At 27.5% G+C, this 57,671-nt stretch carries 57 protein-coding genes, 1 pseudogene and 1 riboswitch; of the genes and pseudogenes, 9 read left to right on the top strand and 49 right to left on the bottom strand.

Annotation, left to right across the window (positions count from 1 at the left end):
- Nucleotides 1-150 precede the first annotated feature (150 nt).
- On the bottom strand, nucleotides 151-1,203 hold the full coding sequence (locus tag I2E83_RS07025; protein WP_195429253.1) for a spermidine/putrescine ABC transporter substrate-binding protein: 1,053 nt from the start codon (nucleotides 1,201-1,203) through the stop codon (nucleotides 151-153).
- 201 nt (nucleotides 1,204-1,404) lie between these two features.
- Nucleotides 1,405-1,653 carry a hypothetical protein gene (locus I2E83_RS07020; RefSeq protein WP_195265388.1) on the bottom strand — a complete coding sequence of 83 codons (249 nt, stop codon included), beginning with the start codon at nucleotides 1,651-1,653 and terminating at the stop codon, nucleotides 1,405-1,407.
- A gap of 149 nt (nucleotides 1,654-1,802) precedes the next feature.
- Here I2E83_RS07020 and I2E83_RS07015 point away from each other — a divergent pair, with 149 nt between their 5' ends.
- Both I2E83_RS07015 and I2E83_RS07010 read left to right on the top strand, forming a co-directional pair.
- On the top strand, nucleotides 1,803-3,152 hold the full coding sequence (locus tag I2E83_RS07015; RefSeq protein ID WP_195429251.1) for a putative DNA modification/repair radical SAM protein: 1,350 nt from the start codon (nucleotides 1,803-1,805) through the stop codon (nucleotides 3,150-3,152).
- A gap of 14 nt (nucleotides 3,153-3,166) precedes the next feature.
- Entirely contained in the window at nucleotides 3,167-3,904 is a 738-nt protein-coding gene (locus I2E83_RS07010; RefSeq protein WP_195429249.1) for a TIGR03915 family putative DNA repair protein, read from the top strand.
- Nucleotides 3,905-4,278: 374 nt separating this feature from the next.
- Here the strand turns inward: I2E83_RS07010 and I2E83_RS07005 are convergent, their stop codons facing one another.
- The gene (locus I2E83_RS07005) at nucleotides 4,279-4,656 is read right to left on the bottom strand and encodes a RidA family protein (protein ID WP_195265385.1); all 378 of its coding nucleotides are present in this window, start codon (nucleotides 4,654-4,656) and stop codon (nucleotides 4,279-4,281) included.
- 270 nt (nucleotides 4,657-4,926) lie between these two features.
- Between I2E83_RS07005 and I2E83_RS07000 the strand changes: the two genes are divergently transcribed.
- Nucleotides 4,927-5,949: a branched-chain amino acid aminotransferase gene (locus tag I2E83_RS07000; RefSeq protein ID WP_195429248.1), complete on the top strand. Its 1,023-nt coding sequence runs from the start codon at nucleotides 4,927-4,929 to the stop codon at nucleotides 5,947-5,949.
- 59 nt (nucleotides 5,950-6,008) lie between these two features.
- Here I2E83_RS07000 and I2E83_RS06995 read toward each other — a convergent pair whose 3' ends face one another.
- The 20 genes from I2E83_RS06995 to metA all read right to left on the bottom strand — a co-directional run bounded on the left by I2E83_RS06995 (nucleotide 6,009) and on the right by metA (nucleotide 26,006).
- Nucleotides 6,009-7,439, bottom strand: a complete 1,431-nt coding sequence (locus I2E83_RS06995) for a HAMP domain-containing sensor histidine kinase (protein ID WP_195265383.1) — start codon at nucleotides 7,437-7,439, stop codon at nucleotides 6,009-6,011.
- The gene (locus I2E83_RS06990; RefSeq protein WP_195429245.1) at nucleotides 7,430-8,515 is read right to left on the bottom strand and encodes a sensor histidine kinase; all 1,086 of its coding nucleotides are present in this window, start codon (nucleotides 8,513-8,515) and stop codon (nucleotides 7,430-7,432) included. Before I2E83_RS06990 ends, I2E83_RS06995 begins: the two co-directional genes overlap by 10 nt.
- Nucleotides 8,505-9,200, bottom strand: a complete 696-nt coding sequence (locus I2E83_RS06985; protein WP_195429243.1) for a response regulator transcription factor — start codon at nucleotides 9,198-9,200, stop codon at nucleotides 8,505-8,507. The genes I2E83_RS06990 and I2E83_RS06985 overlap by 11 nt, the downstream gene beginning before the upstream one ends.
- A 1,170-nt stretch (nucleotides 9,201-10,370) precedes the next feature.
- Entirely contained in the window at nucleotides 10,371-10,526 is a 156-nt protein-coding gene (locus I2E83_RS18005; RefSeq protein WP_243242175.1) for a helix-turn-helix transcriptional regulator, read from the bottom strand.
- 482 nt (nucleotides 10,527-11,008) lie between these two features.
- Complete coding sequence (locus tag I2E83_RS06975; RefSeq protein WP_195265379.1) at nucleotides 11,009-11,794, bottom strand: formate/nitrite transporter family protein; 786 nt, start codon at nucleotides 11,792-11,794, stop codon at nucleotides 11,009-11,011.
- 134 nt (nucleotides 11,795-11,928) lie between these two features.
- Complete coding sequence (locus tag I2E83_RS06970) at nucleotides 11,929-12,708, bottom strand: sirohydrochlorin cobaltochelatase (protein WP_195265377.1); 780 nt, start codon at nucleotides 12,706-12,708, stop codon at nucleotides 11,929-11,931.
- A 10-nt stretch (nucleotides 12,709-12,718) separates the two neighbouring features.
- Nucleotides 12,719-13,999, bottom strand: coding sequence for a glutamate-1-semialdehyde 2,1-aminomutase (gene hemL / locus I2E83_RS06965; protein WP_195429240.1), 1,281 nt, complete (start codon nucleotides 13,997-13,999; stop codon nucleotides 12,719-12,721).
- A 4-nt stretch (nucleotides 14,000-14,003) separates the two neighbouring features.
- Entirely contained in the window at nucleotides 14,004-14,972 is a 969-nt protein-coding gene (hemB, locus tag I2E83_RS06960; RefSeq protein ID WP_195429239.1) for a porphobilinogen synthase, read from the bottom strand.
- A 1-nt stretch (nucleotide 14,973) separates the two neighbouring features.
- Nucleotides 14,974-16,461: a uroporphyrinogen-III C-methyltransferase gene (gene cobA, locus I2E83_RS06955; protein WP_195429237.1), complete on the bottom strand. Its 1,488-nt coding sequence runs from the start codon at nucleotides 16,459-16,461 to the stop codon at nucleotides 14,974-14,976.
- Between the two features lie 5 nt (nucleotides 16,462-16,466).
- Nucleotides 16,467-17,339: a hydroxymethylbilane synthase gene (hemC, locus tag I2E83_RS06950; RefSeq protein WP_195265369.1), complete on the bottom strand. Its 873-nt coding sequence runs from the start codon at nucleotides 17,337-17,339 to the stop codon at nucleotides 16,467-16,469.
- Nucleotides 17,340-17,349: 10 nt separating this feature from the next.
- Nucleotides 17,350-18,018 carry an NAD(P)-dependent oxidoreductase gene (locus I2E83_RS06945; RefSeq protein WP_195429235.1) on the bottom strand — a complete coding sequence of 223 codons (669 nt, stop codon included), beginning with the start codon at nucleotides 18,016-18,018 and terminating at the stop codon, nucleotides 17,350-17,352.
- A complete protein-coding gene (gene hemA / locus I2E83_RS06940; RefSeq protein WP_195265365.1) occupies nucleotides 17,976-19,181 on the bottom strand; it encodes a glutamyl-tRNA reductase in 1,206 nt (401 codons plus the stop codon). The genes I2E83_RS06945 and hemA overlap by 43 nt, the downstream gene beginning before the upstream one ends.
- A 225-nt stretch (nucleotides 19,182-19,406) precedes the next feature.
- On the bottom strand, nucleotides 19,407-20,369 hold the full coding sequence (gene asrC, locus I2E83_RS06935; protein ID WP_195429233.1) for a sulfite reductase subunit C: 963 nt from the start codon (nucleotides 20,367-20,369) through the stop codon (nucleotides 19,407-19,409).
- 11 nt (nucleotides 20,370-20,380) lie between these two features.
- A complete protein-coding gene (gene asrB / locus I2E83_RS06930; protein ID WP_195265362.1) occupies nucleotides 20,381-21,175 on the bottom strand; it encodes an anaerobic sulfite reductase subunit AsrB in 795 nt (264 codons plus the stop codon).
- A 1-nt stretch (nucleotide 21,176) separates the two neighbouring features.
- Nucleotides 21,177-22,184, bottom strand: a complete 1,008-nt coding sequence (gene asrA / locus I2E83_RS06925) for an anaerobic sulfite reductase subunit AsrA (RefSeq protein ID WP_195265361.1) — start codon at nucleotides 22,182-22,184, stop codon at nucleotides 21,177-21,179.
- A 12-nt stretch (nucleotides 22,185-22,196) separates the two neighbouring features.
- Nucleotides 22,197-22,973: a formate/nitrite transporter family protein gene (locus tag I2E83_RS06920; RefSeq protein WP_195265420.1), complete on the bottom strand. Its 777-nt coding sequence runs from the start codon at nucleotides 22,971-22,973 to the stop codon at nucleotides 22,197-22,199.
- 109 nt (nucleotides 22,974-23,082) lie between these two features.
- Nucleotides 23,083-23,772 carry a Crp/Fnr family transcriptional regulator gene (locus I2E83_RS06915; protein ID WP_195265360.1) on the bottom strand — a complete coding sequence of 230 codons (690 nt, stop codon included), beginning with the start codon at nucleotides 23,770-23,772 and terminating at the stop codon, nucleotides 23,083-23,085.
- A gap of 133 nt (nucleotides 23,773-23,905) precedes the next feature.
- Entirely contained in the window at nucleotides 23,906-24,304 is a 399-nt protein-coding gene (locus I2E83_RS06910; RefSeq protein ID WP_195265359.1) for a DUF2871 domain-containing protein, read from the bottom strand.
- Nucleotides 24,305-24,445: 141 nt separating this feature from the next.
- Entirely contained in the window at nucleotides 24,446-24,967 is a 522-nt protein-coding gene (locus I2E83_RS06905) for an NAD-dependent dehydratase (protein ID WP_195265358.1), read from the bottom strand.
- A gap of 121 nt (nucleotides 24,968-25,088) precedes the next feature.
- Nucleotides 25,089-26,006: a homoserine O-succinyltransferase gene (gene metA, locus I2E83_RS06900; protein ID WP_195265357.1), complete on the bottom strand. Its 918-nt coding sequence runs from the start codon at nucleotides 26,004-26,006 to the stop codon at nucleotides 25,089-25,091.
- A gap of 131 nt (nucleotides 26,007-26,137) precedes the next feature.
- Nucleotides 26,138-26,239, top strand: a riboswitch (purine riboswitch).
- Between the two features lie 42 nt (nucleotides 26,240-26,281).
- Here metA and ade point away from each other — a divergent pair.
- The gene (gene ade, locus I2E83_RS06895) at nucleotides 26,282-28,018 is read left to right on the top strand and encodes an adenine deaminase (protein ID WP_195429232.1); all 1,737 of its coding nucleotides are present in this window, start codon (nucleotides 26,282-26,284) and stop codon (nucleotides 28,016-28,018) included.
- A gap of 80 nt (nucleotides 28,019-28,098) precedes the next feature.
- Here ade and I2E83_RS06890 read toward each other — a convergent pair whose 3' ends face one another.
- Together I2E83_RS06890 and I2E83_RS06885 are read right to left on the bottom strand one after the other, a co-directional pair.
- Entirely contained in the window at nucleotides 28,099-28,443 is a 345-nt protein-coding gene (locus tag I2E83_RS06890; protein ID WP_195429230.1) for a DUF4362 domain-containing protein, read from the bottom strand.
- 92 nt (nucleotides 28,444-28,535) lie between these two features.
- Complete coding sequence (locus I2E83_RS06885) at nucleotides 28,536-29,411, bottom strand: LysR family transcriptional regulator (RefSeq protein WP_195265351.1); 876 nt, start codon at nucleotides 29,409-29,411, stop codon at nucleotides 28,536-28,538.
- A 119-nt stretch (nucleotides 29,412-29,530) separates the two neighbouring features.
- On the opposite strand from I2E83_RS06885, the gene I2E83_RS06880 reads away from it, so the two are divergent.
- Entirely contained in the window at nucleotides 29,531-30,112 is a 582-nt protein-coding gene (locus I2E83_RS06880) for a chromate transporter (RefSeq protein WP_195265349.1), read from the top strand.
- Nucleotides 30,105-30,668 (top strand): chromate transporter, encoded by a 564-nt coding sequence (locus tag I2E83_RS06875; RefSeq protein ID WP_195429228.1) that lies wholly within the window; start codon nucleotides 30,105-30,107, stop codon nucleotides 30,666-30,668. The genes I2E83_RS06880 and I2E83_RS06875 overlap by 8 nt, the downstream gene beginning before the upstream one ends.
- A 115-nt stretch (nucleotides 30,669-30,783) precedes the next feature.
- Here I2E83_RS06875 and I2E83_RS06870 read toward each other — a convergent pair whose 3' ends face one another.
- From I2E83_RS06870 to I2E83_RS06825, 10 genes are all read right to left on the bottom strand, one after another.
- On the bottom strand, nucleotides 30,784-31,692 hold the full coding sequence (locus I2E83_RS06870) for a helix-turn-helix domain-containing protein (RefSeq protein ID WP_195265346.1): 909 nt from the start codon (nucleotides 31,690-31,692) through the stop codon (nucleotides 30,784-30,786).
- A gap of 234 nt (nucleotides 31,693-31,926) precedes the next feature.
- Nucleotides 31,927-33,162 (bottom strand): NAD(P)-dependent oxidoreductase, encoded by a 1,236-nt coding sequence (locus I2E83_RS06865; RefSeq protein ID WP_195429224.1) that lies wholly within the window; start codon nucleotides 33,160-33,162, stop codon nucleotides 31,927-31,929.
- A 38-nt stretch (nucleotides 33,163-33,200) separates the two neighbouring features.
- Nucleotides 33,201-34,409: a [FeFe] hydrogenase H-cluster maturation GTPase HydF gene (gene hydF, locus I2E83_RS06860; RefSeq protein WP_195429221.1), complete on the bottom strand. Its 1,209-nt coding sequence runs from the start codon at nucleotides 34,407-34,409 to the stop codon at nucleotides 33,201-33,203.
- 12 nt (nucleotides 34,410-34,421) lie between these two features.
- Nucleotides 34,422-35,798 (bottom strand): [FeFe] hydrogenase H-cluster radical SAM maturase HydG, encoded by a 1,377-nt coding sequence (hydG, locus tag I2E83_RS06855; RefSeq protein WP_195429220.1) that lies wholly within the window; start codon nucleotides 35,796-35,798, stop codon nucleotides 34,422-34,424.
- A 25-nt stretch (nucleotides 35,799-35,823) separates the two neighbouring features.
- Entirely contained in the window at nucleotides 35,824-36,951 is a 1,128-nt protein-coding gene (gene hydE, locus I2E83_RS06850) for a [FeFe] hydrogenase H-cluster radical SAM maturase HydE (RefSeq protein ID WP_195265338.1), read from the bottom strand.
- Between the two features lie 80 nt (nucleotides 36,952-37,031).
- Nucleotides 37,032-37,277 carry a TM1266 family iron-only hydrogenase system putative regulator gene (locus I2E83_RS06845; RefSeq protein WP_195265336.1) on the bottom strand — a complete coding sequence of 82 codons (246 nt, stop codon included), beginning with the start codon at nucleotides 37,275-37,277 and terminating at the stop codon, nucleotides 37,032-37,034.
- A gap of 561 nt (nucleotides 37,278-37,838) precedes the next feature.
- Nucleotides 37,839-38,222: an NUDIX domain-containing protein gene (locus I2E83_RS06840; protein WP_195265334.1), complete on the bottom strand. Its 384-nt coding sequence runs from the start codon at nucleotides 38,220-38,222 to the stop codon at nucleotides 37,839-37,841.
- A gap of 147 nt (nucleotides 38,223-38,369) precedes the next feature.
- On the bottom strand, nucleotides 38,370-38,996 hold the full coding sequence (locus tag I2E83_RS06835) for a YdcF family protein (RefSeq protein ID WP_243249593.1): 627 nt from the start codon (nucleotides 38,994-38,996) through the stop codon (nucleotides 38,370-38,372).
- A 429-nt stretch (nucleotides 38,997-39,425) separates the two neighbouring features.
- On the bottom strand, nucleotides 39,426-39,563 hold the full coding sequence (locus I2E83_RS06830; RefSeq protein WP_195265330.1) for a clostri-philic family protein: 138 nt from the start codon (nucleotides 39,561-39,563) through the stop codon (nucleotides 39,426-39,428).
- A gap of 73 nt (nucleotides 39,564-39,636) precedes the next feature.
- Complete coding sequence (locus tag I2E83_RS06825) at nucleotides 39,637-40,053, bottom strand: DUF3785 family protein (RefSeq protein WP_195265328.1); 417 nt, start codon at nucleotides 40,051-40,053, stop codon at nucleotides 39,637-39,639.
- Between the two features lie 163 nt (nucleotides 40,054-40,216).
- Between I2E83_RS06825 and I2E83_RS06820 the strand changes: the two genes are divergently transcribed.
- Nucleotides 40,217-41,533 (top strand): MATE family efflux transporter, encoded by a 1,317-nt coding sequence (locus tag I2E83_RS06820; protein WP_195429218.1) that lies wholly within the window; start codon nucleotides 40,217-40,219, stop codon nucleotides 41,531-41,533.
- A gap of 54 nt (nucleotides 41,534-41,587) precedes the next feature.
- On the opposite strand, the gene I2E83_RS06815 is transcribed toward I2E83_RS06820, so the two are convergent.
- Nucleotides 41,588-43,345, bottom strand: a complete 1,758-nt coding sequence (locus I2E83_RS06815; RefSeq protein WP_195429216.1) for a DEAD/DEAH box helicase — start codon at nucleotides 43,343-43,345, stop codon at nucleotides 41,588-41,590.
- Nucleotides 43,346-43,690: 345 nt separating this feature from the next.
- Between I2E83_RS06815 and I2E83_RS06810 the strand changes: the two genes are divergently transcribed.
- A complete protein-coding gene (locus I2E83_RS06810) occupies nucleotides 43,691-44,245 on the top strand; it encodes a hypothetical protein (protein ID WP_195265322.1) in 555 nt (184 codons plus the stop codon).
- Nucleotides 44,246-44,279: 34 nt separating this feature from the next.
- Here the strand turns inward: I2E83_RS06810 and I2E83_RS06805 are convergent, their stop codons facing one another.
- From I2E83_RS06805 to I2E83_RS06775, 7 genes are all read right to left on the bottom strand, one after another.
- A complete protein-coding gene (locus I2E83_RS06805) occupies nucleotides 44,280-45,206 on the bottom strand; it encodes a patatin-like phospholipase family protein (protein WP_195429214.1) in 927 nt (308 codons plus the stop codon).
- 220 nt (nucleotides 45,207-45,426) lie between these two features.
- Nucleotides 45,427-45,783, bottom strand: a complete 357-nt coding sequence (gene rplT / locus I2E83_RS06800) for a 50S ribosomal protein L20 (RefSeq protein ID WP_195265319.1) — start codon at nucleotides 45,781-45,783, stop codon at nucleotides 45,427-45,429.
- A gap of 26 nt (nucleotides 45,784-45,809) precedes the next feature.
- Complete coding sequence (rpmI, locus tag I2E83_RS06795) at nucleotides 45,810-46,007, bottom strand: 50S ribosomal protein L35 (protein WP_195265317.1); 198 nt, start codon at nucleotides 46,005-46,007, stop codon at nucleotides 45,810-45,812.
- Nucleotides 46,008-46,027: 20 nt separating this feature from the next.
- Nucleotides 46,028-46,540: a translation initiation factor IF-3 gene (infC, locus tag I2E83_RS06790; RefSeq protein WP_195265418.1), complete on the bottom strand. Its 513-nt coding sequence runs from the start codon at nucleotides 46,538-46,540 to the stop codon at nucleotides 46,028-46,030.
- Nucleotides 46,541-46,904: 364 nt separating this feature from the next.
- Nucleotides 46,905-47,219, bottom strand: a complete 315-nt coding sequence (locus I2E83_RS06785; protein WP_195429212.1) for a rhodanese-like domain-containing protein — start codon at nucleotides 47,217-47,219, stop codon at nucleotides 46,905-46,907.
- Between the two features lie 204 nt (nucleotides 47,220-47,423).
- Nucleotides 47,424-48,725: a homoserine dehydrogenase gene (locus I2E83_RS06780; protein WP_195265313.1), complete on the bottom strand. Its 1,302-nt coding sequence runs from the start codon at nucleotides 48,723-48,725 to the stop codon at nucleotides 47,424-47,426.
- A gap of 146 nt (nucleotides 48,726-48,871) precedes the next feature.
- Entirely contained in the window at nucleotides 48,872-50,233 is a 1,362-nt protein-coding gene (locus tag I2E83_RS06775; protein ID WP_195429210.1) for a PTS transporter subunit EIIC, read from the bottom strand.
- A gap of 337 nt (nucleotides 50,234-50,570) precedes the next feature.
- Here I2E83_RS06775 and I2E83_RS06770 point away from each other — a divergent pair, with 337 nt between their 5' ends.
- A complete protein-coding gene (locus tag I2E83_RS06770; protein WP_195265308.1) occupies nucleotides 50,571-51,257 on the top strand; it encodes a GntR family transcriptional regulator in 687 nt (228 codons plus the stop codon).
- A gap of 84 nt (nucleotides 51,258-51,341) precedes the next feature.
- Here the strand turns inward: I2E83_RS06770 and uxaC are convergent, their stop codons facing one another.
- From uxaC to I2E83_RS18000, 6 genes and pseudogenes are all read right to left on the bottom strand, one after another.
- On the bottom strand, nucleotides 51,342-52,757 hold the full coding sequence (gene uxaC, locus I2E83_RS06765; protein WP_195429208.1) for a glucuronate isomerase: 1,416 nt from the start codon (nucleotides 52,755-52,757) through the stop codon (nucleotides 51,342-51,344).
- Nucleotides 52,758-52,853: 96 nt separating this feature from the next.
- On the bottom strand, nucleotides 52,854-54,467 hold the full coding sequence (locus I2E83_RS06760; protein WP_195429206.1) for a mannitol dehydrogenase family protein: 1,614 nt from the start codon (nucleotides 54,465-54,467) through the stop codon (nucleotides 52,854-52,856).
- Nucleotides 54,468-54,578: 111 nt separating this feature from the next.
- Nucleotides 54,579-55,229 carry a bifunctional 4-hydroxy-2-oxoglutarate aldolase/2-dehydro-3-deoxy-phosphogluconate aldolase gene (gene eda / locus I2E83_RS06755; RefSeq protein WP_195265302.1) on the bottom strand — a complete coding sequence of 217 codons (651 nt, stop codon included), beginning with the start codon at nucleotides 55,227-55,229 and terminating at the stop codon, nucleotides 54,579-54,581.
- Nucleotides 55,230-55,259: 30 nt separating this feature from the next.
- Nucleotides 55,260-56,336 (bottom strand): sugar kinase, encoded by a 1,077-nt coding sequence (locus I2E83_RS06750; RefSeq protein ID WP_207738487.1) that lies wholly within the window; start codon nucleotides 56,334-56,336, stop codon nucleotides 55,260-55,262.
- Nucleotides 56,279-57,355, bottom strand: coding sequence for a mannonate dehydratase (gene uxuA, locus I2E83_RS06745; protein WP_195429204.1), 1,077 nt, complete (start codon nucleotides 57,353-57,355; stop codon nucleotides 56,279-56,281). The genes I2E83_RS06750 and uxuA overlap by 58 nt, the downstream gene beginning before the upstream one ends.
- A 202-nt stretch (nucleotides 57,356-57,557) precedes the next feature.
- Nucleotides 57,558-57,671, bottom strand: a pseudogene (locus tag I2E83_RS18000) (ABC transporter permease); the annotation flags it as partial.

Raw genomic sequence — 57,671 nt, 5'->3', positions numbered from 1 at the left:
ACTTTAATAGATGTTACTAATATTATACTATTACTATAAACTTTATTCTATTGACTTAATACAATATTAATATTTTTTTAAGAACACTTTTTTAACATTACATTTCTATTGCTTTAATTAAATTTGATTTATTAAATCCGTAAAATCTACTTACTTTGCAGCTTTAACTGCATTCCAAACATCTTCATATAGTCTTAACTTTTCTTGTGGTAAATATTTATAAACTTCGCATCTTTCCATAACTTCTTTAGTCATATATGCACCTTCATTGTTTTTAACTTCTTCTGGTTGCTCTTCCATAGCTAATTTATTTGGAGTAGTGTATCCTATTTCTTCTGCTATTTTATATGCATTCTCCTTGCCACTTACAAAGTTTATGAATTCTTCTGCAGTTTCCTTATCATTTGCATTTGCTGGAATTGCCCATGAATCCAACCAGTAATTTGCTCCTTCCTTAGGTATTACATATTCTAAGTTCTCATTTTCATCAGCTAAAGTTAATCCTTCCCCTGACCATATCATCGCAATTGAAGCTTCTCCTGAAGTCATTAAATCTTTAACTTCATCAGCGCCATATTTTAACACTAATGGCTTTTGTTCTATTAATAAATTCTTAGCTTCTTCAAGTTCTTTTTCATTTGTTGTATTTAATGAATAACCAAGCTTTTTAAGAGCCATTCCTATAGCATCTCTTTGAGCATCTAAAACAAATATTTGCTTTTTATATTTTTCATTCCACATTATATCCCAGCTATCAACTGTTTCATTAACTAAATCTTTGTTATATATTATTCCAATTGTTCCATTCATATAAGGCACTGTATAATCATTATTAGGATCATAAGGCTGTCCCATATCACTTTCATTCATTTCTTTTAAATTTGGAATCTTATCTTTATCAATTTTTTGAAGTAATCCTTCTTGTATCATTCTATCTGCCATATAATCTGCTACTAAAACAGCATCCCACTTTGTTTTTCCTGAAGATACTTCTATATACATAGTTTCCATGTCATCAAAAGTCTTGTAATTAACTTTTACATTATACTTTTCTTCAAATTCTTCTATTATTCCTTCCGCTATATTTTCACCATAATTTAATACGTTTATAGTCTTTTTATCACTTTTTTTACATCCAGTAAATAAAGCAAAAATAAAAATCATACTGCATATTAATGCAGAAATTTTTATAGATTTTTTCATTTAATTTCATCCTTCCATTATGTAATAGTTATTATTTTGCAATAATAATTATAAAGGTAATTTTATTAATTGCAAGTTAAAAATATCCAAGTATTGTTTATATTATTATAATATTAGTATTGATACAATAATAATACTTTTATTTCAATATTTAAGCAAAAAAGTATTAACTACTTATAAGTAGCTAATACTTTAGCAGAATTATATTTCAATTAATTTTGCTGTTACACCCTGTATTCCATTTAATTCTTCTTTTAAATTATTTATTTCTTCTTTTTCATCATGAATTAAATTTAAAATTACAAGTCCTGAATTTGCGCAAGAAGTTTTACTTGCTTCATGTAAACCTAATCTAGTTTGGATAATACATCCATATTTTGTTAACACTTCTTGAACTGTTGGTGCAATAGATACCCTAGGTTCTATTTTTATTGCCATAATAGTAAACATATTTATCCCTCCGTTGAATTCATCATTTTCTATATTATCCCACTTTAGCTTTGCTTATTCATAATAAATGAAATTTTTATTATATATTGAAATAAGAACATTTGTTCGATATAATTATTAAAAATACTTTTTTAAGAAGGGTGATATTTATGAATATAGATGAAAAACTTAATATTCTTTCAGCAGCTGCAAAATATGACGTATCTTGTTCTTCTTCTGGTTCAAAAAGAAAAAACTTAAATAATGGGATAGGAAATGCTGAAAGTAGTGGGATTTGTCATAGCTTTGCTCCTGATGGCAGATGTATTTCTCTTTTAAAAATACTTTTAACAAATTACTGTATATATAATTGCAAGTATTGTGTAAATGCATCTACAAAGGATGTTCCTAGAGCTATGTTTACTCCTGATGAAGTTGTATCCCTTACAATTAACTTTTATAAAAGAAATTATATTGAAGGATTATTCTTAAGCTCAGCAATTTTTAAAACACCAAATTACACAATGGAATTATTATTAAGTGTTGTAAAGAAATTAAGAGTTGAAGAAAAGTTTAATGGCTATATTCATTTAAAAGCTATTCCTGGTGCTGATGAAGCCTTAATAAAAGAAGCTGGAAAATATGTGGATAGAATGAGTGTTAATATAGAACTTCCTTCGGCATCTAGTTTAAAACTACTTGCTCCACAAAAAAGCAAAGAAAATATATTATCTCCTATGACTACTATAAAAAATTCTATTTTAGAAAATAAAGATTTAACTAAAAATATAAAATCAACACCACTTTTTGTTCCAGGTGGTCAAAGCACTCAACTTATAGTTGGAGCAACCCCTGAAAGTGATTATAAGATATTAAACTTATCTGAGAATTTGTATAATCGTTTTAACTTAAAAAGAGTTTATTATTCTGCTTATGTTCCAGTAATAAAAAATGATAAATTACTTCCTGATATTATCCATCCCCCATTAGTTAGAGAACATAGATTATATCAAGCAGATTGGCTATTAAGATTTTATGGTTTTAAAGCTAAAGAACTTTTAAAAGATGAAAATGATAACTTTGACTTAAATTTTGATCCTAAAACTTCTTGGGCATTATCTAATATAGATAATTTTCCTGTAGAAATAAATAAAGCTTCCTATGACACCCTTCTTAGAATACCAGGAATAGGAGTTCGTTCTGCAAGAAGGATATTAATTACAAGAAAAGTTCATTCCTTAACATTCGAGGATTTAAAAAAGCTTGGAATAGTTCTAAAAAGAGCAAAGTATTTTATTACTTGCAAAGGTAAGTACTATGGAGATGTTTCTTTTGATGAAGAAAAAATAAGAACTAGGTTGCTTTATATGGATAAACCTAAATTAGAAAATGAAAATGCAGAACAACTTAATTTCTTTGATAATATTTATCCTAAAAGTTCAAGTGGAATTTTATTGCCTGAACCAAAGAAAATAATTATACCTACAGATAAAGTAACTTCTATAACTGGAGAATTTTAAGGGTGGTGGTTTTTTTGTTGAAAATAGTATATGAAGATTCTTTTGAAGGATTTTTAACTGCAATTTATGATAGCTTTTATTGTAAAACTCAAATAGCATCAATTTGTACAAAATATGAAATAGAAATAGATCTCCTTTCAGAAGTTAAATACATAAATACAAACTTAAATAAATATTCTAAAGTAAAAAATGCTATTGTATCAAAGATTGATCATTTGGCATTAAATAAAATTTATAAATTATATTTATCTAATTATAAAAACAAAGGACTTTTATGTTTTAAATATTTGAAAATTGCATTTAAAATTGGAAGTGATATTCATAAGTACTTACATTTTGATGAAGTAAGAGAACTAGATTTAATTGATAGACGAGTCACTTTAGAAGGTCATAGATTTACTGGATTTGTACGCTTTATTTCTGTAAAAAATAAATTTTTATATTCTTCAATTGAACCTGATAGCAACATTTTAGAAATTATTTCTCCACACTTTCAAGAACGATTTAGTAATGAATATTGGATAATACACGACATAAAAAGAAATATTGCTTCAGTTTATGATAAAACTTCCTGGGAAATAAAAGAAATGGATATAGAAATTTATAATAATCTTAAAAACTATAATGATAATTTTCAAGATCTTTGGAAAAGCTACTTTAAATCCACTACAATAAATGAACGAATCAATCCAAAATTACAAAAAAGAATGATGCCAAAACGCTATTGGAACAATCTCACTGAAATAGAGTGAAGAGTTAATAGTTAAAAATTAAAGATGTTTTGCTCTGCAAAACTAAATTTAAATTAGTTCAAAGCACCTTATATTCAAAATACCTAAAAGATTTTTGCCTCAAATCTTTTACTTTTTCCCTTTTACCATTATTATAAATGATAAATATAAGTTGGCGAAGATAAATAGAATATGTGGAATAAGCATATAGCGAGCAATTAGAAGTACTTGGCGTGGGAAGAACTACTAGGCCTTAGTGTTGTTGGTTTGTTTGAGCGTAGCGAGTTTAACCCAAACTCTTGGTCTAGTAGTTCTTACAAGCCTAGTACTTCTTTGCTAAGCTATTTAGCTTATGGAACATATCTAGTTATCGCAGCCTTTATGTTTACAATTTATTATACAGTTGCTACTGCTTCTATTTCTATTACACAATCTTTTGGTAATCTTGCTACTTCAACACAACTTCTAGCAGGAGGATTCTCTTTAAAATACTCTGCATAAACTTCATTTACTTGTCCAAAGTCATTCATATCTTTTATGAAAACTACAACCTTAACTACTTTTTCTAAGCTACTTCCAGCTTCCTCTAAAACTGCCTTTACATTTTCTAAAGATTGTTTAGTTGCAGCTTTTATTTCCGTTACAACTTCACCTGTTACTGGATTAACTGGAATTTGTCCTGATGTAAATACCATCTCCCCTATTTTAATACCTTGTGAGTAAGGTCCAATAGCTGAAGGTGCCTTACTAGTTGAAATAATTTCTTTTTGCATTTTACTACACGTCCTTTCTTACTATTTTGTATATAATTTTTTTAAAAACTAATAATAAATATGAGCTTATCAAATTTACATAGGATATCTAAAACAAATTTCAGCATCTCCATAAAGTTTTAGATATCCTACAATCTAAATATACCTTTTTTTTCCTACAATTTCAATATGTAATCCTTTTAATATATTTTATAATTAATAGACATTTATTAATTTCTTAAGTAATGGTACAATTAGAATAATATAGAAACCATGAGGGAGGTAATAGATATGAGTAAAGATGTTAATATCGATTGGAGCAATCTTGGCTTTAACTATATTAAAACTGATTATAGATATGTATCAGTTTGGAAAGATGGAAAATGGGACGAAGGTAAATTAACAGAAGATAATATGTTAAACATAAGTGAGGCATCTACAGCTCTTCATTATGGGCAACAGTGCTTCGAAGGCCTAAAAGCTTACAGAAGAAAAGATGGTAAAATTCAATTATTTAGAGTCGATAGAAATGCATATAGAATGAATGAAAGTACTTCTAAATTACTTATGCCTGAAATACCAGTTGAAAAGTTCATAGATGCTTGTAAGCAAGTAGTTAAAGCTAATGAGCATTATGTTCCACCATATGGTACTGGCGCTACATTATATTTAAGACCATTTATGATAGGCATTGGAGATAATATAGGGGTTAAGCCTGCTCCTGAATATATTTTCTGCGTATTTGCAGTACCTGTAGGTCCTTACTTTAAGGAAGGCTTAACACCATGTAACTTTATGATAGCAGATTACGATAGAGCTGCTCCTTATGGAACTGGCGGACAAAAAGTTGGTGGAAACTATGCTGCTTCATTACATCCTCATAAAATAGCTGCTGATAGAGGCTTTGCAGATTGTATTTATTTAGACCCTGCAACTCACACAAAAATTGAAGAAGTTGGTGCTGCTAATTTCTTTGGAATAACAAAAAACAATGAATTTATTACTCCAAAATCACCATCAATCCTTCCAAGCATAACTAAATATTCCCTTATGGATATAGCTAGAGAGTATTTAAAAATGCCTGTATTTGAAAGAGATGTTTATATCGATAATATTGATGAATTTAAAGAAGCTGGTGCTTGTGGTACCGCTGCTGTTATAACTCCAATAGGTGGAATAGAATACAAAGATAAACTTCATGTATTCCATAGTGAAACTGATGTTGGGCCTATTACAAAAGAGCTTTATAGAATTCTTTGTGGAATTCAATTTGGAGATATTGAAGGACCTGAAGGATGGGTATTTGAAGTTTAATTTATAAAAAATAGCTAAGTTTCTTTGCTTAGCTATTTTTCAGTTTTATGAAAAACTCTCTATATCGATACATTTACAATAAATTTATTATCTCTTATCTCTATTTTAAACTTTCCATTTTGAGCTTCTGTTAAGCTTCTAGCTATATCTAACCCCAGCCCTGACCCCTCCGTACTTCTAGAAGCATCTCCCCTTTTAAATCTTTGAATAAGCTCCTTTTCATTAAGTTCTATTTTCTCAACATACTCATTAATAAATATTGTATTATTAATCTTATCAATTTTGTTATCATGATATTCAAATACTATAAATACTTCAGACTCTTTTGCTGAATATTTAATTATATTTGATATAACATTTTGATATATTCTAAGAGTCTTATCATAATCTGCATAAACAATAATTTTTATATATTTATTTTCCTCTACTTCTTTATCATTTAAAAATATCTTTATATTAAATTTAAGCTTAGCTTCTTTTATCTTATCTTCTAATTCAAATAGTGCATGATTTAAAACTTCTCTAAGATCAATTTCTCTAATATCTAAAACAATATTATTAGAATTAGCAATTACAGACTCTTTAAGATCATTAATTAAAATTTTGATCCTTTTAGCCTTTCTTTCTAATATGTCTATATACTCCTTCTTATCATCCTCAGTTAACTTTCTCTTACTTAAAAAATCAACATAATTTATTATAGAAGTTAATGGTGTTCTCAAATCATGAGACACATTAGTTATTAATTCAACTTTTTCAATATTTGATACTGCCTTATTATTTTCAACATATTTTGAAATAGTAACAAGCTCATCTATAGCCCTATTCATTATATTAAATTCTATACTATTAAGTAACCCATAATTGTCTTGATTTACTTTAAAGGAATGATATACCTTATCAAAGTTTCCATTTTCTAAACTTTTAATTACTTCATCTAAAGTTAAATTCAGATTTTCTACTATTAAGTAATTTTTTAATATACTTATTCCAAAATAAAATAATACTAGAATATTTAATACTATTATCCACCATAGTATTGTTGACTTTATATCTACTTCTTTCATAGTTAGCTGAAATATTATCTGATATAGAGTTATATAAAATATTATTGATATTGTTAGTTTTATAAATTTATCAAAAAGCTTTCCTCTATAAAAACTTCTTTCATAACCTTCAATGTCTTGATTTTTATATATTTTACTTTTCAATATTATTTGCAGCAATGATATTGCAACTATTACAGAAAAAACTATCCATGTTAATAAAACAATATATTTTGGTCCTTCTGTATTATAATTAGGTAAAAATTCTTCACCTGTAGTATTAACTAACTTTCTTACAACAAAATAATTTATAATAACTAATATCTTGCCAATAAAGGTTTCTATAAATACCTTCTCAGTTATCTCTTTTAATTTTATTATTTCCTCGTCCTTAATCCATCTAATTTTATAGTCCTTACTCCATAAAACTTTCTCTAACAACATTGAGTCACTCTCTTTTCTAAAGGTGCTTCCTGAATAGAATTAATACAAAAAGCTATTTCTACTTTAAACAAATCACCATCTATACTAATATTAAAATCACCCTTTTGTAATAAGATTAAGTTTTTAGCAATTTCTATACCTAACCCAGATACATCCTCTTCATTATTACTATTTATTATATATATTAAATCTTTTGGTTCTATATTTAGCTCTTTTTTTGAAGTATTTTTTATACATATATAGACCTTATCATTTTTACAATTTACATCTATATATACTCTACTATTTTCTAGAGAATGTTTTATAGCATTTTCAAGTAATATATCAAAAACTCTCCATAACTTTTCGCTACTACAAGAAATATATATAGTTTCACTTGGAAAGTTCTTTCTAAATATTAATGTGCTATTATGTATTTTATCCTCAAATTCAATTATAGCTTGTTTTAGAAATTCAATTATTTCTATTTCATTAACTTCTAAAAGCATATCTCCCGTTGCTGCTTTTGATGCTTCGAATAATTCTTCAATTAACTTATTTAGATTACTTGACTTATTCTTTAATAAGTCTACTATCTCCTTATTGTTCAAATCAATTTTTAACTTATTAATATTATCTAATATATCTTCTAATGGCTTGTTTAATTTGTTTGCTAAGTTATTTACAAGGTCTATGTTTACCATTTCATTCTTTTTAATATTATTTACTGATTTTTTCAAAGCTCTAGCTATTTCATTTATCTTCATTGTTAAATCAAAATACCTATTGTTTAAAAAATCTCCTAAGTTTTTTATATCAAAGACTTCTTTATTATTAATATCACTAGATATATTCCCTTTATCAAATTCATTTAGCCAATCTTCTATTCTTCTCCAAATCATGGCTATCCTTAGATTATTATTTATTAATTTACCAAGCATTAATGCATTTAATAATAATAATATTAAAATTATTGATATTATTATTTTATTATTAGGAACTCTATAAACAATAAAAAAGATAAACAAACTTATTAATAAAATAACTAAATACTTAAAATTTCTTTTATTTTTTAATGTAAATTCTCTACTTCTCAAACTTATATCCAACTCCCCATATTACCTTTAAATATCTTGGTTTTTTAGGATCTATTTCTATTTTTTCTCTTATTCTTCTGATATGTACCATTACTGTATCCGTGCTAAAACATGGCTCTTCCCAAACTCTCTCATATATTTCTGCCGAAGAAAAAACTCTTCCTGGATTACTTAGAAGAAGGTCTAATATTTTATACTCAGTTTTAGTTATCTTTATTTCTTTTCCATCTACTTCAATAGATTTTCTATTCTTATCTAACTTTATAATGCCATAAGTTAATATATCGCTATTTCTTTCTTTTACATAGTTACCCAAATCAACATACCTTCTAAGTTGAGATTTTACTCTTGCAATAAGCTCTAATGGATTAAATGGCTTTGTTATATAATCATCTGCTCCAATATTTAATCCTAATATTTTATCAGTATCTTGTGATTTCGCCGATAAAATTATTATCGGTATATTTTTATCCTCTCTTATATTCATAGTTGCTCTCATTCCATCCATTTTAGGCATCATTAAATCCATAATTACAAGATGAATCTCTTTATTGTTAATTATATTGAGTGCGTCTAAGCCATCATAAGCTTTAATAACATTTATATCTTTATTTTTTAAATATATTTCTATTGCATCAGTTATTTCTTTTTCATCATCTACAACTAAAACATTATATTTTCCCATAAAGTTTTTCCTTTCTTATATAAAGTACTATCTTATATTATTAATGTTAAATTTACACAAAAAAAGTTTATTAATTTTTATTCATAGGTAAATTATAACATTTATTGCTACTTTTTATAATAATAGATAAATATAAAATTATCCTATCTTATTTCTAAAAAATTTCTAACAATTTGAATATAAAGATTAGGACTATCTATATATCCAATAATTAAATAATTTTGCCTCTCTAGATTTTACTTCTAACAGCCATTTTTTGTTCATTGCTTACGATCATTTAAGTGTTTATATTTGCACATAGCTCTAATGGCCTTTTAGAGCTATGTTGCTGCCTATGCTTGTCACACAAAAAGAAAAGCGTAACTAATAATAACTAGTACGCTTTTTACTTAATTTAATTCTTATATTTTTTTAACTTCCTATATAATTTAAAAACATATTCTTAATTCAAAATTAAATACTAGATTAATCCAAAAATCTTTCTACAAAACAAGCTTAATAAGCTCTAAAGAAGATTCATGATATGAATATATCACATAGAACCATTGCTAATTAAATTACTTACTATACTTATCTATAATCTCCAAAAATTCCTTATTACCTTTTAAAAATTCCAGTTCATTATCCTTATCATTTTTAAGAGCATTTAAAAATATTGAAAGAAAAACCTCATTACTTTCACTTTTAGATTCTTTAGGTTTAATATGCTTATATAATCTAGATTTTGATATATCCCAAGGCTTTTTCAGTTCAGGTATCATTTTCTTTAAAGTAGAGATTAAGTTAGCTTCATCTTTTTGAACTGAATATAACTGAAAATATGCAGAATAAGAATTATAATCCCAAAAATCGTATAAACTTGTTGTCTTTTCTATAATCTCAGCAAAATATTTAGCATCCTCATTATTATTTTCCTTTAAGGCAATCTCTATCATATATGTTAGTGTCTTAAAGATATCAGTTGTCTTAGAAATTAATTTTTGTTCAAAAAGTTCAGATGCTTTTTCATACTCTCCTGATTTTATATAAAGATTACCTTGAAGCTGATTTTTATCATAAGTAATATTAGGAAGCTTATCAATACAATATTGAGCCTTATCATACTCTTCTCTTACTAAGTATTTGTTAATTAACCTAGAAGTTGCTTGATTAGCTATCTCTATATCATTACTATTTGAAATTTTTACATATAGTAATATCAGGATAGCTAATCCCCTTCTCCCACTTATTAACTGCAGGTGTTGATACCCCAAGAACTTCAGCAACTTGCTCCTGAGTTAATCCTTGACCTATTCTTCTTTCTTTTATAATTTCATTTATCTTCATATTAGCATATGCTCCTTTATAAATAGTAAATCAAAAGCTTTTGTTACTATTATTTTATCAAGTAAGACATATTACCACAATTGAGTTGTTGTTAATTTACTTACTAAGTAAATTAACTAACAGTTAATTTGATTGTGATATTTTTTAATTATAAAAAATAATTTATATTATATAAAGCATCATTATGAGTAAGCTGTAGGCTTATTTATCTTTAATACTATTCTTGTCATTTTTATTTTCATTAGCTAAGTCAAGTAAATTCCTCCGATTGTAAATTCCTAATATCATCACTAAGCTTTTCGTTAATATTTTCCGTCAAGTTGTTACTTATTCTTGACACAATTAAAATAAGGGTGAATGTTCATCCACCCCTTACTTCTCATTATTAAATCCATTAATATTAAATATTTATAAGTAATTCTGATTTCTTTTACAATAATATTAAACTGAAAAAATTAGTTTATAAAATCTAGTTTAAAATATTATTTTTCTTCTTTATTTCCACTAGTAATATAATAGTATGGCAATGCTAAAAATAACACCCCACCTATAAAGTTTCCTAGTGATACTAAAATTATGTTATATGAATATCCCGCTAAAGTTATTGTAGCTGGATCAATTAAATATCCCATAGCTAAAAATCCCATGTTAGCTACACTATGTTCAAATCCAGCTGTTATAAAGGTAAATAAGCACCAGAATATCATTAATATTTTAGCTGTTTCTTCTTTTAACTTATAACACATCCAAACTGCTAAGCAAACTAATATGTTACATAAAATACCTTTTAATATAAGCTGTCCTGCTGGCGCATTTATTTTAGTATAAGCATTATTTACAATAAACTCTCCTATGTATTCGCTTTTTCCATTTGTTAAACCAGCCTGTACAAATAATATTGCACCAAGCACCCCACCTAAAATATTTCCAATCCAACTTGCAAACCATACTTTTATGGCATCAACCCAAGTTACTGTTTTTTCTAAGGCACCCATAGTCATTATCATAGCATTACTTGTAAATAAATCTCCACCTGCCATTAATACTAAACTAAGTGCTACACCAAAAGATGCTCCCATTAATATTTTATATGTTTCTATACCATTATGATGCATAATACCGCCAATAGTATAAATAAGCATAATTCCTAAGCTTACAAATAAGCTTCCAAGCATTGCACTAACTAAGTATCTCCCCTTACTTCTTCTTAGTAATGCACTTTTAACCTCTGCTGAATGGGCTAAATTATGAATTTCTTTACTGTACATGATACACCCCACAATATTGTTATTTTTTTAACAAGTATTAACACAATACAATACATTTTTTACTAAGATATTTTACAACGAAAAACAAAGTTTTGCAACGAAAACTTTGTTTTTCTATTACTATATTGAAGCTTTTATTTAATTTCTTTTTTAATTTTATTTATGTAATATTCTCTTATTTCTTCATACTCTAATAACGCTTTCTTACTACTGGTAACATTTATATTGTTTTCTTTTATTGAAGCTTTCCACGAGTTAATTTCTCCGAAAATGTCCTTTTTTATATGATTACCAGGTAACATAAGTATTGGAGCTAATATTACATTTTTTGTATTATCATTTAATAATTTTTTGATAACATCTTCTTTTTTTATTTCACCTTCTAATGTACCTATATATACATTTTTATATCCATTCTCTATAAAAACATCTTTCAAAGTATTATATGCATTTGTATTTATAGTTTTAGAACCATGTCCTACTAGCACTATATTATCTGTCTTTAATAAATTCTCCTCTATTGCATTAACTATTAAATTGCATGATTCTTTTAACTGCTCATCTTTGTTACTCATAAGAACATTTCCTAAAGTAATTTTAGAAAAAGAATAATGATATTCTTTAATTATTTTTTCTATATTAGAATACTCACTACCTTCAATAACATGTAACGGCTGAATATATACTTCTTTATATCTATCATTGCTTAAGTTAAATAATACTTCTTCTAGTCTTGGAACTACCTTCCCATATTTATTAAATAATATATTTGATAACACACTTGAAGTAAAAGCCTTGCAAACATGGTATTTTCCATTTACACTTTCTTTTATTTCTGCTTCAAATTCTTCTAACTCTTGCAATCCTTCTAAGTTAGCTGTTCCAAAAGAAACAATAATAATTGCTTTTGACATATGCACCTCTCTATTCTATATTAAACTCTCTAAAAACACTTAAAAATTTATTTATATGCTCTTCTGTGTGAGCAACACTTAAAAATAAAGCTTCATATTGTGATGGTGGTATATTAATTCCATTTGATATCATATGGTTAAAATACTTTTTAAACATATTTTCATTGCATTTTTTTACGTCATCATATTTTTTAACTTCTTTTAAATCTGTAAAAAATATAGTAAACATTCCGCCCTGTCTGTTAATTGTCATTGGAATACGTTTTTCTTTAGCAATTTCTAATAAACCTTTTTCTAGCATTGATCCTAGATGATTTATTTTTTCATAATACTCTTCTTTATGTTTTTTTAATTTCTTTAAAGTTGCAATTCCTGCTGCCATTACAATAGGATTTCCAGACATAGTTCCAGCTTGATATACTTCACCTATTGGAGATAAACATTCCATTATTTCCTTTTTACCTCCATATGCTCCACAAGGAAGTCCCCCTCCCATTATTTTTGCATATGTTACTAAATCAGGTTTTGCTTTAAATAATTTTTGAGCTCCTTCAAAAGATACTCTAAATCCACTCATAACTTCATCAAATATTAATAGTGCTTTATATTTATCACAAAGTTCTCTTAAAAGATTCATAAAATCTTCTTCTGCTTTTATTACTCCCATATTTCCTGCTACTGGTTCTATAATTACCCCTGCAATATCATCTCCATATTTATCGAATAGAGATTTAATGCTTTCTTTATCATTATATACTGCTATAAGGGTATTTTTTATACTATCAGTAGGTACTCCTAGTGATCCTGGTATTCCATTTGTTAATACTCCTGATCCCGCCTCAACTAAAAATCCATCAAAATGTCCATGATAGCATCCAGCAAATTTTATTATCTTATTCTTTTTAGTATATCCTCTTGCTAATTTTATTGCACTCATAGTAGCTTCAGTACCTGAATTAACCATTCTTATCATATCTATGTTTTCTAAATTTTTGCATAAGAATTTAGACATTATTAGTTCTAATTCAGTTGGAGCTCCAAATGCAATTGCACTTTCTGAAGTTTCTTTTATAGCATTTACAACATCTTTATCAGAATGTCCTAATATCATAGGTCCCCATGCAAGAACAAAATCTATATATTCCTTACCTTCTTCATCTATTATTATTGCCCCTTTTCCACCTTTTATAATTGGAGGCTCCATTCCAGTATTTCTATATGATCTAACTGGAGAATTAACTCCACCTGGCATATACTTTTTTGATTCATGAAAAATAACTTGATTTCTCATAAAATTAATCCTCCTTTAACCATTTTGCTACTTCTAATGCATAATAAGTTATTATCATATCTGAACCTGCTCTTTTCATTGAAAGAAGCATTTCTAAAACTACTCCTTTTTCATTAATAAGTCCTGCTTCAGCTGCAGATTTTACCATCGCAAATTCTCCACTAACATTATAAGCACAAATTGGTACATTTATTTTATCCTTTGCTCTTCTTATTATATCTAAGTATGACATTGCTGGTTTGACAATGACTATATCTGCACCTTCGTTTATGTCCCACTCTATTTCCCTTATTGCTTCATCTGAATTTGCAGGGTCCATTTGATACGTTTTTCTATCTCCAAACTGCGGTGCAGAATGAGCAGCTTCTCTAAATGGTCCATAGAAAAATGATGAATATTTAGCAGCATAACTCATTATAGCTACATTTTCATATCCATTTTCATCTAATACTTTTCTTATATGCGCAATTCTTCCATCCATCATATCTGATGGTGCAACCATGTGAGCTCCAGCCTTTGCATGGGATAAAGCTATTTTACCTAGTACTTCTAATGTTTTATCATTATCTACTTCACTTCCATTTAATATTCCACAATGTCCATGACTTGTATATTGACACATACAAACATCTGTAATTACATATAAGTTTTTTGAAAGTTCTCTTACTTTTCTTACAGCTTGTTGTACTATTCCATTGTCATTAAAGCTCTCTGATCCACATTCATCTTTTTCATTTGGTAATCCAAATATAATTACACCTTTTATGTTAAGGCTTTCTACTTCATCTATTACTTCATGTAATCTATCTATTGACCAATGATAGTTACCTTTCATTGACGAAATTTCTTCTTTTTTATTTTCTCCTTCAACAACAAAAATAGGGAGAATTAAATCATTCGTACTTAATGTATTTTCTCTTACTAAATCTCTTATTGCTGTATTTGCTCTTAATCTTCTTCCCCTGTTTATCATTTTATTCACCTTTACTTTCTCTATATTTACTATATATTTCTACTATTTCATCTATAAATCCATCTTCAGAATGCTTTTTACACATATGTCCTTCTATAGAATTTGATTTTAAAGTCTTATATGTTTGAGGCCCTATAGCTATATTAAACTTACATTTAATTTCTTCTATACTAAACATATTTATCATATTATTTACAGTACTAGGACTAGTGTATAATATAAAATCTACTTCTTCAAATGCTCTTTTATTTCTTACGTCACCACAAACTGTGTCATATGTATGTACCCTATCGACATATAAACCTAACTTTTCAATTTCTTCTTTTAAATATTCTCTACTACTAGAGGAACAAGGGATTAATACCTTTTCTCCTTTAATTAAATGTGGCTCTAAAGCCTTAAATAAACCTTCACCAACAAATTCTCTTCCCATTATAAAGGCTTGAACTCCTCTTGCTTCCAAAGCTTTTCTCGTTGCTTTGCCGACTACTGAAAATTTTGCTTTAATATTTCTTATATCTACTTTCTTTTCTATAATATAATCAAAAAGCATATTAACACCATTTACTGAAGTTAAGATTATATGATCATAATTGCTCAATTTATCTTTAACTAAATCTAAATTATCTTTAGTTTCTTGTATTTTTATAGAGTTTATTTCTGTTATCTCTGCACCTAAATTTCTAAGCTTCTTCTTCAAGTTAGATGATTGCTCTCTTGATCTCGTTACACATATATTAAGACCAAAAAGAGGTTTCTTCTCATACCAATTTAGCTTATCATTAAGTTCAACAACATCCCCCATAACAATTATACAAGGTGATTTTAATTTAGCTTCTATTACTTTTTTCTCAATATCTTCTAGTGTTCCAACTACCTTCTTTTGCTTTGAAGAAGTTCCTCTCATTACTACAGCTACTTTAGTATTTACATCTTTACCATTATTTATTAATCTTTCAATGATATCCCTTAAATTATTTAGCCCCATCATGAAGACTAAAGTACCTTTTTCTTTAGCTATCGCTTCCCAATTTATATTTAATGTTCCTGCAGTCATACCTGTAACTATATGAAAGCTTTGTGCCATTTCCCTTTGTGTTATAGGAATACCTGCATAATTTAATACTGATATTGGTGAAGTCACTCCTGGAACTACTTCAAACTCTATATCCTCTTCAATTAAAGAAAGTACTTCTTCTCCACCTCTTCCAAAAACATAAGGGTCTCCCCCTTTTATTCTTCCTACAATATGCCCCTCTTTAGCAAGTTTTACTAATGTTTCATTTATTTCTTCTTGTGTTTTATAATGACATCCTGGTTCTTTACCACAATAATATATTTCACAATCTTCTTTTAAATAGTTAAGTATATTATTTGAAACTAATCTATCATATAAAACGGCAGTACAATCTTTTAAAACTTCTACTGCCTTTAATGTTAATAATTCTTCATCTCCTGGTCCAGTACCAATTATATAAACTTTGCTCATTTTAATTATCCTTTCAAAATCTTTTCTGCTAATTTAAATCCTAGTTCTATATTTTCACTTTTATTACCTAAGATATCTTTTTTAACAATTTTTCCTCCTACATCAAAGGTACCTATCATATATAAATCATTATTTTTTATTTCTGAGTAGACACCAATTACGCTATGGCACCCTCCATTTAGTTTTTTCATAAAGCTTCTTTCTGCTTCTACTGAAACTCTAACTTCTTTATTATCTAATCTTCTTAAATAATTGTTGAATTCACCATTTTTTAATGCTTCTATTCCTAAAGCACCTTGGCCTATTGCTGGTAAAAATTGTTTAGGATCAAAATAATCTGTTATTATATCTTCTAAACCTAATCGCTTTACTCCTGCTGCTGCTAAAATTATTCCATCCATATTTTCGTTTTTCATCTTTTCTAATCTTGTTTGGACATTTCCTCTTATTGGAACAATATTTAAATCACTTCTTAACTCTTTTAGCATTGAAGCTCTTCTTATACTACTTGTTCCAATAACAGCACCAGCTTTTAAATCCTTAAAATGAATACCATTGCTTGATACAAATATATCTCTAATATCATCTCTTTCAGGAATAGCTACTAGCTCAAAACCTTCTGGTAATTCAAAAGGCACATCTTTCATACTATGCACGGCTGCATGTGCTTTTCTATTTAAAAGTGAATATTCTATTTCTTTAACAAAAAGACCTTTTCCGCCTATTTTATCTAATGTTACATCAAGTCTTCTATCACCTTCTGTAACTACCAATAATTTTTTAGCACTTATATTATTTTTTTCTTTAATAAGTTCAATTACTTTATCTGCTTGAACTTGTGCTAATTTACTTTTTCTAGTTGCAATAATTAGTTCCATAAAATATCTCCTATAAATTTTTATATATTTTATTAGATACTTCTTTTCCAAAAAACATATCTATTACTATTTTGTCTTTTCCTTTTTCATATATGTATTTGAAATCTTCACTACATATAAATTTAATTATATCATTTTTGTTTTCTCTTAAAGATTTTGCTTGTTCCCTAATAAGAGATGAGTAACCAATAAAGTCATCATAATTCTTTAGTAAATCCAATATTTTTTCTGCTATCATTAATGAACCCTTTGGATTTCCATTCTTGGTATTTACTGAAAAGCTTATATTTTTCAACTCTCTTTGAACTGGTGCTACTGCCATTCCATTTGAATATTCAGAAGCAAATATGTATATTTTATACTCATCATCACAATCTTTTTTTATTTCTAAATTCTTATTGTAATCATCTGTTGCTATTATTATTAAATGCTTATCTCTAATAAAGTCCTTATTATATTCTCCTTTAATTAAATTAATATCTTTTAAATTTGAAAATTTATCAATAAAATTTAAAGATAAAACATCAACAATGCAGCCCTTATGTAAAAAGTTTTTTCCTTTTATATAGCCAACATTTCCTCCACCAACTATACCAACTCTTAATTTCTTAGACATTATAGAAAGATAAGTATAATTTAAAGATTCTTTAGGAATATCTTTTCTAGTATCTTTATACATTCTTCTCCTTGCCCCTTTAATTGTTCTTCTTTTAATACTTCTATTGCCCTATTAACATAGTAATCTGACGTACTCTTTATAAGTTTTTCTGCAATTTCTATATCTTTTTTATCATTACATTTATTCTTTAATGTAGTTTGCCTTTCTTTTATAACTCTAGAACTATTTTTTTTCATATCTTTGATAACATACGCTACATCTCTTATGTTCTTCCAATTAAAATAGCCTTCTATATATTCATTTATAATATTTTTAAACTGTAGCATTCTTTCTTTTCTAAGTTTTTTATTTTCATCATCCATTGAACTTATATCATCAATATCATAAAGATCTATCCTTGTATATTCTTTAACTTTTTCATCAACATCTCTTGGCAAAGCTAAATCAAATATTATTAGCTTATTTCCACTCTCTTTTATATGTTTTTTCTCTATAATTAAGTGTGGAGCAGAAGTGCAAGAAACCACACATTCCATATCATTTATTATATTTCTTCCATCTTCATAAGTCATTATGTTAACTCTTTTATCATCAATATCATTAACACTTTCAACTCTTCTAACTACAATATTCAATTCTTCTATATCATTAGAAAGAGCATATTTAACTACTAGTTTTCCTACTTCTCCATATCCTATAACCATAATTTTCTTTGCATTATTTTTTATTGCTTCATTAATAGCTATTGATGCAGAAGAAACTGGAATTTCATATAATTTCCCTTCAGTTCTAAATTTTTTGCCGCAAGTTATTGCTTCTTGAAATAATCTTTGCAAATCATGTTTAACTGATTTTAGTTCATCTGCCAAATGATATGCATCTTTTATTTGTCCAAGTATTTGATCTTCTCCTAATATCTTTGAGTGGAATCCACAAACCACTTCCATCAAATGTTTTACTGTTTCCTTTTCATCTAAGTAGAAACAATAATCTCTTAAATTAATATTCCAATTTAGCACTTCAAAAATCTTTTTTAATCCTTCTTCTCCATTTAAAGAACCATTAAAATAAATTTCTGTTCTATTACAAGTGCTCAGAATAACAACCTCATCGAAATATTGAAGTAGCTCTTTTGTATATCCTTCTCTCTTTTTTTGAGACAAAGCTAACTTTTCTCTTATTTCTACTCCTGTATTCTTTTTAATCCCTAAAAGCTGAATCATAATTTTACTCCTAAATTATCTTTATTACTTCGTTTATTTTTATAATAACCCTATTATACTCTTATTACAAATTTTTTTGCACATTTCATATGTATTTTACTTAAATTAAAGTTTAAGACCGCTAAAAATAGCGGTCTTAGAAGTTTTACCATATTAATTTTACATATTTAACTAGTATTTTGTCTAATACTTTATACTAATTTTATTTATAAGTATTTACCTATATTAGTATCTTATTCCACTCCAATAGATATTATCTTTTAGAATAGCTTTATCTGAAAGTTCTACTCCTTCAAGAGCCCACTTTTTAAATTCCATAAATCCTGTTCTATCTACAATATATCCAATATGCTCTTTTCCACCTGGAGCATCTTTAGCAATATATTGTTCAACATACTTATAAGTATTTAATATTATTTTTATTATGCTTTCTTCATCTACCCATACAATAAAGTCTTCAGCTAATCTTGGATTTTTCTTTCCTGTTCTACCCATTATAGCTAATCTATAATATTTTTCTTTACTTCTTGTCCATGCTCCTGTTGGACAGTTTATAACACATTCTCCACAACCTATACATTTACTATGATCTCTTACTGGTCTATAGTTTTCTGGATGTAATGCTCCTGTTGATTTTTTCTTACAGGCTCTAACACATGCACCACATGATATACACTTATCTCTATCAAATTGTGGCTCTGTCATTCCTATTATTCCAAAGTCGTGCATTCTAGCTTTGATACAGTCATTCGGACATCCTGTTAATGCTATTTTAAAATGTAAATCATTAGGGAATATAGCTTTTTCTATCTTCTTAGCAAAATTAGTAGTATTATAATTTGCGTATGGACAGACTTTATTACCTATACATGCTGATACGTTTCTTGTTCCAGCTGCTGTATATCCCTTTCCTGGGATTTCTTGATTTATTTCTAATCCTTCTATTATAGGTTGAAGGAGAATGTTAACCTCATCTATGTCGTTCATATCTATGCCTGGGATTTCAAATCCTTGTCTTGTTGTTAAATGAACTGTTCCATCACCATATTTATCCGCAATTTCTTGAATTAATCCTAAGTATTCAGCCTTTAAGAATCCACCTGGAACTCTTATTCTTGAAGCTGTTATTCCTCTTCTTTTTGTAACTCTAAAGGCATTTTTTTTCAGCTTTTTAGTATTGATATCCATAGTGTCTCCTCCTAATCTATTAACTCTTTTCCTTTTGAATAATTAAATACAGGTCCATCTAAACAAATATATGTATCGTCTATTCTACAGTGTCCACATTTTCCTATTCCACAACACATTTTTCTTTCTTGAGAAATCCATATGTTTTCTTCCTTAATGCCAAGTTTTAAGAACTCTAATACAGTAAATTTCATCATCATAGGTGGTCCAACAACAACTACTTGTACATTTTCTTTATCTTTTATATCAAGCTCTGGAACATATTTTGTTACAAGTCCAACTTTTCCTTCGTAACCTTCTTTTGCTCCATCTACTGTTATTATAAGATTCATATTCTTTTCCCAAGCCTTTATATCTTCTTTGAAAAGAATATCTTCTGGAGATTTAAATCCCGAAATAAGTGTGAATCCTTTTGAGTCATCTTTATTTTCTGAGAAGTAATCTACAATTCCCTTAACTGGTGATAATCCTGTTCCTCCAGCAACAACAACTACTTCTTTACCTTTATAGTTGTTAATATCAAATCCATTTCCGTATGGACCTCTTAAGAATAGCTTATCTCCAACATAATTATTGAATATTTCATCTGTTACTTTACCTACTCTTCTTATAGTTAAATCAACATAATTTTCACCTATTCCACTTACTGATATAGGAGCTTCCCCATACTTTGGAAGTGATACTTCAAAGAATTGTCCTGGTTTTACATCTCCCTTAAAAGCCATTCTAAAAGTATATTCTATTTCTGTATGCTTAATAACTTCTAATATTTCTGATATAAATGGTATATACTCGTTTGTATTCATATTACTTCACCTCTTCCATAGCCTTTTCTAATTTATTAACACAACTTGAGAATGATATATATTCTGGACATGCATCGTCACATCTTCCGCAACCTACACACATATGATATCCCCATCTCTTTTTGTAATCATAAACCTTATGAAGAACTTTAAATCTCATTCTTTGTCCTTTTTCTTTTCTAAAGCTATGTCCTCCAGCCATATCTGTATATCCATCTACTTGGCATGAAGCCCAAACTCTTCTTCTTTCCCCTGCTTTTCCATTATCTTTGTAGAATATATCTTGCATTGTAAAACATGTACAAGTCGGACAGACGAAATTACATCTACCACAAGCTATACATCTTTCTGAATATTCATCCCATACCTTTGAATTCATAACTTTTAATTCTAAATTATTTGGTATATTAACTTTAACATCATTACTTTCAACAAAATCTGGACTTACATCTATTGATTCATTATTTAATTTAGTGAATATACCTTCTAATTCTTCATCTTTTATATCTAAAAATACTTCTTCACCAGATTGTTTAACATATGCATTATATTCATTAGTTTTATTTGTTTCCATACTTACACAGAAGCAGTTTTCAAAGCTTTTTTCGCAGCCCATTAAAACAAACTTAGCTTTTTCTCTTAGTTTCTTATAATATGGATCTTCAAATTTATTTCTTAAATAAATATCATCAATTCTTTTTAATGAATGCATATCACAACTTCTTAGGAATATTAGTATTGACTTTTCATCAACGTTTGGTTCTTTTATTTCATCTTCTGTAAAGAAAAATACTGTTTGTGTTATTGGTAGTAAAACTTCTTTATATGAAAACTGTGATTTTTTATCGAATTCTATTTCCTCAATTTTTGATATTTCACCATATCTAACTATATCAGTATCCGAAAAAGTTCCCTTTCCTTCGAAAACTTTTGGTGCATATATCTTATATTTTTTTGATAGCTCTTTTAATCCATTATTAAATTCTTCTACTTTAAGCTTATATCCCATCTTAAACACCTCTTAGTTTACTTTTTTCTTTCTAGATATTATGTAATAAGGTATTGCCATAAATACAATTCCTCCAACCATATTACCTAATGTTACCATTATAATGTTATAGGCATATCCCCCTATACTTACAGCAGCTCCAGCTGGTGATAGCAATCCTATAGTTAATAGAGTCATATTTGCAACGCTATGTTCAAAACCTGCTGTTATAAAAACAAATAAACACCAGAATATCATTATTAGCTTGGATACTTCTTCTTTGCATTTAAAGCTACACCATACAGCTAAACAAACTAACATATTACATAATATTCCTCTAAAAAATAAATCACTTGCTGGCAAAGACATTTTAGTAGCACTAGTTTTTGCTATAAATTCCCCAACTGGTCCATTTGCTAAACCAGCCATAAAAAACAATGATCCTGCAAGTATTGAACCTGTTAAGTTTCCAATAAAACTTACTATCCAAACCTTAATGGTATCTAGCCAAGAAACAGTCTTATTTAATGATCCAACTGCCATTATGAAATTATTTCCTGTAAATAATTCAGAGCCTGCAAATATCACTAGACTTAAGGCAACCCCAAATGATAATCCCATAACAATTTTTGTTACAGGCGAATTTGCCGAACTAAGCAACCCTCCAATTGTGAAAATTAACATAATACCTAATCCAACATAGATACCTGCTAACATTGAGCTAATAAAATATCCAAGTTTATTATTTTTTAAAAGTTCAACCTTAGATTTAGCAGCAGACGCAACCTTATTAAATTCTTCATTAAACATCATTTTTCTCCCCTTATGATTGTTATTATTATCACAATCTCTATGCTTAAATTATAAATGCTAATAAAAATAAAAACCGTGACTTTCATCACAGTTTTTATTTTTATTATCATATTCCTTTAAAAAATTTAGATAATTTATCTTTATCTTTTACTTTTATCTTTTTCTTTTCATATATTATTAAATCATTTTCTTGAAGTATTTTTAAAGCTCTAGAAATTGTTTCTCGTGGTGCTCCAAACATATCTGCTAAATAAGTTACACTTATATTTAAGTCTATAATAGTTCCATCTTGAACTTCTATTCCATAATCCTTAGATAACTTCCATAGCTTTGCCGCAACTCTTTTTTCAACCTTTATAGGAGTAGAATTTTTTAGCTGTCTATATAACCTTCTTACTTTTATACTTAAGGATGATATTACTATCTTTGTTAGTTCAAAGTCGCTCATCATAATTTCTTGGAACCTCATTCTATCAAATGATAAAACCTCAGCTTTTTCAAATACTTCACAGTTTATAGAAGCTGGTAAATCATCTAAAACTACTGCATTTAGTATAGACTCCTTACCTAATATAAATATTATCTTTTTTTGGGCTGACTCGTTTAATTTATAAAGAGCAACTTTTCCACTATATACTATATAAACTTTATTAATTTCATCTTTATCTCTAAATATATGACTGCCTTTTAAATAGCACTTACTTTCTCCTAATTCAGATAATGCATTTATTGTAGCCTTATCTAATTTATTGAATATCTCCATTTTGCCTAATTGATATTTTATTAACTCTTTCATATGTACGCACCATTCCTATAATTAAAATAATTATATTTAAACTATATATCAAATTTTATAAAAGTGCAAAAAATAAAGGAGTAATTATTCCCCCTTTATTTTTATCAAGTTTTATTATATTTATTATAAAATATTATTCTTTTATTGATTTATTAACTGTAACTACGAACCAGATCATTGCAATCCCAATCATAGCATGTCCAAGACCAGCTATATGGCTTAATCCAGCAAAATCAGTTCCTAATACTTGCATTATTCCTCTAGCTGTGAAAGTTCCTAAAACATATATTAATGATACATTATAAAATATCATCCATTTACTAAAATGTTTTATCTTTGATAATCCAAAATTTTTTTCTAAAAGTAACACTAAAATAAAGAAAATAAATCCTAATACTATTGCATGAGTATGTACAACTGATAATACAGTTCTTCCTTCAAATCCATTAAGCTTTGTAAACTCCCTGTAGAATACTCCCATGGCTAACCCCAAGACTAAATAAAAGATTGCAAAATTAAAATACTTTTTCATATTACACCTCCACATAACAATATAAATTATTAATTAATATTAATTATATAATATATTCTATCATTAATAATTTCAACCATAATTAAATTAATAAAAATGATAAAGCTAATAATACTTTTAAGCATTATTAGCTTTATCATTTTAAAAACTATATAATTTCTCTAAATCTAATTTTACATCTCCAGTTTTATATACTATGGAAGTATTTATATTATATATATTTTTATAATAAAGAATAATACTTTCTAAAGATTTCTGAACTGCTGAATATAAATTTAGTGGATTTCCTTCTTCATTAACCTTACTTTTACTTACTAAATTAATAAGCTTTGTATCTGTTGACGTTGTAAGTGCTTCTAAAATTAGAATAATATTTAAGTAATTACTACTTATAATATCTTTTATTTCATATTTATCTTCTAAGCTTAGATCATATAAATTATATATTACCTTAGGTTCTATAGATTTTAAAAGTAATTTTAAATGCTCTATGTTTCCATCAAATCTTATTATCGTAACTTCCTTTTCTATATCTTTTATTATATCTATTTCTTCATTCTTCATAAGTACTAGGTAAGTTTCAATATTCTTTAAAATAACATATTTAATAAAGTATATTAGAAAGTTATCTGAAGATCCAAATATAATTGCCCTATCTTTCATAAAATCCTCCATACATGCCTTTCTAATTTATTATATTACTATATATAACAAAAAGTGCCCTTATGAATTAATAGAAATTTAAATCATAAAGGCAAAGTAATTTTATATTTTGTATAAATAATCACTTTATATTTTCAAGTTTAAATGGAGTGTTTTGATATATGCAATAGTTTAACCAATTAGCAAAAACTATATTAGCACTTCCTCTCCATCTTACTATAGGAGTTTCTTTTATATTATCTTTAGGAAAATAATTTTTAGGGATATCTATTTTTATTCCTTTATTACAATCTCTTAAATACTCATTTTTTAGTGTATCTCTATCGTATTCTAAATGACCAGTAATAAATATTTGTCTTTTATCTCTTGTTGCAATAATAAATGCTCCAGCTTCTTCTGACTCTGATAATATTTCTAGCTCCTTAACTCTATTTATATCTTCCTTTGATGTAGTAGTATGCCTTGAATGAGGTGCATAAAAAATATCATCTAACCCTCGTGTTAAATCCTCACTGATTTTATTAATCTTGTGAGGAAATACTCCAAATATTTTCTTTTCTAAAGGCTTTTTATTTATATTGTAATGGTAATATAATGCAGCTTGAGCTCCCCAACATATGTGTAATGTAGAAAAAACATTCATTTTACTCCACTCCATTATTTCTCTTAGTTCATCCCAATATGATACATCTTCAAATTCCATAGTTTCAACAGGTGCCCCAGTTATTATTAACCCATCAAACTTATCATTTTTTACTTCATCAAAATAATTATAAAACTTTTTTAAATGCTCAATAGGAGTATTTTGAGACATATATGTTTTGGTTTGTATCAATGTTATTTCTACTTGTATTGGAGTATTAGATAGATATCTAAGCAATTGATTTTCAGCCTGAATCTTTATTGGCATTAAATTTAAAATTGCTATTTTTAAAGGTCTTACATCTTGTGTTTCTGCTCTTTCAATATTCATTACAAATATATTTTCATTAGATAAAACATTATATGCTGGAAGATCTCTTGGAATTTTGATTGGCAAATATACCCCCTCCTTATAAAAATATTAAATCATAAATTGTAAAAGTTTAAAAGTTCTTTAGTTCTTTATTTAACTATAAATAATATTATATTAATATAACTTTTCCTTTGACAGCTTGTCTGGTATTTCATATAATAGATAAAAATAACCTTCCTATAAGCCTGATAATATGGTTTGGGCGTCTCTACTATACTACCGTAAATAGTATAACTAAGAAGTTTTAATCCAGGTGAGGTTGTTTATTATTATATTTAAATATACTCAGAGGTGGATTTATGAATAAAAAAGATTTTATATCTCAAATTAAGGCTTCAAGTAAAGCAGAAATATGTGACTTAGTTATTAATAATATAACTATTGTTGATGTATTTCAAAACAGTTCTTTTATAAATAATGTAGCTATAAAAAATGGAGTTATTGTTGGCTTTGGTGATTATAATGGCACAGTTGAAATTGATGGTACTGGCAAATTTATTTGCCCTGGTCTTATAGATGCCCATGCTCATATCGAATCGTCACTAGTAACTCCACGAGAATACTATAAAGCTGCATTATTGCATGGAATCACATCTATAGTTATTGACCCTCATGAAATTGCTAATGTACTAGGAGACAAAGGTATAAAACTGATTATGGATCTTTCTAAAGCTACTCCATTTGATTATTACTTTATGCTTCCTTCATGCGTTCCAGCTACTTCTTTTGAAACTTCTGGAGCAATATTAGGAAGTGATGATTTGCATCAATTATATAATGAATCTAATGTATTAGGACTTGCCGAAGTTATGAATTTCCCTGAAGTTATAAATTGTTCTGATGATATGATTAATAAACTTTGGGATGCAAAATCAAATGGTTTAATAATTGATGGTCATTGTGCTGGATTTACAAATGATATGCTTAACGTTTATTCAACTGCAAATATAGTTACAGATCATGAATCGCATTTAGCTGAAGAAGTTATTGAAAGATTAAGAAGAGGCATGTATGTTCACATTAGAGAAGGATCTGTCGCAAAAAACCTAAAAGAATTAATAAAGGCTGCTTCTATTTCTAATAGTAGGAGAATTTGTTTTTGCACAGATGATAAGCATATAGATGATTTAATAGAAAATGGAAGTATTGATAACTCTATCAAAATGGCTATTTCTTATGGTCTAGCCCCTGAAACAGCTATTCAAATGTGTACATTAAATCCTTCAGAATGCTATAACCTTAAATACAAAGGAGCAATTGCACCAGGGTATGTAGCGGACTTTTTAATATTAGATGATTTATCTAATTTTAAGATTAACTCAGTTTATAAAAACGGAACACTAGTAGTACAAGAAAACACCTTGGTATGTGATGCATCTGCTACCCAATATGATTTTCCTAAATTAAATAACATCAATACGCCAAAAATTACTTTTCAAGATTTAGAAATAGATATAGAAGGAAAAACAAAACTTAATGTAATTAAAATTAATCCAAATAAGCTTGAAAGTAATCATGTAAAAGTTGATATAAGTACCTTAAAAGATACAAAATCATTTCAATCAGATGTAAATTTAGATTTGCTAAAAATAGCTGTGATTGAAAGACATAAAAATACAGGCAATATTGGCCTTGGAGTAATAAAAGGATTAAACCTAAAATATGGAGCAATTGCTACAACTGTTGCTCATGATTCTCATAATTTAATAACATGTGGAACATCTGATGAAGATATATTATTTGCAGTTGAAGAACTAAAAAAAATAAATGGTGGAATTATAGTTGTTAAAGATAAAAAGGTATTAGCATCAATTCAACTAGAAATCGCTGGGTTAATAACTTCAAGAACATCTCAAGAAGTTGTTGATGATTTAGCCAAACTACATTTAGCTATAAAGCAAGTTGCTCCAGATATAAATTTCAATCCATTTTTAACTTTATCTTTCTTATCATTACCAGTTATCCCAGAACTAAAAATAACTGATAAAGGATTATTTGATGTAAGTAAGTTTGAATTTATAGACAATGCTTATTAATGCTTTTCTTAGACATATAATTAAGAAATAAATTATAAAAATAGTCTATAGGATTATTAAAAATAAACCTATAGACTATTTTAATTTCTATAAGAAAACATTTTTCTTATAAACTCTTCATCTTGGTATAAACTATAAGTAATCATTTCTCCTTGAGCTTCTTTTAAATATTTATTCCCAGTATACTCATTATAATGTTTTGAATTAGTCTTAGTTGAATCATCAATTAATTTTATAAAATTTCCATTATAAATTATAGTTATAAATATAGGTTCTCCTTCTATTGTAAAAATAATAAGTTTAATAGCATCAGGTCTTTTTAACGTAACATTATCAAAAAAATCACATATTCGCACTTTATTATCAATTTTTCCTATAGAGTCTATTATTACATCAATGCTATATTTTTCATCTCTCCATAACATATTAAATATATAAATCACCCCAAACTCAAATACCTTCTTAATATATACTTATAATATGAAAAAAGATTTATTATGCACCTATATTAAGTTTACTAAACTATATTTTTTATTATATTAACCAATTCCTTAAAACTATTAGTTTGTACTTTTCCTTTATAAAAAACAATATTATTTACATTAGATAAGTTAAGTTCATTAACATTGACTTCAATAAGATTTCCTAGATCAATTTCATTTTCAACTAATACTTTAGGTAATACTGTTATTCCCAAATTTTTCTTTGCAGCCTCTATTAAAACTTGAGAGTTTACACTTGTCCAACTAGGATTAACTCTTATATCATGTAATAGTAAAGCACTATCAAAAATATCTCTAATAGAACTTCCCTTTTCTCTTAATAATAACTTTTCCTTTACTAATTCATTTAACATTATAGAGTTTTCTTTTACAAATTTATGTTTATTAGAACAAACAACTACTAATTCATAAGAAGAAAATGGAATTCTTTCAAGTTCTTCGTTATAAACAACACCCTCTATTAAACCCAAATCAATTTCATTCTTACATAACATATTTTCGATACTTCTTGCATTATCAACTATAATTTTAGTTGGAGTAGATTTACATACACCTTGAAATTTTTCTATTATAGTAGGTAAAATAAAATTTGCAATAGTCATACATGAACCTATCTTAATAACAGCATTATCTTCTAATTCTTTAATATTTTTATCTAAATCATCGTATAAGTCTAATAGCTTTGTAACTTTGGTAAGAAATAGTTTACCCGTCTCATTTAAATAAACTTTTCTTGAAATTCTATCAAATAGGGATACTCCTAAATAATCCTCTAACTCACTTATAGCATGGGAAACTGCTGGCTGTGTCATAAACAATTTTTCAGATGCTTTAGTGACACTTTCCTCTTCACATACTGCTTTAAAAATACGCAAATGCCTAATCTTCATTTTCCCTCCTAATTCATTACTAAATGTTTATATATTATATAAAATTATACTATTATACTTATCCTATGTCTATGCTATATACTTATATGCATAAGAGTAAATTATAAGGAGTGCATGACATGAAAATTAAAGAGTTTAAGCTATATTTTTCACTTTTTAAAGTAACATTTTTAGTGAGTTGTTTTAGTTTTGGTGGAGGATACGTAATTATTCCTTTATTAAGAAAATATTTAGTCGAAGATATGAAATTAATAAATAACGAAGAATTGCTTGATATGGCAGCAATAGCTCAATCAAATCCTGGAGCCATTGCTGTTAATTTATCTTCATTAATAGGTTACAATCTTTTAGGAATAAAAGGAACTATCATAACATGTATAGGTACAGTTTTACCTCCATTGTTAATATTATCCGTTATTTCTTTCTTCTACGAAGCTTTTAGAAGTAATATAGTTATTTCTGCAATTCTTAAAGGAATGGAAGCTGGTGTTGCGGCTACAATTGTAGACCTAGTTATTGATATGAGCCATGATGTGTTTAAAGAAAAAAATTTATTATTATCTTTTCTAGTACCGTTTTCATTTATAGCTAGCTTCTTCTTTAATATAAATGTACTAGCTATTATTATTTTTGGAGTAATAGTTAGCCTTACTCAAGTATATGTTAGGAAGAAAAAATTAGGAGGACTTAGAAATGATTAACATCCTTATCACCTTATTTTTAAGCTTTTGGCAAATAGGTTCCTTTAGTATTGGCGGAGGCTATGCTATAATGCCTCTAATTCAAGACCAAATGGTAAATAAATATGGTTGGCTTACTATTCAAGAATTTACTGATATTATTACTATATCTCAAATGACCCCTGGCCCACTATCAATTAATGCTTCAACTTTTGTTGGTCTAAGAATAGCAGGAATTTTGGGTGCAATATTAGCTACCTTTGCTTGCGTAATTACTGGTGTGATTATTTCCATTTTCTTATTTAACTTTTTTAAAAAGCATAAGGATATTGAAGAAATTGCAAATGTTTTAAAAGGTCTTCGTTCAACTTCAATTGGTCTTATTGCATCATCTGCTTCCTCTATAATTTTAATTGCATTTTTAGGAAGAACTACTTTAAGCGGAAATTTAAATAACATTAACTTAGTTGCTATCATAATTTTTTCTATTTCACTTTTTTTACTTAGAAAATACAAGTTTAATCCATTAACGATTATAACATTAACAGGACTCTTAGGTTTATTTATTTACATGTAACTATTGTATATCAATATAAACAATTATAAAAATAAGCCATAATAATGTATTTAATTTTAATTATTATGGCTCATTTTTAAATTTTAAACTCAAATTATTAATAGAATATTTTTATTTAAATTCTTTTACTATTCATATATAAAATATAAAGAAAAGTAGCTTCCTTAAAGTTACGTACATCAAACCCGGTTTCTTTCTTAATTTTTTCAATTCTATACATCAGTGTATTTCTATGAATATATAAATTTTTAGCTGCTTTTGTTAATGATAAATCACATTTTAATATTTCCTCTAAAGTTTGTGTTAATTCATGATTAAAGCCTTTAAATATATCTTTATACTCTTCTTTTAAATCATTTGAATATTCACTTGATAAATTAAATATAGCTTTCTCCAAATACATATCTTTAAGGCAATATATTTCAGGCTTAATTTTAAATTTTCTACCTATCTCAAGAGCTTGTACAGCTCCACTATATGCCCTTTTAAATCCATGAAAAGTATAATCTAAATCACTTATACTTATTTTTGCATTTACTCCTAAAGTTTGTATTATCGTTTCTTTTAATGAAAAGGCATGATCTTTTTCGTCCTCTAAATTTCCTATAACTATTATTCTGTCATATATCTCTCCAACATAAATATCATTTCCTACATATGTATCTCTTACTATTTCTAATGCTTCATCTTCTTTATTAGTCTCAATTAATAACATTTTATTTGATTTAGTTATTACAGATTCATTTAAAACATCCCATTGTTTTCTTGCTTCTAATAATTCCTTTATTATATTTTCTTTTTTAATACATTTATTTAATATATATTCAACCATAGGTATTATCTTTATATCATCTTGCTCTAATATAATTTTATATGCTTTATTATTAACAGATATTTTTCTCATCACCTTAGATTCCGTTGTAGGTAAATTACCATATATCTCATTATTATTAGCATCTAATAACCTCATTTTCACATTAGTTTCTTTACATACTTCATTTAATAATTCCACCATCGCTCCCATAAAATCCTCCGCCTAACTTGTAAATCCTTTTCATACTTATATTATATATGAAAATTCAGAGAATTAAATATTTTCTTTTCTTTTTATAATAATAATTTAACTAATAGTTATTAATACAATAGTATATATATGTAAAAATATCATATAATATATTTTTCATAACAAACAACTTTTTCTAAAATCTCACAAAAATTAGAGACTATAAATCTATAGCCTCTAATTTAAAATATTTTATTATTTATTTTTCAATATATATTTTTCTATTTCTTCTGCAACTATCTTAGCATGTGATGCTGCCCTAACTACAGTTTTAGCTCCAGTAACTACATCTCCTGATGCAAAAACTCCATCTCTTGTTGTATGTCCAACTTCATCAGTTAATAGAAGTCCCCATTTATTTGTTTCAAGCCCTGTTGTATTGGAAACGATATTGTTTTTAGGTGATTGACTAACAGCTATTATTATTGAATCACATTCAAATAATCCTTCTTTACCTTCAACCGTTACAGTACTTATCCTTCCATCTTCACCTACAACATTTTCTGTTTCTATATATTTTACTCCATCTTCTGTTAATTCTAAAGGAGACTTAAATAATTCAAATTTAATACCATCTGAAATTGCTCCTTCTAATTCAGCTTTTGTAGCAGGTACATTTTCCATACCTTTTCTATATAGTATATATACTTCATTAGCTCCATTTCTCTTTGCTGTTCTTGCTGCATCCATCGCAACATCTCCAGCTCCTATTATGCATACTTTCTTTCCTAAGTTATATACTTCAGGTGATTTTAAATAGTCAATTGCATAATGTACATTCCCTAAGCTTTCGCCCTTTATATCTAGAGTTTTTGGGTTCCATACACCAGTACCAATAAATATTGCTTTATATCCATCATAAAAAAGTTTATCTAAAGTTAATACAGGTCCAACTAATGTATTTGGCCTTATTTTAACTCCGAGTTCAATTAATCTTTCTTCATAATGATCTATAATACTCTTTGGCAATCTAAATTCTGGAATACCATATCTTAATACTCCACCAATCTTGTCATGTGAGTCAAATATAGTAACTTTATATCCTTTTTGTGCCAATATAAATGCAATTGTTATTCCTGCAGGACCTCCCCCAATTATTGCCACTCTTTCATCTAGTTCATTTTCTTTTTCAAGCCTTATATTTTCTAAATAATATTTAGATATGTGTCTTTCAATATCACAAAAGCTTACTGGTTCATCCTTAATTCCTCTAATGCAGTTTCCTTTACATTGATCCTCGTGAGGACAAACTATAGAACATACTAAAGATAAGGGGTTATTCTTAAATAGTATTTCACCTGCTTTTGCTATTTGTCCCTCTTTAAATAACCCTATTATTTCTGGTACAGGAGTATCAATTGGACAATTTGCTTGGCATTTTGGATTTTTACACATATAACATCTATTTGATTCTACAACTAATTCTTTCATGATTATATCCCCCTTTTTTCCTTTGTTAATTTAAGCTTCTACATTATATCATCATTTTTAATATTAAACAAAGACAGGCTTCTTTCTAATATTCCATTTAAATATGCTAATACAATACCATAATTAGTTATTGGAACATTTTTTTCCTTACATTGCTCTACTCTATTAATTACAGTTTTTCTATTTATCATACATGCTCCGCAATGAATTATCAAATCATATTTATCTATATCTTCAGGGAAGTCATGGAAAATACTATAATCATATGTTAAATCAGCACCAACATATTTGTTTAATAGCTTAGGAATTTTAACTCTTCCAATATCTTCATGTGAAACATTATGAGTACAGCTTTCTGCAAATAAAATTCTTGAGTTCTTATTTAAATCTTTGATTTTTAAAGCACCTTTTATAAACTCTTCGAAATCTCCCTTTTGTCTTGCAAATAGCATTGAAAAACTTGTAAGCTTAATATTTTTAGGAACAATTTTATCAACTTCTTTAAATGCTTGAGAATCTGTTATTACTAAATCTACATCCTTTAATTCTTCAAGTGCACTTTCAAGCTCTGTATCTCTTACAACGTAGCTCTTTATACCGTGATCTAAGCAATCTCTTATACATTGTACTTGAGGTAAAATTATTCTTCCTTTAGGAGCTTCTGAATCTATCGGTACAACCAATATAATTTTACTATTATAAGGAAGTAAATCTCCTACTATCGGTAGTTCTTCCTCTTCTTCTTTTAAAATTTCTATAAGTTTCTCCTTTAGTAATTCAATTCCTTCACCTGTATTTGAGGATAAAAATATCGAATCTTTAAATTTAGTTTGTAATTCTTCTAAGATATTTTCATTAACACTATCAGATTTATTTATAACAACTACATAAGGTATATTATATTTTTTAAAATTTCTTTTAGCTTCTTTAAATTCTTCTAAATCAATATCATTAATATCAAAAAGATAAATTGCTACATCAGTTCTTTTAAGTATATCTAGAGTTCTTTTAACTCTTACTTCTCCAAGTTCACTTTTGTCTCCAAATCCAGCTGTATCTATAATTAAAACTGGTCCAACTGGTATAAGCTCCATAGCTTTTTGTACTGGATCTGTAGTTGTTCCTTCTTTTTCAGATACAAGCGAAACTTCTTGTCCTAAAAATCTATTTATCAAAGATGACTTTCCTGCATTTGTCTTTCCAAAAACAGCTATATGTTTTCTATTAGCATTTGGTGTTGAATTCATACAGTTATCCTCCTATAGATATAAATCTCTTTCTCCAGCTCTAAGTCTTTCTAAGTTTTTATCTAAAAGCTCTTTTATGTCATCTCTCTTTATTCTTTCTCTCTCAGTTTTTATAACAGCTTCAGCTTTTTCTAATATTTCCTTATCACCATAATCTATAGCAAATTCTAAAAGAGTTGTCATTGCATTAGGCTCACACACATTTTGAATTTCACCACTCTTTGCAAGCTTCATAAACCTTTCACCAGTTCTTCCTCTTCTATAGCATGCTGTACAGTAGCTTGGTATATATCCATCATCTAAAACAGATTTTATTACTTCTAATGGAGTTCTATCATCTGATGTCTTAAATTGAAGAGTTTCTGTACCCTCTTCCCTTTCCTTATATCCCCCAACTCCAGTACTTGAACCTGCACTGATTTGAGATACACCACATCTTAATAGCTCTCTTCTCATTTCTGCTGTTTCTCTTGTTGACATTATAATTCCTGTAAATGGTACAGCTATTCTTATAATTGCAACTAACTTTTTAAACATTTCATCATCTACTAAATTAGGGAACTCTTGTAGTGTTACCCCTGAAGCTGGCTTTAATCTTGGCATTGAAATTGTATGGAATCCAACTCCATATTTTTCTTCTAAGTGTCTATTATGCATCATAAGTCCTATTACTTCAAATTTAGGATCAGCTAGTCCAAATAATACTCCTGCTCCTACATCATCTATCCCTGCTTCCATTGCTCTATCAAATGCAGTTAAATGGTAATTATAATCTCCTTTTAATGATTTTGGATGCATTTTATCATAAGTTGGTTTATGGTATGTCTCTTGGAATAATATATAAGTACCTATTTTAGCTTCTTTTAGTCTTTTATATTCTTCTACAGTTGTTGCAGCTATATTAACATTAACTCTTCTAATTTCTCCATTATCATTTTGAGTTTTATAAATAGTATCTAAGCATTCTAATACGTAGTCTATTGGTGCATTAACTGGATCTTCTCCAAGCTCTAATGCTAATCTCTTATGTCCCATTTTTTCTAATATTTTAACTTCTTCAGCTACTTCTTCCATAGTTAATTTTCTTCTTCCAAAGTCATTACTTCTTTTATATCCACAATAAACACAATTATTTACGCAATAATCGCTAACATATAACGGTGCAAAAATTACTACTCTTTTACCATAAATTGAATCCTTAATTTCCCCTGCTAATTTGTATATTTCTTTTAAATCTTCTTTATCCTCTACTTGAAGAAGAACTGCTATATCTTCATAAGATAATCCCGCTCTTTTTTTAGCCTTTTCTAAAACAGCCTTTATATCCTTACTTGTTGCTCCCTTTGCTTCTTCTAAAATTCTTTCAATATACTCATGATCAATAAACATATAAAACACCCCTATAATCTATAAATTATTTATTCAATTTAATTATTTGTATATTTTCGCATTGGATTCTATTATCGATAACTTCAGTAAATTTATTAGCATTTTCTTTTCTCCATGCTACATTATCTCCTCTTGTTACCTCAACCTTAAATCCAGCTTTATTTATCCTCCCCTCTATGCATTTTCTGCATTCTGCTGCCTCATCTCCAGTACATATTTTGCCATCATAAAGTGAATACTTTTCTCTGACACTTGTTGGCGAGAGATTTGGCATAACCACATTCCCTCCTGCTTTAATTCCCTTTTCTCTACCTGTTGGATCAATACTTCCAAGAGCTGTAGTAGAAGGTAATAAAACATTTGGTAATAAAAGTCTTACTAAAGCTAGCATTGTAGTAGTTTTCTCAACAGTTCCTGCCTTTTCATCCTTTAGTGGAGTATCCTTATGAGGTATAAACGGCCCAATTCCACACATGTGTGGTTCTAGCTCTTTAACAAATAATAAATCGTTAACTAAATCTTTATTTGTTTGTTCTGGAAGCTCAACCATAAAGCCTGCTCCTATTTGATATCCTATTTCTTTTAAATTTCTTAAGCACTGTCTTCTTTCTTCAAAGCTAGCTCCTGGATGTAATTTTTCATAAAGTTCTTTAGTAGCTGTTTCATGTCTTAATAAATATCTATCAGCTCCTGCTTCATACATTTTTTTATATGAATCATAGCTTCTTTCCCCTAACGATAAGGTTATAGCATTGTTTGGATATTTATTTTTTATCATCTTTATTATTTCTACCATTCTTTCATCGGTAAAGTAGTCATCTTCTCCACCTTGAAGTACATAAGTTTTATATCCAAGTCTATCTCCAATATCCACGCATTCCATAATATCTTCCATTGTAAGTCTATATCTATCAGCATCTTTATTACTTCTTCTTATACCGCAATATACACAGTTTTTTTTACAAAAGTTTGTAAATTCAATAAGTCCCCTCATATAGACTTTATCTCCATAAGTTTTCATTCTAGTTTCATGTGCTTTTTGTACTAGATAAACCTTATCATCTTCACTTAAATTATCTAATAAAAATAATAACTCCTCTCCACTAGCATTGTTAAAGTTATAAAGCTTGTCTATAATACTTTTAACTTGCATATACACTCCTCCAAATGATATTTATATCACTATTTGCAATAAATTTATGTTTAGCTATGTACTTATAATTATTTTTCTTATTACATCTCTTTTTTACTAATTGCTGTTTTAACTGTAACTCCTTCAATGTTTCCAAGCTTTCCTGTTAAACTATTAATTTCATTTAAATCACCTGTAACAACTATAGATATAATTGATATGCCATCTTCTAATGGTATTCCCATCCTTCCCCTAATGTTTCCTCTAAAACTTGCAACAACTTCATTAAATTCAGCATTACACTTACTTGGTTCTTCTAATATTGCACTTATTACACCTATCTTCATATCTTATCCCCCTATTTTTTATTGCTACTTTAACATTATCATGCTAGATTAACAATAATTCATTTTACATACAGATCTTTACATAATAAATTAATATATTTCCTCAAGATTGGTATACTAAAACATTGTATAATTACATTCTTTAAAGTTTAAGTTTCATATTTTCTTATATATTAAAAAGAGCCTATTTTCTTAAATACAAAGAAAATAGGCTTATTATATTAATAATAAAAATTACAGTAGTTTAGAGCAAAACAAAATAAACTAAGCTTGCAACTTAATTTTATAATTTTTATTATTAATATACTATTTACTATTCTCTTTCAAATCAGATTTCTCTTTTTTGTTAGATAATAACTACTTATTTTAAATGAATATTTCAACATATGAATAAAGATCTTCTCTAAACAAATGAACCAATATTCACCTTTCTATTTATATGATAATTATTTAACTTTATGATGTCAATAGCTCTAATTTTATGCAATACTAAAGTTATACTTTCTTTACATTAAAAATAAGAGCTATATTAATCAACATAGCTCAATTTTTCATCAAATTTTATATATTAATATACATTAAAATTTTTTCTTTTTCTCCTGGTGCTAAATCACAGTCATCGACTTCATTTATGCTTAACCATTTACCATCAACTATATCATTTCCATATGTTACTCTCTCTTTAAGTTCTCCTTTGTAAACTGCACACAACTCATCTCTCTCTTTATTTAAAACTTCCCCTATTCTTTCTAAATTAAATATTATAGATTTTAAATCTTCTTTTACAGCTCTTGAAACACATTTTTCTTCTGATTCTTTTCCTCTTACTTTTTTACCAACACTATACCAAAGTTTTGGTTCATTTTTTTTAGTCTTTCTTTGAACAACAAATACGTTGTTAAAATCATCTTTAATTATTATTGAGCACTCTGTAACTTTAGCCATTAACGTTTCCCCCTTAAGCCTAACTCTTTATGTTTGTATTAATATTTTATTAAAGGTGATATAAAAATTACTCTAAGAATCATATTAATATTCTACCTCTATTATTCTACAAAAACCGAGATTTACCTTTAGATATTTTTACAAAATTTATTTTTTTATATCTATCAAATATGACTTTATTATAGCTAAAAATTCTCTAGAATACATAACAGGAATTAGGACTGGAAGCGTGCTATTTGTATAAAAGCTGATATTACTATATCCTAACTTTTTAGCTATCATGTTACTTCTAAATGCATGAAAATCTGATGTTATTATCTTTACATTTATATCTACTATATTCTTCTTTGTACAATCTTCCAATACTTCTTTTGAAAATATTAAATTTTCGTTTGTACTTGTAGATTTATCTTCCATTATTATTGATTCTTCTTTTATCCCATTATCCACCAAATACTTTTTCATTGCTTGTGCTTCTGATATATCTTCCCCTCTTCCTTGTCCTCCAGAAACTATTATTTGAACTTCTTTATCTTGATTATTAACATACTCAATAGTTTTATCTAACCTTTGCATTAATGTAAGACTAGGCTTTTCTCCTTTAATACCAGCTCCGAGAACTATAACATAATCTGAATAGATTTTATTATTTTTAGGGAATATAACTATTGCACTTTCTATTATTATAAAAATTAATAATATTATTGCTATAAAGTACCTTATAATATTAAACATTCCTTTAATACTTTTTCTTCTATTAATAAATTGTTTCATTTTTTCTTTTGTATAGTGATAAATAATTAGAATAATTCCAATTCCTAAAAATACTTCACTGAAACTAATCTTCCCAAAGATTAAATTAATACTTATAGAATATATAACTATGAATATTCCAATTATTAAATCTATTTTCTTAATTATTACCTACTCCTTTCAATTTAGAAATTATTTTATAATGATACTTTAATTTATATATTTATTTATGAATTATACCTTTATATGAATATCTAACTTTATAGTATCACATTTATCGCCCTTCATGCCCAATTAATCCCAATTTTAATTTATTTTTAAGTATTAAATAAAATTTTTCATTCATCAGAAAATAATAACTTTATGTAATATTTTTAGAAGATTAACTTTGTATGATTTTCGAACATAAAAAAGATAGGTAAGATTAATCTTACCCATCTTAAAGTTAAACTATTTTATTGGATTGCCATCAAAATCTGTGTATTCAGCTCTATTTTCATCATTGCCTACATTATCTTGATTCTTATGTAACTTTTGTCTTCTTGTACCTTTTTGCAAAGGATTTATATCTTTCTCATTCTTTGGCATATAAAACACATCCTTTCAAAAGTATTTTATACCCTAAATAAAATTTAATACATCAAATATTTTACTTTATATATTAAAGCTCAAATTCTTCGATTTCCACAGAATATGTCCCACAATTTTTACAAACTATAACTGTAACTAAATAACTTTTATCAACTATTCCTTCTCTATTTAATCTAGTGAAAGATTTTTTTCCGTACTCATTATCGATACTACTTGTCACAAATTTATTATCTTTTCCATATGCATAAAAATAGAACTCTAAAAAGTCAAAAACCTTCTTTTTTTCTTCCTTTCCAGCTTTGCAATTACTGCAACAACTTTCATAATATGCATTTTGAAAATCTACTTCATCACTATTTGAAAGTAGTTCCAATACCTTTTCTGCATCAATTTCCTCTAGTTCTTCATTTTCATCATTTGCAAAGTACTCTAAATTATCTTCTCCTAAAGTATATTCTTTTTCATCAAATTTGAATTTATATACCATTTATATCTTCCTTTCAACATTAAAAGTTTTATTTTACTTCCTTAAGCTATTCTAAGACTAATCTTAATTAAATGCTAGCAATTTGTAATATTATTTAATTAAAGATATAATCTTTATGTTAGTTTATATATTATATCATAATTAGACAGTAAAGGAGAGTCAAATGGATAGCAATCTATCTTTAAAAAGACAATTTTTTAAGTACTTAGTTCCATCAGTTACTGCAATGTGGATATTTTCATTATATACAATGGTAGATGGTATTTTTGTTAGTAGAGGTGTTGGAGAAACTGCCCTTGCAGCAGTGAATATAGCAATGCCTTTTATAAACTTTATATTTGCAATTTCTATGTTATTTTCAACTGGAGTTTCCACCATAATTTCTATTTATATTGGAAAAAATAATATTAAAAAGGCCAATGAGTTTTTTTCTTTTAATTTATTTTGTATGCTTACTGTATCACTACTTATAACTTTAATATGCTTATTAAATTTAGATAAGATATCTTTTTTCCTAGGCGCTACTGAAAATACTCTCAATCTAGTAAAAGATTATTTAAAAATAATTATAAGCTTCAATGGATTTTTCATAATTTCTTATTGTTTAGAAGTATTAACAAAAGCTGATGGCTATCCTTATCTTGCAATAATAGGTATGATTATTTCTGCGTTTACTAATATAATATTGGACTTTTTATTTGTTATTGTCTTAGATTTTGGTATTAAGGGTGCTGCATATGCGACTATTATTTCTCAAGGAGTATCTTTTATATTCTTTTTATCACATTTTATGAGTAAAAAATCTAAACTAAGTTTAACTAAATTCAAGTTTAAAGTAAAATACCTAAAAAGAATATTATCTATTGGATTTCCAGATGCAATAACAGAACTTACTTCTGGTATTGTTATACTTCTTTTTAATCAAACTATATTGAAATATATAGGAGAAAATGGAATCGTTACATATAGTATAATTTGTTACGTAAATACTTTAGTAATAATGACTATGATAGCAATAACACAAGGAATACAACCATTGTGTAGTTATTATTATGGAAAAGAGGAATTTAAAACAATAAAAAAATTAATAAAAATGAGCATAAAAGCTATTTCTATATCATCTGCTGCAATATTTATAATTTGCATGGTTTTTGCTAAAGAAATTGTTTATATATTTATAAAGAATTCTTCATCATCTTTATTTACATATTCAATTTCAGCATTTCGTTTATTTTCTTGCGCATTTTTAGTTCTTGGCTTTAATGTATTAATTTCTGGATATTTTGCTTCTATAGAGGAAGCATTTAAAGCAACTATGATATCTATATCTAGAGGACTTATTTTTATTTCCTTATCTTTATTTTCCTTATCATTTTATTTTGGTGATACTGGAATATGGATTGCAACTTTAATTTCAGAATTGATTTGTCTTTTATTATCTTTATATTTATTATTAAGAAGAAATAAGATAGCAACTTAATTTAAACATAAAAAGAAGATAGTTGAAATTTTTTCTCATCTATCTTCTTAGTACTTAAATTCTTATCAATATTTCATTAATATCTTCACTTACCTTAAGTCTTTCCTCATGAATCCATTTGAAATCAAATTCTAAATTAAATACCTTGCAAAATGAATAGTACATATTTATCCTTTGATAATAGCATTCAAGCTCATCTAAATTTCCCCTAAAACATTGAGGTCTACTTATTACTTTATTTTTCAACACAAATAATTCCTCAACATAATCTAAAAATGAATTCATAAGCTCATCTTTTGATATATCGAATGGTATTTTTAATAATTCCCATTGTATTTCTTCCTTCAATTTATATTTTTTAATACTATCTAATATAATTAAATATTCATTTATATCCATTTTTCTATAATAATCTATTGATTCTTCTCTTGTTGCCCATAAAGCTAGTTTTTCATTTAGTGGAAGATTTTTAATGTTTAAAATAGCTTCTGATGGTCCTAAAACAGCTGCATTTATTATTTTATCATTTTCTTCAAGCTTTTCTTTTATAAACTTTTGATTATCTCTTACTGTAGCAACATAGCCAACTTCATAAATTCCTTTTCTTCCTGCTCTGCCTGCAACTTGTTTTACTTCTTGTGAAGTAAGATACCTAATTTCCTCTCCATCAAATTTTTGTATATCTAAAAATATTATTCTTTTTATAGGTAAATTAACTCCCATTCCTATAGCATCTGTTGTTATAAGAACTTTATTTTCCTTATTAATAAACATATCATATTGTTTTCTTCTTACCTCTGGTGGTAAATCTCCATATATTATACTAGCTTTTATTCCCATATCTGAATATTGCTCTGCTATTTGTAATACTTTTTTCTTAGAAAATACAACTATTGCATCTCCTTCTTCTGCATGATTGTAATTAAAATTACTTTCTTGAATTTCTAATGGAATACTTCTTTTATATTCTTTAAATTCATAATCATCATTACAATCTTTTATTATCTTTTCAACTATTCTCTTTGCATTCAATGCACCACAAATATGAATTTCATTACATCTAAGTCCAAGTAAGGCTCTTGTCCAAGCAGCTCCTCTTTGCGAATCATCTATCATTTGAATTTCATCTATAATAGCTATATCATATTCTTTTTTTAAATCTACTTTTTCTATTGTACAAGATGTATGAGTAGCTCCTTCTTTTAATATTTCTTCCTCTCCTGTTAACAAGTTACAAATAACTCCACTATTATTTAATTTTTCATAGTTTTCTAATGCAAGAATTCTAAGAGGAGATAAATAAACTCCATCTTTTGCTACTTTTAATCTTTCCATCGCCGTATAAGTTTTACCAGTATTGGTTTCACCTAGGTGTATATATATCTTTCTCTTAATATTTCTTGCTAACCTATATTCATCTTTGGGATTGTCTGGGAAGTTTTCTTCAAATTCCTTAGAAATTAACTTAGGAATATGCTGTCTTGTTAATACAGACATAAACCCTGAATTTATAAAGCTATTATAATTTCCCCTTATTACTTGGTAGAAATCAAAATCTGTATTATTCTTTTTATTATAATCATCTAATAATCGCTTAGATATATACTCTAAAAGCTCCTCATATCTTTCATTTATACTTGAAAAATCCTTAAATCCTTCACTTTCCATATCTTTAAGAAGTCTTATCTTTTTCCTTAAAGAAGATTCTTGTTCAATTAAAGCACCTACTTTCGAGTTATGAGCTATTTCCTCTATTTGATTAATCTGCGATTTTAACTTTTTAAACTCTCTTTGCATTGCATTCTTTTTCACATAATCACCTCTCGCCTTAAAATCCTGTTGTAAAAATCCCATTTATAAATTATAATAACTTGCTCTTTGATATATTTCTAGTTTATATTATTTTAGCAAATATTATTATATTTATTGTATCATATTTACTTTCTAACAAGTTTTATTAGCAATTTTTAAACCTTAGCTTATTATTTATTAATAATTACAATAAACTTTATATATTTTTATATTTTCTTAAGGATAAATTAAGCTTTATACTATATAATTTATATATATTTATTTAACCAACTTATTTTACGCTTTTATTTTGCTTATTATTTATTATTTATTATTTAATATTTATTCGGGGGATGATTTTACAAAATGAAAAATAGAGATATTTATTTAGTCTTTTCAAATACTGGAACACTACTTTCAAAATGTATTAATTATTATACAAAAGATCCATATGTACATGTTTCCTTAAGCTTTGATAATTCATTCAAAAAAATGTATTCATTTGGACGAGTTTTCCCTCAAATTCCTTTTATAGGAGGATTAGTTGAAGAAGACTTAAAAGATGGTGTTTATAAAAGATTTGAAAATAGTAAATGTGTTATTTATAAGATTAGCATAGATGATGAACAATATAAATTATTAAATGAAGAATTAGAAAGCTTTTTAAAAGAACAAAAAAAATATAAGTATAGCTTATTAGGATTAATAGGTGTTGCTATTCAAAAACCAATTAAAAGAAATAATCACTATTTTTGTTCTGAGTTTATATCACATCTTTTAATAAAAAGTAATATTTATGACTCTGATAAAATTCCTGGGTTAACAAAACCAAGTGATTTACTTAATATAACTCATAAAGAGTTCATATATGAAGGATTAGCTTATGAATATAATAGCAAATATTCTAATTTGATGTATTGAAAAAAACTGAGAGTAATAATCTCAGTTTTTTAGTTTATGAACTTATGCTTATATCATCTTCTTTATTAGATTTAAATAGATCTTTTAAAAAATTATATATTTTAAATAACTTTGGAAAAGCTCTTTCTTCTTCTATCCTATTCTTAAATTCAGTCATCTTCATTATAGGCTCTAAAAGTGATATTGTATCTTCATATCCTTCTTTTATCCTATTCTTCTTTGCTGAATCATCTAAATTCAAAGTGCCATTTATCACACTTTCATTTAAATTCCTTGGATATATTTCTATAATCTTTGTATTTGGATATAATGATCTATCAATCCTTGCTTCTTTTGACAACATTACTACAATTATTATATCGCAACCTTCGCCATAAACAGGCTGGATAGGTGTATTATCCGAAATACCTCCATCTATATATTTACATCCAAACAATTCGGTTGGTTCATATATTAAAGGTAAAGATGCTGATGCTATAACAATTTCTTTTCCTATATCTTCTGTAAAATCATTTATTTTAAAATATTTCACTTTAAAGTCTGGTAATTCAGTACAAGCCGCATAGCAAATCTTGTTATTACTTTTCATTAAGCTTATATCTAAATACTTATTTATTATCTCTTTTGCTCCATCTTTTGAAACTGCGCCTTCTTCTATCTTTTGACTCATATATTTTTTGGCTATATTTAGATTTTTCCCACCAAGTATGAGTCCAACTCCTTTTTTAAGTAATTCAAATTTACTAATAGGAATAAGCTTATCTATAGTTACTTCCTCCCATAGTGCTTCTGCATCTTTCATATTATTTTGTGCAAATAATACTGCATTAAAAGCTCCAATTGATGTTCCAGAAAATACTTCTATGTATTTATCAATCCTAAGTTCATTTAATGCCTTCCAAACCCCAAGCTCATATGCTCCTTTTCCTCCCCCTCCAGACAATACCAATCCTATTTTCATGTTGATCCCCTCTTTTTTAAAAGTTTGCAAATCTTATATCTATTATATAATTAATATTTAAATTTTGTTAATTATACTTTTTATTTAATTTTATGATGCAAATTTACTTTTATATTCTTCCCAAATTTTCCATTTTGATTCATTAAATTAATAACTATCATGATTATAATAAAAAAACACCTTAAAATTTTTATTTTAAGGTGTTTTTTAATAGTATAAACTATTTAATTGAGCTTTTTGCTAATTCAACTAAATCTGCAAAAGCTTTTGGATCGTTTATAGCTATTTCTGATAACATTTTTCTGTTCATATCAATTCCAGCTAATTTAATTCCGTTCATGAATTTTGAATATGAAAGTCCATTCATTCTTGAAGCAGCATTAATTCTTGCTATCCAAAGTCTTCTAAAATCTCTTTTCTTTAATCTTCTTCCAACATAAGCATTTCTTAAAGCTCTTATTACTGATTCATTAGCAGTTTTAAATAATCTGCTTTTTCCACCGTAGTAACCTTTTGCAAGCTTTAATACTTTTTTATGATTCTTACGAGCATTTACCGCTCTTTTAACTCTAGCCATGTTTAATCCTCCTAAAAACCTCTATATTATAGGTATGGTAATAATTTCTTCATTGCTTTTTCTTGAGTAGTTGAAACATAAGCACTTTTTCTTAAGTTTCTCTTTCTCTTAGAACTTTTCTTTGTTAATATATGACTCTTAAAAGCCTTAGCTCTTTTTAATTTTCCAGTTCCAGTTTTCTTAAATCTCTTTGCTGCACCTCTGTGGGTTTTCATTTTTGGCATGATACTTATCTCCTCTCAAGTTACGCTTTTTTAGGGCCTAAAACCATTGTCATATTTCTACCTTCATGCTTAGCAGGCTTTTCAACAACACAAACGTCTTCTAATTTAGAAACAAAGTTATCTAATATTTTTTGTCCAATATGTCCTAATTGTGCTTCTCTTCCTTTAAATCTAACAGTGATTTTAACTTTATCCCCGTCTAATAAAAACTTTCTAGCATTCTTTGCTTTTATTGCAATATCATTTTCTTCAATTGTAAGACTACATCTTATTTCTTTAAGAGTAGTTACTTTTTGCTTTTTCTTAGCTTCTTTTTCTTTCTTTGATTGCTCATAAATATACTTACCTAAATCCATTATTTTACATACTGGTGGATTAGCATTTGGAGAAATCATAACTAAATCTAATTCTTTCTCATCAGCAATTCTTTGAGCTTCCTTTGTTTGAAGTACACCTAATTGATTTCCTTCTGAATCAATCACTCTAACTTCCTTAACTCTTATATTTTCATTACAAGTAAAATCCTTACTTATACCAAGTCACCTCCAAAATTTTAAATACAAACACAACAAAAATAGAGGACATATTATGCCGCCCTCTAGTACTTATAAAAAACTAGTTAAAATAACTAGAAATTATTACAAACTACATTACCCTACTAAGCATTGCCGTAAGGTGAGAAACGGCAGTTTCTTCTTAAATCCATTACTTATTCTATCATTCTTTTTTTATCGTGTCAATCTTTTTACATTATTTATTATTTACAATTATATCATATATTATACTATATAACTTTTTATTTTTATATAGCCCTTTATGTATTTATTTTTCCGTATAAATTTACATAACATCTGATAATAACCATATTATCTTCTTTTAATGCAATTATAATCTATACTACTCGATTTCTCCTGTATAATCTAAAATCCCTCCTCTTAAATTATATAAGTTACTAAATCCTTCTTCCTCTAATATAGAGCAAGCAACACTACTTCTCATTCCTACCTTGCAATAAACTAAAATAGGCTTATCTTTATATTCTTCTATCTCATCTAGTTCCCACTCTAGTTCATCTACAGGTATATTTATAGAATTTATTATCTTTGATTCCTTAAATTCATTTGGTCTTCTTACATCTAATATTAATAAATCTTTTTTATCTTTAATTAACTTTTGAGCTTGCTCATTATTAATTGATTTTATATTACTCATATGTTTACCTCTTGTTTTTATTATTTTCTACTATTATAATCCTTAAATACTATCAGTACAACTTATTATATAGAAGTAATTATTATCTATTTATAAATAAAAAAATAAAGGAGATTATAAAATATATTAACTTATAAATAAAAAAATAAAGGAGATTATAAAATATATTAACTAATATATTTTCTCTCCTAAATTCTATAATTATTAATTAAATTCTTCTATTCTTATTAAATTATTAATCTTATACACAGAGTTCAATTTGCATATACTATCTATAGATTCAATTATATTTTCTTCCTTAGTATAATGTGTAACTAAAACTAAAGTAACCTTATTTTCATTATCATTATCTATTCCTTTTTGTATAACTGAAAGTAAGCTGACATTCATCCCACCAAATACTGAAGTTATTTCACCTAAAACACCTGGTCTATCTTCTACTGTTAGCCTTATATAATATTTACTTGTTATCTCTCTTATACTCCCGATTTCTTTATCCCACAAATTATTTTTCACTACTGGATTTAGGTTGTCTATATCGATATTACTTCTTAATATTGATACAATATCAGATACTACTGCACTTCCTGTTGGTAAGTCTCCAGCACCTCTACCATAAAACATTAAGTCTCCTACAGCATTTCCTTTTATAAAAATTGCATTAAAAGAATCGTAAACATTTGCTAAGGGATGATTTTGTGGTATCATCGTTGGATGCACTCTTAGTTCAAGCCTTCCATCATTATCTTTAACTATAGCCAATAATTTTATTACCTTTTTGAATTCCCTAGCATACTGTATATCTATTGATTCAATATTTGTTATTCCTTCTCTATATACATTTTCAACTTCTATTTTAGTTCCAAATGCAAGAGAGGATAATATGGCTAATTTATATTGAGAATCAAATCCTTCAATATCTGATGTTGGATCTGCTTCAGCATATCCCATTTCTTGAGCCTGATGTAAAGCTTCATCAAAACTTAAATTATCAAATTCCATTTTTGTTAATATATAATTAGTTGTTCCATTTACTACTCCATATAGCCTTTCTACTTTATTAGCTGTTAAGCTCTCATTTATTCCATTTATTATTGGAATTCCACCTGCAACGCTAGCTTCATAGTTAAACATAACACCTTCACTATCAGCTTTTTCAAAAAGCTCATCCCCACCAGTAGCTAAAAGCATTTTATTTGCCGTAACAATATGTTTTTTTCTTTTCATAGATTCTATCATATATTCTCTAGCTGGTTCAATTCCACCCATTACTTCTACTACAATTTTAATTGAATCATCATTAATAATTTCATTAAAATCTGTTGTTAGAAGTTCTTTAGGTATATCTATAGATCTATCTTTTTCTAAATCTCTAACTAATATTTTTGCTACCTCTACCTCGTAACCTGATCTTTTCATAATTTCTTCTTTGTTTGAATTTAATATCATCCAGACGCCGCGTCCAACATTGCCTAGCCCCATTAAAGCAATTTTGACCTTTTTCATCTTAATTCCCCCTTATTTAGTTTGCTTATTGCTAATATATCTATTATACTAATTAATCCATATTTTTACTATTACTAGTTCTAATTTAAAAGAAAAAACTCATTCTGCATATATATGTAGAATGAGTTTAAAACTAAAGTTATTTATTAATCTATTGGATCATCAAAACCTAGTAACGCAGTAAAGAAATATCCCGCTACATAAGAGACTAATACACCTATTAAGAAAACTAGCATTTTACCATCTGCTATTAGTAAAGCTAAAGGTAAACCTGAAACCCCTATAGCTACAGATCCAACTTTTAAAAAGGCCATTACAGCCCCACCAACTCCGGCACCTAAACATGCTCCTAAAAATGGCTTACCTAATGGTAATGTAACACCATAAATTAATGGCTCTCCTATTCCTAAAAAACCTGGAATCAATCCATTTTGAGCGGTTTTCTTTAATCTTTGATTTTTAGTTTTAACTACTACGGCAATAGTGGCACCAACTTGTGCCATACCTGCTGTTGCAAGTATAGGTAGCAGTACTGTATATCCTGCATTTGCTATTAAGTCAGCATGTATAGGTGTTAACGCTTGATGCATTCCTGTCATAACTAATGGTAAGAATAATGCCCCTGAAACTGCTCCTGAAAGAACAGAAACTATAGTATTATCAGAAGATATTGTTTGAGCTACTATAAACCCAATTCCATCCGAAATAAATCCACCAACTGGTTGTAAAATAAATAATGCTGCTAAAACTGATAATGATAATGTTATTAAAGGAGTTATAAATAAATCTAATACATCTGGAACAAATCTTCTACAAGCCTTTTCAATAAATACAGATAATAATACAACTAGTATAACAGAAATAATTCCACCTCTACCTGGAGTTAAAACTTTTCCAAATAAAGTTATATTCGCTAATGCTGAAGATGATAGTATTCCTCCTAAAACTCCACCCATCATTGGCATTTGTGAACCAAACTCTTTAGCTGCATTTACACCAACTAAGATAGACAATATTGAAAATACTCCATTTCCTATTAATCCTATAATTTGACCTGCTGATGTTGTCTTATATGAATCTCCAAATTGAACATTACATATATTGTTTACAGCTAGAACAAGCCCGCATGCTACAAATAGAGGAATTAAAGGAATAAATATATTTCCTAATTTTCTTAAAGCATTTTTTACTGGCGTATTATTTTTACTTTTCAAATTAGCTTTTGTAGCTTTTACAGCCTCATCACCAATTAACATTGATATTCCTGTTATTTTTCTTACTTCTTCTGCTACTTTAGCTGCCTTTCCAGGTCCATATATAACCTGAACTTGTCCATTTGACATAACAGCCCCTAAGGCACCATCAGATTTTTTTATTTTTGCAATATCAACCATTTCAATATTCTCAAGTTCTAATCTGCATCGTGTCATACAATTATTAACTGATTTTATATTGTCTTTTCCACCAACTAGTTCTATTAGTTGCTTTGCAATTTCTTGATTTGTCATAAAAATCACCCCTTATAAATAATAATATAATTCCTAGATTACCATGAAACTTTATTATTCTTCGTTCATATACCCCTCCTCTAAATTATCGATATTTAAAATTCCATCTTATGTTTTAAACCCACTATATTTATATGACCTTTATATTTGATATATAATAAATATTTAATATACTATTAGCTTTAAAAAATCATAAATCTAAACTTAATATACTAAACCCAATCAAAAATAATAAACACTTTTTATTTTGCAAATTAAATATGTTAATATTATAATGTTAACATTAATTATTTTAAGTAATTTTATAATACTAGTTAACAATTGGAGGACCATTTATATGCATATATCAGAAAAGCTACCTCAAGAAACTTCTAGAGAGTATGCTTATAGAGTCATATTAAATAACATTATTTCTTTAGATTTAAAACCTGGAACAATGGTTAGTGAAAATGAATTATCTTCACAGCTAGGTCTCTCAAGAACCCCTGTAAGAGAAGCAATGATTGAACTTTTCAGAATCAAATTAGTAGAAATTCTACCTCAAAGAGGAAGTAAAGTATCATTAGTTGATTATAATCTTGTTGAAGAAGCTAACTTCATGCGTTTAGCCTTAGAAACAGCTATTGTTGAGTATGCTTGTAACAATTGCAAATCAATAAACTTTGAGAAATTAGATGAAAATCTTAATTTACAAAAATTCTATATGAATCAAAATAATCCTGAAAAACTTTTAGAATTAGATAATTCTTTTCATAAAGAATTATTTAATCTATGTAATAAATCTCAATGCTATAATCTTATGAAAAGTATGAGCGCGCATTTTGACCGTGTTAGAAATATGAGCGCATATATGTTAAAGGATACTAATACTTATGAAGAACATGTACAACTACTTAATGCTATAAAAAATTCAAATAAAGATAAGGCTTTAGAAATTATTAAATCTCATTTAGAAAAATTTAGAATCCACGAAATTGAACTAAAAAAACTTCATCCTGAATATTTCGTAAATACGCCTATATAAAATACGTTATATAAAAAAGACAATCTTACCATTTAGTAAAATTGTCTTTTTAATAATAAGTTAAAAATTATAGATAAATGCTAATTATTTATTCTCTAATTTAAAATTAAAATATTCTATAGCATTTCTATAGGAAATATCTTTTGCAATATTAGCAATTCTATTTATATCATTAGGATACTCACCTTTTACAACCCAATCTCCCAATAAATTACACAAAATTCTTCTAAAATATTCATGCCGTGTATATGAAAGAAAACTTCTTGAATCAGTTAACATCCCCACGAAGTTAGCTAATAGTCCGAAATTTGCTAAAGATATCATTTGCTGTTCTATACCTATTTTATGATCATTAAACCACCATGCTGCACCATGCTGCACCTTACTTTTTATACCTTCTTCTTGAAAACATCCAGCCAAAGAATCAATTATTGCATTATCATTGGGATTCAAGCTATATAAAATTGTTTTTGGTAATTCATTTACACAATTTAATGCATCTAAAAATTTTATTAATTCATCTGCTGGAAAAACATTATCAATACAATCAAAGCCTGTATTGGGTCCCAAATTTTTATATGATATCTCATTATTATCTCGTCTTACTCCAAAATGCAGTTGCATTACCCAATTTAATTTATGATACTCCTTACCAGAAAACAATAAAAATGCTGTTTTAAATTGATGTTGCTCTTCCTTAGATATCTTTTCTCCTGATAATCTCCTTTGAAATATATTTTCAGCAGTTTTATAATCTACTTTTTTAAACATTACATAACTTAATCCATGATCACTAGTTTTACACCCCATACTATTAAAATATTCCATTTGCTTTTTTAAAGCAACCTTTAAATCATCAAAGGATTTAATTGCAATTTTAGTAACATTAGATAGTTTATCAATATAATCTAAATAATCATCTTTCTCTATATCCATTGCTTTATCTGGACGCCATGCTGGTATAACTTGAACGCCAAAGCCCTCATCTTCTAAAATCCTTTTATGCCAAATTAGGCTGTCAATCGGGTCATCAGTTGTGCATATAATTCTAACATTACTATTTTTAATTATGCTTTTTACACTCATTGAACTTTCTTGTAATTTTTTATTACATAAAGTCCAAACCTCCTCAGCAGTTTCTTTATTTAAACATCCATCATAGTCAAAATATCTTTTCAATTCTAAATGACTCCAATGATATAATGGATTACCAATTGCCTTTTCAAGAGTTTCTGCCCACTTTTGAAATTTCTCTCTATCACTTGCATTTCCAGTTATATATTTTTCTTCTACACCATTAGCACGCATTAATCGCCATTTATAATGATCTCCACCTAACCAAAGCTCTGTTATATTTTGAAATCTTTTATCTTCTGCTATTTCTTTTGAGTCTAAATGGCAATGATAATCAACAATTGGCATATCTTCTATATAATTATGATATAATTTTTTTGCCACATCAGAATTTAATAAAAAATCTTCATTCATAAATTGATCCATACACTTCCCCCCATATTGATATATCATTAAATCTAAGCTTTATAGTAATCACCTTCAAAAAACTTAAGCAATATTTCTAAAAACAACTACTCGTATTTATACCAAATATCTTTCTAATGTTCTTTGAACAGCACCAGTATCACTTATCATTTCTTTAAAATATCTTTCAACTAAATCTCCTAACCCAACTTCGTATAAATCTACTCCAAAAATTAATTTATTCTCTAATATAGGCTTAATTTTTTCATGAATATCTAATTCATCTTCACTGATAGTTATCCCTGAGATATGCGGATAAAGCACATCTAACAGCGGATCTGGACTTAAGGTAAATGAATTTCCGTTATCATCAATTCCCATTAAGTATCTTAGCCATCCTGCAAATACTAGAGGTATATATAACAAATTATTAATTGGCATCCCCTTCCCTTTATATGCTTTTATTGTTTCACCAAATCTTATAGCTAATTTCTGTGATGTATCAGTTGCTATACGTTGAGGTGTATCAGGTAAAAAAGGATTAGGAATTCGTACATTTAAGACTTCATTAATAAAGTCCTTAGGGTTTATAATTTCTGGATCTACAACAACTGGAAGTCCTTCAATATACCCAATATTTTCAACTAATTTTCTAAGTATAGGGTTTTTCATTTCATCAGAAATCAAATTATAACCTAATAAACATCCGAAAATTGCAAGTGTTGTATGCAAAGGATTCAGGCATGTACAAACTTTCATTTTTTCCACCTTATCTACGGTACAACGATCAGTATATATAACTCCACCTTGCTCTAAATTTATTTTCCCATTTGGGAAATTATCTTCAATTACAAGATATTCAGATTCTTCAGCATTAACAAATGGAGCAACATATGTTTTTTTAGAAGTTATTATTTGTTCAATATCTTCAATTGAATCTCTTTTAAGAATTTCATGCACTAATTCATTTGGCCTAGGTGTAATTTTATCAATCATTGTCCATGGAAAAGAAACCTTATTTTTATCATTAACATATTTAACAAACTCTTTTTCAACAACTTTATTCTCTGTCCATGCAATTGCAAAGGCTGATATAGCTTGATACAATTTGTCTCCATTGTGAGAACAGTTATCCATACTTACCATCGCTATTGGAAGTTGTCCACTTTTAAAACGCTCATATAATAATGCAGTAACTTTTCCAATATAACTTTTAGGATTTGTAGGACCATTAATCATATCTTCTTGAACTAAAGGTAAAAGCATATTTTTTGCATCAACCAATAAATATCCCTTTTCCGTTATTGTAAAACTCACCATCTTTAAAGAAGGGTTAGAAAAAATTTCTTTTAATCTTTTGAAATCTTCTTTATTCTCAGTATCTAACTCAAGTGCTTCAGTAACACTACCTATAACTGTTTTTTCCAAAGTTCCATCTGATTTTAGAGTCATTAAAATACTATAATTATCGTGGGATTTATACATTTTGCTAATAATCTCGTAATCATAGCCTTCTGCAACAATTAACCCTTTATCTAAAATATTTTTGTTTAGTAGATTTTGAACAACATTTGCTTGGAAAGCTCTAAATATATTTCCTGCTCCAAAATGAATCCATTCAGGTGATTCTTTTGTTTTTTTAATAACCTTCTCCCTCTCATATTCAGGAAGCTTATAATTTTTATCCACCCATAATCGTTTATTTTTCAAACCTTCTTCATTTAATTTCATAAATTCCTCCGCTTATATAAAAGTTTAATTAAAAAGATTCCATGATAAACTTCTTAAGTCTAATAATATATTTCAAAACAGTCGCTTATTGTTTTTTCTAAATAAAGTCTTTTAAAATAATAATTCTTTAATTCCAAAGATTGATGCTTTCATCATTGCCTTATGTGATAAACTTTCAATTTCCTCAAACTTTTTATATTTTAACAAATTCTCATTAACCATCCACGACCCACCACAAGCAATTACTTTATCATAATCCAAGTATTCTAATAAATTATCTTCAGTTATTCCACCTGTTGGCATGAACATCATTTCATAAAATGGAGCTGATAGAGCTTTAATTGCCTTTAGTCCACCAGAGGCTTCAGCTGGAAAAAATTTAATCACTTTTATCCCTAGGTTAGTTGCTCTCTGTATATCTGTTGCATTTGAACACCCTGGTATTGTAATTATTCCATTATCTTGACAAAATCTAATAACGTTTTCATCAAATCCAGGTGAAACAATAAACTTTGCCCCTGATTCAATAGCTTTTTTTGCTTGCTTAACATTAATAATTGTTCCAGCTCCAACAATCATATCCGGAAACTTTTTAAGCATTTTAATCATACACTCACATGCGGCTTCTGTTCTAAAAGTAATTTCTGCAATAGGTAAACCTGCATTACATAAAGCTTTTGCTAAGGGGATTGCATCTTCGACATTATCAAGTCTTACAACTGGAACTATTCTATATTCTTGTATTTTTTTTAAAATATCCATAATATCTCCTCTATTTATATAGCTTTTTACTCATCTTATAAGATACTCTTGACTATCTAACAGCGCTTTCACATCGCAAATTTTTTCATACATATTATCTCCCCTAATACAACACTTATATGTAGCGCTTGCCACACCTAAATTTATTGTATCATTAGGATTCATCTCATTTATTAGACCATATAGAGCACCTGCTACAAAAGCATCTCCACTCCCAACTCTGTCTAAGATTGGCGTTGTTAACAATTTAGATTCATAAAAATCATCAATCAAACAATATGCCTTATAACTATTTAATTGATTTATATCAATCTTACGATCTGTATGGAAAATACCTTTTAACTTAAATTTTTCTTTCAATATTTCCATTCTTCTTTTTATATCATAAACAGTTGCATTTTCTTTGTTAAACATTTCAAAATCTTCATCATACGTAAGTAAAGGCTCAATGCCAAAACAATAATCAACATCTTCAACAAATTCTGAAAACTTAATTTTAGCATCTTTAATGGATATCATTTTTCTTCTTAAATTAAGATCCATGCTTATAACTATATTTCTTTTTTTTGCTTCCATAATTAAAAATTCTAAAATTACTCTAACCTGCTGTGAAATAGATGCTGTAATTCCACTAAAGTGAAAATGAGTGATATTTTCGAATAGGCTATTTACATCAATTTGTTCCAACTGAATATCGTTTATACTGGTATTTTTTCTATCATAATAAATATTATTATTTTTCAAGCCATATCCTTCTTCTAAATAATAAAGTCCTATACGATTACCAACCCTGAAAATATTTCTTATATCAATATTAAACATATTTAAATACTCGATTAACCCATCTCCCAAAGCGTCATTGGGTAATCCAGTTAAAATTTTAGTTTCAATACCAAATCCCTGCAAAGCTTTGGCTACATTAACCTCTGACCCACCATAATTTAAAGTTGCCATAACATTATCTCCTAGTTTACCATAATCCACAGGAGTTATTCTTATAAGTGGTTCCCCAAAGAATAATATTTTTTTCATATCAATATCCTTCTTTTCTATTGATGTTGTAATTTTTCTTTTTGAATTGCTTCCCACAAACCATTTAAGTAACAAGCACCCATAGCCCTATCATATAATCCGTAACCAGGCATAGATACTTCCCCCCAAACTGCTCTACCATGATCTGGACGAATAACACCATTAAAATTTATATCATCCAATGCTTTCATAATCTTATACATATCCATAGATCCATCACTTGAAAGGTGTGCAGCCTCCTCAAAATTTCTATAGCTGTTATATTTTAAATTTCTTACATGTGCAAACGGAATTCTTCCCTCTAGAGAATGTATAATATCGATAATATCATTTTCTGGGTTCGATCCTAAAGATCCTGTACATAGAGTTACTCCATTATATTTTGTATCTACCGCATTCATTAATTTCATTATTTTTTCTTTACTAGAAATAATTCTAGATAATCCAAAAACTGGCCAAGCAGGGTCATCGGGATGTATAGCCATATAAATATTATATTTCTCACAAGTAGGCATTATCCTTTTTAAAAAATAAACTAAATTATCAAACAATTTTGTTTCATCAACATCCTTATAAGCATCAAATAATTCTTTTATCTTATTCATACGTTCTGGTTCCCATCCTGGTAACATATATCCATTAGATTTACCTGTCAAAGAATCGAACATTTCAGTTGGATTTATCTTATCAATTACCTCCTGATCATATGCTAATACTGTTGAGCCGTCTGGTCTTTTTTTAGCTAAATCACTTCTTGTCCAATCAAATACAGGCATAAAATTATAACATACAATATGAATATCTTCTTTAGCAATATTCTCAAGACTTTTAATGTAATTATCAATATATATTTCTCTATCATCTCTTCCTATTTTAATTGAGTCATGAATATTTACACTTTCTATAGCACTAATTTTTAATCCTGCCTTTTCAACAAGATATTTCATATCTTTAATTTCATCTTGACTCCAAACTTCACCAGGTAACTTATTATATAATGAAGTAACAACACCTGTAACCCCTGGAATTTGCCTAATTTGTTCTAGTTGAACACTGTCTTGATTTGGTCCAAACCAACGCAATGTCATTTCCATATATACCCCTCCTAAAATTTACTTTCTAAATAAATAATATAACTTGCATACTAGTATGTCAATAAATCTTTAACTGTTTAGTATTATATTCACGGAATAAAAATTATAAATCCTTAATAAGTATAAAGAATAAAATACACATAATTAGTACTTCTTGAGATAATAAAAAAGGTAAAGAGTTAATCACTCTTTACCTTTTTTATTATCTCTTACCAGCGTCAAATGGTTCTCCAGATGCCTTTGGTGCTTGTGATGATTTAGAGAATAAAACTAACGCTATTAAAGTTACCACATATGGGAATATCTTTAATAATAC

The sequence above is a fragment of the Clostridium sp. D46t1_190503_E9 genome, from assembly GCF_015555225.1.
Classification (GTDB): Bacteria; Bacillota; Clostridia; order Clostridiales; family Clostridiaceae; genus Clostridium.
Note: the sequence above shows the minus strand (reverse complement) of the source record. Positions and strands in the feature narration are given on the sequence as shown.

What these genes read in the sequence shown, in the direction of transcription:
- I2E83_RS18005 (WP_243242175.1), bottom strand. Translation starts at nt 10,526, where the DNA reads ATGAAGATAAATGAAATTATAAAAGAAAGAAGAATAGGTCAAGGATTA.
- hydE (WP_195265338.1), bottom strand. Translation starts at nt 36,951, where the DNA reads ATGCAAGTTAAAAGTATTATAGACAAGCTTTATAACTTTAACAATGCT.
- hemB (WP_195429239.1), bottom strand. Translation starts at nt 14,972, where the DNA reads ATGATAAACAGGGGAAGAAGATTAAGAGCAAATACAGCAATAAGAGAT.
- I2E83_RS06885 (WP_195265351.1), bottom strand. Translation starts at nt 29,411, where the DNA reads ATGAAGATTAGGCATTTGCGTATTTTTAAAGCAGTATGTGAAGAGGAA.
- I2E83_RS06890 (WP_195429230.1), bottom strand. Translation starts at nt 28,443, where the DNA reads ATGTTATGGAGAGATGAAAAATATAGCATTGATGTAATAATAGACTCT.
- I2E83_RS06770 (WP_195265308.1), top strand. Translation starts at nt 50,571, where the DNA reads ATGCATATATCAGAAAAGCTACCTCAAGAAACTTCTAGAGAGTATGCT.
- I2E83_RS06805 (WP_195429214.1), bottom strand. Translation starts at nt 45,206, where the DNA reads ATGAAAATAGGATTGGTATTGTCTGGAGGGGGAGGAAAAGGAGCATAT.
- I2E83_RS07005 (WP_195265385.1), bottom strand. Translation starts at nt 4,656, where the DNA reads ATGCAAAAAGAAATTATTTCAACTAGTAAGGCACCTTCAGCTATTGGA.
- I2E83_RS06975 (WP_195265379.1), bottom strand. Translation starts at nt 11,794, where the DNA reads ATGTACAGTAAAGAAATTCATAATTTAGCCCATTCAGCAGAGGTTAAA.
- I2E83_RS06775 (WP_195429210.1), bottom strand. Translation starts at nt 50,233, where the DNA reads ATGACAAATCAAGAAATTGCAAAGCAACTAATAGAACTAGTTGGTGGA.
- asrA (WP_195265361.1), bottom strand. Translation starts at nt 22,184, where the DNA reads ATGGGATATAAGCTTAAAGTAGAAGAATTTAATAATGGATTAAAAGAG.
- I2E83_RS06785 (WP_195429212.1), bottom strand. Translation starts at nt 47,219, where the DNA reads ATGAGTAATATAAAATCAATTAATAATGAGCAAGCTCAAAAGTTAATT.
- I2E83_RS06875 (WP_195429228.1), top strand. Translation starts at nt 30,105, where the DNA reads ATGATTAACATCCTTATCACCTTATTTTTAAGCTTTTGGCAAATAGGT.
- I2E83_RS07020 (WP_195265388.1), bottom strand. Translation starts at nt 1,653, where the DNA reads ATGTTTACTATTATGGCAATAAAAATAGAACCTAGGGTATCTATTGCA.
- uxaC (WP_195429208.1), bottom strand. Translation starts at nt 52,757, where the DNA reads ATGGATCAATTTATGAATGAAGATTTTTTATTAAATTCTGATGTGGCA.
- ade (WP_195429232.1), top strand. Translation starts at nt 26,282, where the DNA reads ATGAATAAAAAAGATTTTATATCTCAAATTAAGGCTTCAAGTAAAGCA.
- I2E83_RS07025 (WP_195429253.1), bottom strand. Translation starts at nt 1,203, where the DNA reads ATGAAAAAATCTATAAAAATTTCTGCATTAATATGCAGTATGATTTTT.
- rpmI (WP_195265317.1), bottom strand. Translation starts at nt 46,007, where the DNA reads ATGCCAAAAATGAAAACCCACAGAGGTGCAGCAAAGAGATTTAAGAAA.
- hemA (WP_195265365.1), bottom strand. Translation starts at nt 19,181, where the DNA reads ATGATTCAGCTTTTAGGGATTAAAAAGAATACAGGAGTAGAAATAAGA.
- I2E83_RS06915 (WP_195265360.1), bottom strand. Translation starts at nt 23,772, where the DNA reads ATGAAAGAGTTAATAAAATATCAATTAGGCAAAATGGAGATATTCAAT.
- I2E83_RS06845 (WP_195265336.1), bottom strand. Translation starts at nt 37,277, where the DNA reads ATGAAGATAGGTGTAATAAGTGCAATATTAGAAGAACCAAGTAAGTGT.
- I2E83_RS06995 (WP_195265383.1), bottom strand. Translation starts at nt 7,439, where the DNA reads ATGTTGTTAGAGAAAGTTTTATGGAGTAAGGACTATAAAATTAGATGG.
- I2E83_RS06945 (WP_195429235.1), bottom strand. Translation starts at nt 18,018, where the DNA reads ATGTATAAAGATACTAGAAAAGATATTCCTAAAGAATCTTTAAATTAT.
- cobA (WP_195429237.1), bottom strand. Translation starts at nt 16,461, where the DNA reads ATGAGCAAAGTTTATATAATTGGTACTGGACCAGGAGATGAAGAATTA.
- I2E83_RS07015 (WP_195429251.1), top strand. Translation starts at nt 1,803, where the DNA reads ATGAATATAGATGAAAAACTTAATATTCTTTCAGCAGCTGCAAAATAT.
- I2E83_RS06910 (WP_195265359.1), bottom strand. Translation starts at nt 24,304, where the DNA reads ATGAAAAAGTATTTTAATTTTGCAATCTTTTATTTAGTCTTGGGGTTA.
- uxuA (WP_195429204.1), bottom strand. Translation starts at nt 57,355, where the DNA reads ATGGAAATGACATTGCGTTGGTTTGGACCAAATCAAGACAGTGTTCAA.
- hydF (WP_195429221.1), bottom strand. Translation starts at nt 34,409, where the DNA reads ATGAATTCAACACCAAATGCTAATAGAAAACATATAGCTGTTTTTGGA.
- I2E83_RS06830 (WP_195265330.1), bottom strand. Translation starts at nt 39,563, where the DNA reads ATGCCAAAGAATGAGAAAGATATAAATCCTTTGCAAAAAGGTACAAGA.
- I2E83_RS06880 (WP_195265349.1), top strand. Translation starts at nt 29,531, where the DNA reads ATGAAAATTAAAGAGTTTAAGCTATATTTTTCACTTTTTAAAGTAACA.
- I2E83_RS06870 (WP_195265346.1), bottom strand. Translation starts at nt 31,692, where the DNA reads ATGGGAGCGATGGTGGAATTATTAAATGAAGTATGTAAAGAAACTAAT.
- eda (WP_195265302.1), bottom strand. Translation starts at nt 55,229, where the DNA reads ATGGATATTTTAAAAAAAATACAAGAATATAGAATAGTTCCAGTTGTA.
- I2E83_RS06825 (WP_195265328.1), bottom strand. Translation starts at nt 40,053, where the DNA reads ATGGTATATAAATTCAAATTTGATGAAAAAGAATATACTTTAGGAGAA.
- I2E83_RS06835 (WP_243249593.1), bottom strand. Translation starts at nt 38,996, where the DNA reads ATGAAACAATTTATTAATAGAAGAAAAAGTATTAAAGGAATGTTTAAT.
- I2E83_RS06840 (WP_195265334.1), bottom strand. Translation starts at nt 38,222, where the DNA reads ATGGCTAAAGTTACAGAGTGCTCAATAATAATTAAAGATGATTTTAAC.
- I2E83_RS06985 (WP_195429243.1), bottom strand. Translation starts at nt 9,200, where the DNA reads ATGGGAAAATATAATGTTTTAGTTGTAGATGATGAAAAAGAAATAACT.
- hydG (WP_195429220.1), bottom strand. Translation starts at nt 35,798, where the DNA reads ATGTTTATTGATCATGAGTATATTGAAAGAATTTTAGAAGAAGCAAAG.
- asrB (WP_195265362.1), bottom strand. Translation starts at nt 21,175, where the DNA reads ATGAATACAAACGAGTATATACCATTTATATCAGAAATATTAGAAGTT.
- I2E83_RS06780 (WP_195265313.1), bottom strand. Translation starts at nt 48,725, where the DNA reads ATGAAAAAGGTCAAAATTGCTTTAATGGGGCTAGGCAATGTTGGACGC.
- I2E83_RS06920 (WP_195265420.1), bottom strand. Translation starts at nt 22,973, where the DNA reads ATGTTTAATGAAGAATTTAATAAGGTTGCGTCTGCTGCTAAATCTAAG.
- I2E83_RS06820 (WP_195429218.1), top strand. Translation starts at nt 40,217, where the DNA reads ATGGATAGCAATCTATCTTTAAAAAGACAATTTTTTAAGTACTTAGTT.
- hemL (WP_195429240.1), bottom strand. Translation starts at nt 13,999, where the DNA reads ATGAGAAATCAAGTTATTTTTCATGAATCAAAAAAGTATATGCCAGGT.
- rplT (WP_195265319.1), bottom strand. Translation starts at nt 45,783, where the DNA reads ATGGCTAGAGTTAAAAGAGCGGTAAATGCTCGTAAGAATCATAAAAAA.
- hemC (WP_195265369.1), bottom strand. Translation starts at nt 17,339, where the DNA reads ATGGAACTAATTATTGCAACTAGAAAAAGTAAATTAGCACAAGTTCAA.
- I2E83_RS07000 (WP_195429248.1), top strand. Translation starts at nt 4,927, where the DNA reads ATGAGTAAAGATGTTAATATCGATTGGAGCAATCTTGGCTTTAACTAT.
- I2E83_RS06905 (WP_195265358.1), bottom strand. Translation starts at nt 24,967, where the DNA reads ATGAAAGATAGGGCAATTATATTTGGATCTTCAGATAACTTTCTAATA.
- I2E83_RS06970 (WP_195265377.1), bottom strand. Translation starts at nt 12,708, where the DNA reads ATGTCAAAAGCAATTATTATTGTTTCTTTTGGAACAGCTAACTTAGAA.
- I2E83_RS06810 (WP_195265322.1), top strand. Translation starts at nt 43,691, where the DNA reads ATGAAAAATAGAGATATTTATTTAGTCTTTTCAAATACTGGAACACTA.
- asrC (WP_195429233.1), bottom strand. Translation starts at nt 20,369, where the DNA reads ATGGATATCAATACTAAAAAGCTGAAAAAAAATGCCTTTAGAGTTACA.
- I2E83_RS06865 (WP_195429224.1), bottom strand. Translation starts at nt 33,162, where the DNA reads ATGAAAGAATTAGTTGTAGAATCAAATAGATGTTATATGTGTAAAAAT.
- I2E83_RS06760 (WP_195429206.1), bottom strand. Translation starts at nt 54,467, where the DNA reads ATGAAATTAAATGAAGAAGGTTTGAAAAATAAACGATTATGGGTGGAT.